The following is a 57,671-nucleotide window of genomic DNA, read 5'->3' as shown; positions in this document are numbered from 1 at the left end:
TGCTGCGCCTAGCATTTGAGCGCTTTTCACCAACCGGCAACCTATCTTCGTGTTTGTTTATAAGTGGAGTGGATTTGGGTATTTCTAAATCGTTACGAATGTTTTATTTTGTCGGGTTTTAAAATTAAATAGCTGTTATTTGATAAAATATGAGCTTTATCTTGCATAGTCATTGCGAGGTGAAGCTCATATTTTTTATTTATGATTTAATTAAAATTAAATTGACAATTTAAAAATACGATGATAATATTTAATTAAATTTTAAAACATGTTTTAAATTAAAATTAAATTTTGGAGAGATGGATATGGGAAAGATTAAATTGGGTTTTGCGCCTACCAGACGATCGATATTTAGTGCTCCGGATGCAATTCGTTATCGGAATTTGACGGCAAAAAGACTCGAGGAATTGGGCATTGAGTTTGTTGATATTTCCGATATAAACGAAGAGGGATTATTGTACGATGATGCCGACCGAATTAAAATAAGCGAAAAATTCAGAAAACAAGAAATAGATGGACTATTTTTGCCGCATTGTAACTTTGGTACAGAGTATGAATGTGCGAGATTAGCAAAGGAGCTTAATGTTCCTGTTTTATTGTGGGGGCCTTTGGATGAAAGACCTGATGAGAATGGCGTGAGGCTTAGAGACAGCCAATGTGGTCTTTTTGCGACAGGTAAGGTATTGCGCAGGTTTAGAGTAATGTTTACCTATTTAACGAATTGTCGTTTGGAAGATCCGGTGTTTGAGAGAGGCATCAGAGATTTCTTGGCGGTGTGCAATGTAGTAAAAACTTTTAGGAATACGCGTATTTTACAGATTTCTACAAGACCTTTTGATTTTTGGTCGACGATGTGTAATGAGGGAGAATTGTTGGAGAAATTCAATATCCAGCTTTCACCGATTCCTTTAGTTGAGTTGACGGCGGCGATGGAAGACGTCAGAAAAAATGATCAGAAAAAAGTTGCTGAAACTGTAGCGTATATGAAAACGCATATGGAAATTTGTATCAAAGCAGATGAAGTAGAGAAAGTTGCCGAGCTGAAGGTTGCAATGCGGAATCTAATTGATCAATATGGCTGTAATGCGGCAGCAATTCAATGCTGGAATGCATTGCAACAAGAAATTGGCATTATGCCTTGTGCTGCCAATGCATTAATCAATGAGGAAGGCATTCCTGTTGTTTGTGAAACAGACATTCATGGTGCGATTACAGCGTTACTCGTGGAGGCTGCCGGCATGCATGAGACGAGATCCTTTTTTGCCGATTGGACGATTCGTCATCCGGATATTGAAAATGGTGAATTGTTGCAGCATTGCGGACCGTGGCCAATTTCTCTGGCAAAAGAGAAAGCGAAACTTACATATCCTTTAGCCTTTGAGCATCCGGGCAGCATTACAGCTGAGGCTAGACATGGGGAACTTACGTTATGTAGATTTGACGGAGATAATGGGGAATATTCGATGCTTTTGGGCAATGCAAAAGGTGTCGACGGACCAAAATGTATGGGAACGTATTTGTGGATTGAAGTTGAGAATATCAAACGGTTGGAAGAAAAAAATGTCACTGGGCCGTATATCCATCATTGCGTTGGTATCCATAAAAATGTGGTGCCGATCTTATATGAAGCATGTAAATATATAGGGATTCAACCGGACTTATATGATCCAATAGAGGAAGATGTGAAAGCATATTTGAGAGGTGAATGATATGAATTTGAAAGTAAAAGCATGTGATATCAGAAAAGATATTGTAACCTTGATCCATAGGGCGAAAACAGGTCATATTGGCGGAGACATGAGTGTAACGGATATCTTAGTAAATTTGTATTATAAACAATTGAATTTAAGCCCTGATCGAGTGCAAGACCCTGATCGTGATCGTTTTGTGCTGAGTAAAGGGCATTCGGTAGAATCGTTGTACTGTATTCTTGCAGATCGTGGCTATTTTCCGAAAGAAGATTTGTTGACCTATTCGCAGTTTGGTTCCACTTATATTGGGCATCCAAATAATAAAATCAACGGTATAGAAATGAATACAGGTTCTTTGGGACATGGGCTTTCGGTAGCGGTTGGTATGGCGCTGGCCGGACGAATGGATAAGAGAGCCTATCGTGTTTATGCTGTTATGGGCGATGGGGAAATGGCTGAAGGCTCTGTTTGGGAAGCGATTATGGCAGGCGGTCATTATAAATTAGATCATTTGACGGCTTTTGTGGATCGTAATCGTTTGCAGATTTCGGGGACGACAGAAGAAGTGATGACGCAGGATCGCCAGGAAGAAAGATGGGCAGCTTTTGGCTGGAATGTGCTTTCGATTGCCGGTAATGATATGGATGCGATTGATCATGCGGTGGAATTAGCAAAATCTACAAAAGGAAAACCGACTGTAATTATTGCCAATACGACGAAAGGCTGCGGCGTTTCGTTTATGGAAAATCAGGCAGGTTGGCATCATCGGGTTCCAACAGATGAAGAATATGCACAAGCAATAAAAGAACTGGATCAAAGGAGAGCGGACTATGAATAAAATTGCCAATAAACAAGTCATATGCAATGTGCTGTTAAAAGCATCTGAAACGGATAAAGATATTGTTGTTTTATGTAGTGATTCTAAGGGATCCGGCTCTTTGGCGCCTTTTTCAAAGGAAAGACCGGAGCAGTTTATTGAGGTCGGTATCGCAGAACAAAATCTTGTTTCGATTAGCGCAGGATTGGCTTCCTGCGGGAAAAAAGTTTTTGCTGCTTCTCCAGCTAGCTTTTTGAGCACACGGAGTATGGAACAGGCAAAAGTAGATGTTGCTTATTCTAACACGAATGTAAAATTAATCGGTATCAGCGGTGGAATAAGTTATGGTGCTTTAGGAATGACACACCATTCGGCAAATGATATTGCAACGATGGCTTCTATACCGAATATGCGTGTGTACTTACCAAGTGATCGTTTACAAACGGAAAAGTTGACCGAGGCTTTATTGCGGGATACGGCGCCTGCTTATATCAGAGTAGGTCGTAATGCAGTAGAAGATGTGTATGCCGAGGAACATGTGCCTTTTGTCTTGAATCAGGCGACTACGGTTACTGAAGGGAATGATGTGACGATCATCGCTTGCGGTGAAATGGTGAAAGCGGCGAAAGATGCGGCTGAAATCCTGCAAAGACAAAATATCGGTGTACGTGTTTTAGATATGTATTGTGTCAAACCGCTGGATACGAAAGCCATCATAAAGGCAGCACAGGAAACGAAGGCCATTGTAACGATTGAAGAACATACGCTGTTTGGTGGTCTGGGTTCTATGGTCAGCCAGGTTGTTGCAGAACATGCGCCCGTTAAAGTGGTGAACATGACATTGCCGGATACGCCAGTTATTACAGGTAAGTCGCAAGAAGTGTTTGATCATTACCATTTAAATGCGGCGGGTATTGTAAACACCGTAAAAACCTTGTTGTAAATGATAGGTAAGCTGCAACTTTCTTGTAGGAGTGAATTTAAATGCCAGATAAAAAATATATATTGAGTATTGATCAGAGTACGCAAGGTACCAAAGCTCTTATTTATCATAAAACCGGAAAAATTTTGGCGCGCTGTGATTGCCTGCATAAGCAAATGATTGATGATATGGGCTGGGTGGAGCATGATCCAGATGAAATCTTAAAGAATGTGTATAGCGCAGTTCGACTTGTAGTAGAAAAAGCGCAGATACATCAAGATGAAATTATCGGCGTAGGTATCAGCAATCAAAGAGAAACAGTGATGGCTTGGGATAAAGAGACAGGCAGGCCGGTTTATCCGGCCATTGTCTGGCAATGTGCCCGGGGTAAAAAAATCTGTGAAAGAATCAAAGAGCAGGGGTGGGCGGTGAAAATAAGGAAGGCGACGGGACTTCACCTATCACCATATTTTTCTGCGGCGAAATTGGCTTGGATTATGGAAAATGTGGCAGGCGTAAAAGAAAAATCTGAAAAAGGTGAACTTTGTTGCGGGACGATGGATAGCTGGCTGGTCTATGCATTGACCAGAGGCAAGTCTTTTAAAACCGATTTTTCAAATGCATCCAGAACACAGTTGTTTAATATTACAGATTTATGTTGGGATGAAGAGATCTGTCATATCTTTGGGATTGAAACCTACAACTTGCCAGAAGTATGTGATTCAAATGCTTACTATGGTTCTACGGATTTTGATGGTTACTTATCAACTGCAATTCCGATTCATGCAGTGATGGGGGATTCACATGCGGCGTTGTTTGGACAACATTGCCTTAACGCTGGCGGAATTAAGTCTACGTATGGGACAGGTTCCTCGGTCATGTTAAATACAGGTGGAAAGCAAATTCGCAGTAAGAACGGATTGGTTACATCGATTGCATGGCGCATGAATGGAGAAATCAAATATGTATTGGAAGGCAACATTAATTATACGGGCGCAGTGCTGAGTTGGTTGAAAGATGATTTGGGTCTCATTGCTTCACCAGAGGAAAGTGAAAATTTAGCGAAGGAAGCAAATCCGATTGATAAGACATATTTTGTGCCGGCATTTACCGGACTTGGTGCTCCTTATTGGGATAGCGAAGCGAGGGGAATCATCACGGGAATGAGCAGAGTCACTGGCAGAAAAGAAATTGTCAGAGCTGCACTGGACAGTATTGTTTATCAGATCGCCGATATCGTGAAACTTATGCAAGAGGAAGCAGGCGTAGTGATTCAGTCATTAAGAGTGGACGGCGGACCTACAAAAAATAAATATTTAATGAGTTTTCAGAGCGATATTTTAAATCTGCCGGTAGAAGTGCCGGAAATAGAAGAGCTTTCGGCATCAGGTGTGGCCTACGCTGCAGGTATTGCCTTAGGATTCTATCATATTGATGATATTTTTCAGACAATTCAGAGAAAAACGTATATTCCTAAAATGCAGGAAGAAAAAAGGACAAGCTTATATTTAGGATGGCGCGGTGCTGTAAGACAAACCGTACATTATCATGAAAATTAAAGGGGGAAACTTAGCGTGAGTACAGAGAAAATCAGTATGAGAGAAAAAATCTGTTATGGTTTAGGTGATTCTTCGGCAAATATTTTTTTTGGTATGACTATGATGTTTTTACCGTATTTTTATACGGATGTTGTTGGTATTTCGGCAAGTGCGATGGGATTGTTATTTTTGGTAGCACGGTTATTTGATGCTTTTTCTGATCCGGTGATTGGTCATATGGCTGATAATACAAATACGAAGTATGGGCATTATCGTCCGTATTTGCTCTATATGGCGATTCCCTATGGATTATCTTGCTTTTTGGTTTTCTTAGCACCGGATTTTTCAGCAACAGGAAAACTGGTGTATGCATATGTAACGTATCTTTTCCTCATCTTAATGTATGCTTTTACGGTGGTGCCTTATGTGGGACTCCTTACCGTAATGACGGATGATCCGGCAGAGCGATTGTCGATCAATTCGTATCGATTCCCATTGGCGAAATCTGCATTTTTACTGTGTTCAGTCGTTGTACCGATGTTTGTTGCAACGTATGATAAAGCGTATGAAGCTGAAGCGTATAGAAATGCAATGGTCATCATTGCGCTTTTGGCGACAGTTTGTACCTTGACCTGCTTTTTTGGGACAAGAGAACGTAGTAAACCATGCGTTCCGAAGACTGAATCAAACGTAAATAATTCGTTGATTTCACAAATTAAATTGATTTTTAAAACAAAGACTTTGCGTTCATTCTATATTTTCTTTGCACTTACACAGATGGCATTTACGTTCAAAGGAAGTTCAGCAATTTATTATGCGAAATATTATTTACAACAAAATGAAGGTTTTCTTACTGGCTTGTTATCGGCATTTTCGATTGCCGGAATTGTTGCACCGATCGTGGCAATGTTTTTAATCAAAAAAGGTTATTTTGATAAATTATCTATGCTTAAAGTGGCTACAATTGGTGCAGGTATCACAGCGCTGCCGATTATATTCCTTTCGGCGGAGCATTATCTGTTATCTGCAAGTTGTTTGGTGATTTCAACGTTCTTTGGAGAATTAGGAATTATCGTTTATTGGGCGTTGCCTTCTGATTGTGCAGAATTTTGCGAATTGAAATACAATAAAAAAATGATTGGCGTATTGGGGGCATTGGCCTTATTTTCACAGAAATTTGCCATGGGGATTGTAGGAATATTGATTGGTGGTATCCTTTCTTACGTGAATTATCATGCGGGTGTACAAATTAACGCTGAAATCGGAATGGGAATCATAACAATCGTAGCCGTTTTACCTGCGCTTTGTCATTTTGTAAGCTATTGGTTTCTCACAAAGTACGATCTTAATGAAGAAAAAGTGTCTGAAGTACGTGTTGAATTAGAAAGACTACATGCGGTGAATTAGTTTCTATTTGATGTTACAAAATTTTTATGTAGTTTACAGTTTTTTTGCTTGAAGAAAATATGAAATAAATTGCGTGTGATACATAGCGGTTTCGGTATGTATTGCCTTAGTGATGGGGGTGTTGCATAAGATGGCGGCATCCTCATTTTGATTTTCAGGACGGCCTTTTCCGGGGAAATACGTTTCTGACTGCTTATTGAAAAAATATGTATTGTAGACATTTTATATAGATAATACAAAAATTTGACAATCTTGTTTTCGAATAATATAATAACATGGCTAGAAATGACAAAATAATATAAAGACAAAATAAATTTTATCCTTAATAACTAAAGAAACGAGGTGTTTTTATCTTTGATAACTAAAAATAAGTGGGGTAAGACATTGTTTTATATTTTTGCTTTGCTCATCATCTGGCATTCCTGTACATGATGCAAAAAAGTCATGTATTTGGAACAAGTGTAATACGAAAGAGGGCCTAAATGGAAAATATCAATTAATTTTAGCAATGATTTAAACAAAAAACGAAAAGTAGCTGTTACATGGATACAGACATTCCGGTTGGAATGTACAGCTTGTTTATGTTGCAGCGCATATTTTTGGAAGGTGATGAAATGAAATTAAGTAAAAAATTGATTATTTTAGGGGTTATTCCAACGATTTTGTTTACCTTGGTTAGTCTGTTCTATATTATACCTGAAACAAAAAGAAGTATTTATGATGAAAGAGACGTTCAGCTCAAGACCAATGTAGAAAATGCATATTCCATAGTTTCTTATTATTATGATCTCGCACAAAATGGTGCTTTAACAGAAAAGCAGGCACAGGTGCAGGCGATGGATGCTTTAAGTAAAATGCGTTATAGCACGGATGGGTATTATTGGATCGATGATGTGAATTGTGTCAGTGTAATGCATGGAGCTAAGCCTGAAAATGTAGGGAAGAATAGAGCGGCGGCTAAAGATGAAAAAGGCTTGCTGTTTGTAAAAGAGTATGTAGAAGGAGCAAAAATTAGTAAGTCAGAAGGATTTTATAGTAATTTTTGGTTTTCGAAGCCAGGCGAAAGTTCTGCTACATCAAAACGTGGTTATGTGAAATTATTTGAACCGTGGGGATGGGTTGTTGGAACGGGAATTTATATAGATGATGTGGAAAAAGTTGTTCAGAAACAAATCTTTGCAATTATGGCTGTAAATCTAGTTCTTTTACTTGTAACGTTTGCATTTACGTATTGGTTTTCGCGAGAAAAGGTTGTAAAGCCTTTAGAATCTGTGATAGCAAAGCTAGATGAAATGGCAAATAACGGTGGGGATTTAACGCAAAAAATTCAAGTGGAGAGTAACGATGAAATCGGCAAATTAGCTGATGTTGTGAATGCTATGCTTGATAGTATAAGGGCGCTTATTAAACAAATTGCGCAGACTTCAGAACAGGTTGCTGCTTCTTCAGAAGAGTTGACTGCGAGTGCAGAGCAGTCGGCCCATGCGTCTACGCAGGCCGCTGAATCTGTTACAGAGGTAGCGCAGGGAGCGGAAAAACAATTAAAAGCCGTTGGTGATACTACGGATGTTGTAGAAGAAATGTCTGGTAAAATTCAATTGGTTGTAGCAAATGCAGAAATGGTAGCAGAGACTTCGACGCAGACTGCCGATGCGGCTAGCGAAGGTAATAAAGCAGTGAACTTGGCAATTGAGCAGATGAAGACAATTGAACAAACCGTTTCAAGTTCGGCTAAAGTTGTATCTAAGTTGGGTGAGCGGTCAAAGGAAATAGGACAGATTGTCGATACGATATCGGGCATTGCCAGTCAAACCAATTTACTGGCGTTGAATGCGGCAATTGAAGCGGCGAGAGCAGGTGAGCAAGGCCGTGGTTTTGCTGTTGTTGCAGAAGAAGTACGTGTGTTAGCGGAGCAATCTCAAGAGGCAGCAAAACGAATTGCTGATATGATCAATGAAATTCAAGAAGAGACGGATAAAGCGGTAACGGCGATGCATCAAGGAACTGAAGAAGTGAATAGAGGTACCCAAGTTGTAAATACAGCTGGAAAATCTTTTGAAGAGATAGAGGCGCTGGTAGATCTTTTATCAAAACAAGGTTTGGAAATTCATAGTTCTACGCGACAAATGAATGCCGGACGTGAGAAAATTGTGGTTGCAGTGCAACAGATTCATGAAATCGCAAAAGTTTCTTCTGGTGAAACGCAGAGTATTTCAGCTGCTGCCGAGGAACAATCTGCTTCTATGGAAGAAATTGCATCCTCTAGTCAAGCTTTAGCGCGTATGGCGGAAGAATTGCAAAAAATTGTGCAAAAATTTAAAGTGTAATATATTCATTGTGCAAGTCTGACTAGGGTATATGAGGCTTAAAAGTGTTTTTCTGAAAGAGAAGATACAGATGAACGGATTAAAGTAAACGATTTAAACTTAGTGATATGACGTTGAACAATATTGATGTTGAGAAATTGAATAAAAAAAGATGCATAGTGCTTAACTGTGCATCTTTTTTTATTGAAATATACACGGGTTCTTGTTTTGGACAGGGTGATGGCAAAAGAACAATACTGTGCTGACTGTTGTATGCGTACTTTATAACGATGACTTCACATTTATAACTTTGAATTAAATAATATGAAAGTAACTATAAATATGAAAAATAGATTATTGATTGTACGAAAGAATACGAAATACAATATAAAAACTTGTAATATGTTATTTCGTTCTATATAATGTTGATATATTATAACTTGGTACTATATTTGCTTGATTTTTCAAGATTTGTTGCGCATATCGTTTTTTTTATGTCGTTAAAAAATTTTGCAGAAAGACGATGTTTTTTATAAGTAAACCTTGTTTAAAAAAAGAAACTAAAACTGATAAACCGTATAGATTCTTCATATTTTATTATAAAATCATTTCGTTTTAAGGAGGTTTTTATGAAACTTATTACTGTATCCGGAGCACCGTCATCGGGAAAAACTTCAGTTATTCTTAAATTAATTGATTGCCTAAGAGAAAAGCAACAAGAAGCTGGTGTAATAAAATTTGATTGTTTAACCTCTTTTGATCAAGTTCGTTATCAGGAAAATGGCGTAAAAGTCCAAGTGGGATTTTCGGGTAAGTTCTGTCCGGATCATTTTTTTATCAGTAATATTGATGATGCTGTCGAATGGGGAAAGCGTGCCGGACTAGATATATTAATCAGTGAAAGTGCGGGTCTGTGCAATCGTTGCTCTCCGCATATTCAAGGCGTTCTTGCCCTATGTGTGATTGACAATTTATCAGGTGTGAATACACCACGTAAAATAGGCCCAATGTTAAAATTAGCGGATATTGTTTTGATTACCAAGGGGGATATTGTTTCGCAAGCTGAACGTGAAGTTTTTATGTTTAATGTTCGTCAAGTCAATCCCAATGCTAAAATTTTGTTTGTCAATGGGATTACCGGTCAAGGGGCATTCATGTTGAGTAAGTATGTGATGAACGCCATGGAGATCTCTTCTCTGCAAAATCGCCGCTTGCGTTTTCCTATGCCTGCGGCTGTATGCGCTTACTGTACCGGGGAAACTAGAATTGGTGAATCTTATCAGATGGGTATGCTGAAAAAAATAGAATTTAGGTGATCTGATGACAAAAAATATGAAGTATAGTGAATTTATTCGGACACAAACGGTTGAGAAAATTGTTGATACGTATCCGATCGTGCAAGATTTCTTTGTGAACTATAATTTGCATAAATTGCCCAAAAACCTTACGGTTGTGGATGCTTTAGATCAAATAAACCCCGAACAGTTGATGGAATTTGGTCTTGATAAATTTAGCTTTATTATAGAATTAGAAAAATTTTTGGGGGCTTTAATCGATCAGCAAGAAGAGCAACAATGCGTAAGGACAATCACGATTATCGGTGGTAGGAACAAACTAGGGCAACAGGAAGCGATCAAATTTACGATGGCTGCCGGCGAGGTGATTAGTATTGTTGGACCGACGGGGTCTGGAAAAAGTCGTTTGCTGGCTGATATTGAATGCTTGGCACAGGGAGATACACCGACGAAACGCCAAGTCTTGCTAAATGGTCATTCGCTTAGCGATGAAGAGCGGTTCGCAGTTGGGAATAAAATGGTTGCACAATTGTCACAAAATATGAATTTTGTCATGGATTTAACGGTTGAAGAGTTTTTGGCGATGCACGCAAAAAGCCGTCTTTGTGAAGATCCTGAACAAGTGGTGAAACGCTGCTTTGCATGTGCAAACGAACTGGCTGGTGAAAAATTTTCTATTGATACGAAAGTTACACAGCTTTCAGGAGGGCAGTCTAGGGCGTTGATGATTGCTGATACAGCGCATATGAGTGCATCACCCATTGTTTTGATCGACGAAATTGAAAATGCGGGTATTGATAGAAAAGAAGCGATTCGTCTATTGACTAAAAATGAGAAGATTGTTTTAATTTCTACCCATGATCCTTTACTTGCGCTGGGCGCTCATAAACGTATTGTGATTAAAAATGGCGGTATTCATAAAATTATGGAGACATCGGCAGAAGAAATAGAAAGTTTGAGCAATATTGAAAAGTTGGATGCACTTATGTTAGAAATTCGGCAGCAATTGCGGCGTGGTGAAAGAGTTCATCCATTAAAGTTCACTTTATCGTAATCGTTAAAATTTTGTAGTAAGGAAGAGAGGAATACGATGTGGAAATTATATGATACTTTAATAGAAGGAATTCCCGAAGACTGTATGGTCGAAGATTTTATTTGCGGCACGTATTCGGTTCTTGTGAAAAGTGGAAATGGCTATGGATTTAGCTATATCGTTGCCGGCGACAGCATCCCAGAAACGATGAAAAGATCTTTGGGAATGCCGTTAAGAAAATTAGCTGCATGTATTAAGTCCTGGAATTTTGTTGAGGCGTCGATTGGAATGGCGGCAATCAATGCTTGGTATAATTCTCCGCAAGAAGCAGCACACAATGGAATCGCTTTAACTGGCAGTCAATATAGTGAAGATCGTTTGAATGATCCGCTCATTGCTTATCAAAATGAAGTTAAAAATAAAAAGGTTGCTTTTTGGGGGCATTTTCCGTATATTGAGCAATTGTTTCAGCCGGTAAGTGAGGTTAAGATCATTGAAATCGATCCGCAGGAAGGGGATTATCCTGCTTTTTCCTATGAATATATTTTGCCGGAAAGTGACTTCGTATTTATCAATTGCAGTAGTTTAATTTATAAAACTTTGCCGCGGATGTTAGAACTTGCACAAAATGCTTATGTGATCCTTGTTGGTCCTTTTACACCGATGGCACCACAATTATTTTCCTTTGGCGTGCATGATTTATCTGGATTTATTGTCCAAGATGGTACTGGCGCTGCACGTATTGTAAATGGAATGGAAAGAAAAAAGATATACGCATTTGGGAGAAAAGTAGCAATGAAATCGTCTAGGTAATGCAGGTTGTTGCAGAGGAATTTATTTGAATTTTGGAGGCGTATATGAAAAAACTATGCGTATATGGGGCGACCCTGGCAGTTCTTTTCTTTGTATTTTTAAGTGGATGTGCACGGCAAAATGCGTGGCAGAATGTTTCTAAAGAAGAGGGCGGACACAGCCGGATCATTGTGGATATGGCAGGGCGGAAAGTGGCGGTTCCTACAGAGATCAAAAAAGTGTATCCTGTTTCACCTGTGGAAGCAGTATTGCTTTATACGATTGATCCAGCGTTGTTAGTTGGTTGGGGATATCATATGGCATCTGATCAGGCGGATTACATTTTGCCACAGTATCGGGATTTGCCAGTGATCGGCTGGCTGAATCGTGGTTCGACAGGCAATTTGGAAGAGGTAATGAAACTAAAGCCTGATGTTATTTTAATGTCAGATGAAGTCAATGCAGCAAATATAGAATTTGCGAATGAGTTGGAAAAATCAACGAAGATACCGGTCGTTTTTCTTGCAAAAGGGATAGACAATATGCAGCGAAGTTACATTGTTGCCGGTGAATTGTTAAATCGTGAGACGCGAACCGCTGAACTTGCAGCTTATTGCCGGGAAACGACATCGTTAGTGGCGCAAAAGAAGCCACTGCTAGAGAAACGGCAGCCGGCAACGGCTTATTATGCTGAGGGACGCTTAGGTTTAGAGACGGAGCCACGGGGTTCATGGCATGCGGAAGTGATTGAGTATGTGGGGGGAAGAAATGTTGCTGAACCGGGGCTTCCAAGCAGCAGCTCTATCGGCCGTAGTCCAGTGTCGATTGAACAGGTCATGAATTGGAATCCGGAGGTTATCTTGATTGGTTATTTCCGTGATGGGGAAAGCAGCAGTTATCCATCTATTATGCAGGATGAAGCTTGGCAGCACGTGAAAGCTGTACAAAATCGTCAGGTGTATGAAATTCCGACGGGCCCGTTTAATTGGTTTGATCGGCCGCCGTCTGTAGCGCGATTGCTTGGTATTCGCTGGGTGGCAAATCTGCTTTATCCGGATATGTATGCTTTTGATTTTCGTGCCGAAGTGAAACGATTTTATGCTTTATTTTATCAGTATGAACTATCAGAAGCTGAACTGGATGCATTGGCAGCGAGCGCAGAGCGAAAATGAAGGATGTTATGTATTGATGTTGTTTTATGGAAGGCCGGTGGTGGATAGATATGAAAGCTAACTGTAATGCACAGCCTGTAGACAAGACGCACGAATGCTTTTCTAGTAAAGAGAACGTTGGACGGAATCGGTGCAAAGAACCAATGAAATTACTGGCTTTATTAGCGGTTTTGATTTTCGCGTTTTTTCTATCTTTTTTGATTGGTCGTTATCCAATTTCACCCGATATGGTGATGACGATTCTTTATTCTAAACTGTTTTTCTTATCACAAAGTTGGAGTGATATTTTGGAAACTGTGATGTTTAAAATTCGTTTACCGCGCATTTTGGCGGCAGTGTTAGTGGGGAGCGCGCTGGCAGTTTCAGGAGCTGCTTATCAAAACTTATTCAGAAATCCCTTGGTTTCCCCTTCGTTGTTAGGCGTATCGGTGGGAGCCGCATTTGGTGCGGTGCTGGGAATGATTTTGCATTTGTCTTGGATATGGGTAGAGGCATTGGCGTTTGCATTTGGGTTAGGTGCCGTTTTAAGTACAGTGCTTGTGAGCACATGGTTTGGTAATAAGTCCATGATTTCCTTAGTGCTTGCCGGTATGGCAGTTTCAGCATTTTTTCAAGCTTTAGTTTCAGTTTTAAAATATTTGGCTGATCCAATGAACACCTTGCCGGAAATTAGTTTTTGGCTTATGGGTGGCTTATCTAAAGTGAAGGAACAGGATGTCCTATGGTCATTTATACCCATACTTGTTCCGATGCTTGTTTTGTATTTTCTGCGTTGGCAGATTCATATCCTCAGCCTTGGTGAGGAAGAGGCACATACACTAGGCGTGAACGTGCGGCGTACACGGTTCGTAGTGCTGGTATGTGCTACGCTGATCACGGCAGCGGCAACCAGTATCGGAGGGATGATTCAGTGGGTAGGTCTTTTGATCCCACATATAGTGAGAATGTTGTTTGGGGCAAATTTTGCAATTGTGCTGCCGGCTTCTGCAATTATGGGCGCAACGTATTTATTGCTTATGGATAATTTAAGCCGAAGTATCGCATCGCTGGAAATACAGGTAGGTATATTTACAGCTTTGATTGGCGCGCCTTTTTTTGTATTTTTATTGGCAAAAGCAAAGCGTGGCTGGAATGAATCGTAGGTAATGGAAGGAGCTATACATATGGAATTTCTAGAAAAAGGCGGCGTTGTTTTCGTCCTTATTTTGAGCTGTTCTTTGGTGGCGATGACAATTGCTGTGCAACGCTGGCAGTTTTATCGCAGTGTCCAAAAAGAGGAAACTATGTATATAACGCAATGGAAGCAGTCTTTTGCATCGGGAAACTGTAGACCCTTTGGTGATGGTGATGGTCCGTTGGTAAAACTTTGGACAACTATATATAAGGGGGGCCTGGAAGAATCGGATCAAGATCGTTCTTGCATTGAAGTTGCTTTGGAAAAAGAAGAATTGCGATTGGAAAAATATTTATATATATTAGCAACCATTGCAACGATCGCTCCGCTTTTAGGTTTATTGGGAACCGTACTGGGAATGATCAAAACGTTTCAAGCCGCCGCATTGAGTGGAGCGGGCAATCCGCAACTTTTAGCAGAAGGTATTGCAGAAGCTTTATATAATACAGCGGCCGGTTTATTCGTTACTGTTTTTTGTATTATTTGTCATGCCTATTTTCGGAACTGGGTAGAACGGCGTGTGCGTCTATTAGAAGCACATGCAAAAGAATTTTTTTCTTTCTTGATGAAAGGAGCGAAGCAACGTGTTCAGTAGGTCAAAATGTAAACGGAAAATTGGTATCCATGTCGATATGACGCCAATGGTAGATATTATGATGTTGCTGGTGATTTTTTTCATGATGACGACTGCTTTTGTTACAGTCTATCCTGGGTTTTCTGTAAACTTACCGCAGGCGTCTGCAGAAAAACAGTTGGAGAAACAAGTTTACGTGATGATTGATCGTACAGGACACGTTGCGGTAAATGGACAATCTGTCGATAAGGAAGACTTGGCAGCGATGATCCTCTCTATGGGGAAAACGACCGTATCGATTCAAGCGGATAGAGAAGTACGTCATGGTCAGGTGGTCGAGATTATGGATAAACTTCGTCAAGCGGGAATTGCCAAAATGACAATTGCTGTTGAAGAGAAGGGCAGATCATAAAAATGAAGGATGATAATGCTTGGGGAAGAGCCTTCATTGTTGCGATGCTTATACATGTTGCTGGCGGTGTCTTCTTTGCACAAAAAATATGGGCTGATTTAAAATTGCAGCCTGTATCTCAAGCTATGGAAATTGAAGTTGAATTGTCATCAACAACGCCTGCTCATCAACAGCCGCGAGGGCTGGCAATCTCGGAGGCTCTGATGCAGCAACAACGAGAAAATTTATATAACGATAACGATTCTCGACATGCGCCGATGCTGAGAACAGATCATAGTTCTGAGAAAAACACACAAGAGGAAGATTCAACTAGGGCTGCGGTGCATTCCGGAAATGAACAAGGCGGGCCTAGTGATGGCGGCAGTGGTGAACTGGCTGCGGGCGCGATGGATGCAACTACTGAAATAGGAGACGGTGGATCAGGGAATGGACCATCAGCATTCGTGCAAGAAGACCAGCCGCCTTCGATTGCTTATAAAGTTGCACCTGCTTATCCTGCGGAGGCTAGACGAAATCGGTGGCAAGGGACAACTCTCCTCAGTGTGTTGATTGAAGCATCCGGTGCTGTTAGCGATATTCGCGTGGTTAAAAGTTCGGGGCATAATACTTTAGATCAGGCGGCAATTGAGGTTGTTTCTCAAGAATGGCGGTTCAATCCAGCCTATCGTAATGGTAAAGCAATAATACGTCGAGTGAAAGTACCCGTTGCATTCAATTTAGATGATTGATGTAGGAAAAATAGTAGATTTGGTTTGCAGATTTATTAAATAAGGTGGGATGCGGTTTGTTTGCAGCGGAGCATATTAGTTTTGGTTATGTAGAGGAAAGTCGTGTTTTTGATGATCTTTCTTTTTCAATTCAAAAAGGAGAAATCGCTTGCTTATTAGGCCCGAACGGTGCCGGAAAAACAACACTTCTTAAATGTTTGCTGGGCATATATAAGGTGCGTACAGGCTATATAAAAATAAAGAATCGTAAACTTGACTTAGTGTCAGCAAGAGATTTAGCTTGCGCTATGGCTTATGTACCACAAGCAACGACAAGCGTTTTTCCGCATAAAGTGATCGATATCGCTGTTATGGGGCGTACGCCGCATGTGGGATTTAATGCTGTTCCAACGCAGAAGGATTATTGTATGGCGGAAGCAGCGTTAGAAGAGTTGGGCATATTGCATTTGGCGAATCGGCAATTCAGCCAAATTAGTGGTGGAGAACGACAGTTAACGCTGATCGCACGTGCATTGACGCAACAGGCGGAGCTGCTTATTATGGATGAACCTACATCAAGCCTTGATTATGGAAATCAGGTGCGGATCCTTCGTGTGATCGCGAAACTGGCAAAACAGGGCTATTCTATTTTAATGACTTCGCATTTTCCGAATCATGCATTTTTGTTATGTAATAAAGTGGTGATGATGAAAAATGGCAAAATTACGGCAATGGGTACGCCGCAAGAGGTTGTTACGGAGCAGAATTTAAGTGATTTATATAGAACGAAAGTTAAGATCGTCGAAGTAGATAACGGAAATGAGGGGAAACTTCAGATCTGTGTACCGCTATTAGACTGATCTATGAAATAGATGTTATATCAGATGAATAAGAATCGTAGGGTTTGTGTAATTGATGTGATTATGTCAGGTGAAGTATTTTATTGTAAAAATAAAATCACACCCATTCATAGTTAAAAAAATTTATGGAGGAAGTAGTGTATGTGTGAAAAGTTAAAAAAAATCGTAATCCCATCCGTACTTTGCGCTTGTTTGGCGAGTTCTTGGAGCAGTGCGTCGGCAGAGCAGGCAGAGGAGATTGTGCTTGAAGGTATAGAAGTTCATTCGACATCTTTGGAAGACTATCAAGTGACAACAGAAGTGATTACTGCTGAAAAAATTAAAGAAATGGGTGCAAACGATCTGGCAGAGATACTTGAGTCTGTGCCTGGCTTGTATATGGCACGCGCAGATAAAGCATCTCGTTTGGTCCGTATTCGTGGTGCAGCAACAGATCAGGCAAAAGTTTATATTGATGGAATGCCGGTGTTTCCTTTATCGGGAATTGCTTCTAATTCGGCTTCTGATTTGTCGACAATATCCGTACAAAATATTGAAAAGATTGAGATTATTAAAGGCCCGGGGCCAGTCCAATATGGTACCGATTACAAAGGCGGTGTTATTTTAATCACGACGAAAGATGGAACAGGTGCATCGCAGCTTAATCTTAGCGTAGCGGCTGGTTCAGATCATGCGATTAACCATGCTGTTTCTTATAGTGGACGTGATGAGAATGCAAGCTATTACATAGCGGCTGGTAAAAAACAGGGAGATGGCTATTTAAATAACGCTGAATTTGATACGGAGTATTTCAACGGTAAAGTAAAATGGGATCTTGAACATGATGCACATTTAACAGTAAGTGGATATTATATGAATACAGATCGGGAAATTCCCAATGGTATTGATCAAAAAACAGGACAAGAACTTTCGAAGAATATTAAATGGTCCGGTGATCAGGCTATAAATGGAGAAAGAGATACAAAAGATTGGAAATACAAAAATTTTAAACAAACGGATATTGGGATTGCTTACGACCAAAAAGTAAATGATCGATTCAAATATGATATTAAATTTTATCATGTTACAGATGGAAATGATTTATGGGTTTATAATGGGAATAATGCTAAGACTGGGACTAATACTGCCAAAAATCCGATCTGGTATAGCAGCACATGGACATCAAAAGGAAACGGGATAGAATTTACGGGTGATTTTCAAGCTGATAGCAATCAAACGTTTACTTTCGGAACAAAGCTCAATAAAATAGATTGGGAATCTAGTGATGTACTTGGTGATTCTGATGGCGGCAGCGATAAAAGAATTGGTTATTTTATTCAAGATGCAATCAATTTAGATGAAAAAACAGATTTGACGATGGGAATGCGTTATGATCAGGTAAAGCAAACCTTTAGAGCTTATAAAGACACGAAAGAGCATACGATAGATCCGGTATTGAATTTAATCCATCGATTTGATGAAAAAGATACGATGCGTTTTTCAGCAGGGAAGACACATAACTTTGCAACGGCTAAACAGCTTACAGGCAACCTGAAAAGTGGTGCGGCTCTTCCGGATACTGAAAAAGCGACCAATTTTGAAATCGGTTGGAAGCATGCATTCGATGAAAAATCATCAGTGGATGTTGCGGTATTTAAAAATAATATCGACAATCGAATTGATAAAATTACAGACAATGCCAACCCGATGAAAGGCTCCTATTATAATATCTTCAAAACCGATATCAAAGGGATGGAACTTGCCTACAATCGAATCTTTAATCCACGACTGAAAGGTTTTGTCAATTACACGTATTTGAGTGCAAAAGATACGGATGAAATGGGACAAAGAAGCGATGCATCAGGATTGCCTGACCATATGTTCAACTATGGTTTGACCTATACAGTGGACAAATTCCAGACAACTTTAGTCGGTCATTTCTTAGGTGACGTTCCTACGAGTGATAAAACTTATCAAAAACTCGATAGTTACCACACCGTAGATCTTAATTTCAACTATCGTCAAAATGAAACGATGGATTATTTCCTGCAAATTAACAATATTTTTGATACAGAGTATTGGGAAACTTATGAGTATCCTGGAGATGGTATTCATTTTATGGCCGGAGTTAACATGAAATTTTAATAGCGATGCGCAAATAAATAAAATGCAAGCGTTTGTACTGTAAAATCGTACACGCTTGCATTTTTTTTTAGGAATGAATAAAAATTTATTCTCTTTCCAGATAGTATTGAATCCACATAACAACTTCTGATAAAGAAGGGTGGGGTGTCATCGTTTCAGTGATGCTGATGATTGAGTTTGGATTTAGTGTGCGGGTTAATTTAGTCGCACGCAGCCTTTTTACTGTAGCAGACGCGATGTCTTCATTGGTTGGCGTAAGAATCGTTTTGCCGGCATTCATTAGATTAATAAATGGCTGGAGTAAGATGGAGGCATGAGGACCAATGATATGCATGCCTAAGATGGTATTTGTGTTTTTGTTTACGATAACTTTCACAAATCCATCATCTTCATCGCCGGGATCAAAGCCCATGGCGAAGCCTTTAGCCGTGGATGAATAGTGATGTTTTGCTGTATGAATGGAATAACCTTGTTTGATTGCTTGCGACTCTGTCAAGCCGATATGGGCAACTTGCGGATAGGTGAACGTAACTGCAGGGATAACGTCATAACGCGCCCAACGCCAATCCTCTGGTTTTTGATGATCGAACAAATTATGTGCGAGTATTTCCGCCTCATAGTTTGCTTTATGGCGAAATGGTGCTTTACCGTTTACATCACCAAAAGCCCAGACGTTTTCTACGCTGGTTTCAAGAAATTCATTTGTACGGATAAAACCGCGTTCGTCTGTTTCGATTGCCGTATTTTCAAGATGTAGGAGATTTGTGGCAGGTTGAATTCCAGCAGCCAGCATAATTTCTTCAGCCCGAATTTCCGTGGGTGCTTTCGTTGTTTTATCGACAAAAGTTAGAATCTTTTCTCCGTTTTCAACTCGTGCAGAGGCGAGTGTGTGGTTGAGTATTATGTCAACACCTAGTTTACGCATATGTTTTTCAATTTGCGCAGAAATTTCATCATCTTCTTTTACAAGCAGACGGATATTACGTTGTACGATGGTTACCTTAGTTCCTGCCGCGGAAAATATATGGGCAAATTCAGTACCGATTGGTCCTCCGCCCAAGATTACTAAGCTTTTATATGGTGTTTTAGGGTATTTTTCACCGAATAAAGATTCTGAAGTAATGTAACCCGCCGATTCTAAGCCGTCAATTTGTGGTATGTTTGTATGTGCACCGACCGCAATAAAGATTTTGTCTGCAGTGATTTCTTCTGATACGGTTCCGTCATTGCATGCGATTTGCAAAACTTTTTCTTTTATAAAATAGCCGGTTCCTTGATATACATCTAGATCTTCTGCTGCTTGATAATAATCGAGGATATCATTGCTTTCGTTTATTTTTTTCCATACCCGCCGTGACACTGTTTCCCAATTGATACTTGCGGATGCGGTCGTTACACCTATTTTTTCAAATTTGTCCATTTCTCTTAAATAATCAGCGGCAGTCACCATAACTTTGGTAGGTATACAGCCTCGTGTTAAACAGGTACCTCCGAATCGTCCTTTTTCTATTTGTGCGCATTTTAATCCTTGTTTAAGAGCGGCATCTAAGATAATATTGCCAGAGCCGGAGCCGATGACAATTACATCATATTTTTTCACAGGAATTGCTCCTTTCATTAGGCTTTATTTTTTATAAAGCTTGCTAGTAGCCATAATTTCATCTTCTTATCTTATTATATAATGATAATAAATTGATGTTAACAAATAAAATTATATAACAGATTTCCTCCATGGGGTATAAGCTTATTTAGCAGAAGGGATTTAACATTGACAAACCCTAGAATTTCTGTTACCGTATTTAATGAAAATGATAATCAATATCATAAAATAAAGCATCTTCAGAGAGGATATTGAAGAAATATTTTATTTTACTTCAAATGTTTTATCGTACGTATTGTACCCATTTATTATGAACTAAAATAGATTTTTCTTTTACATGAGGAAATCTTTCATATTAAAAAAGTGAGATGGCTTTAAAAGATGGACATTGAATAAGAAGGAGAATCTGATGGAAGTAAGTGTTGAACAAGTGAAAACGTATCCAGAAGATCCGCGAGAGAAAAAACGTAAAATTGCGTTTTGGCTGGGAATTTTATTTCTTCTAATTGCTTTGGGAATAGGAATTGTAAAAGGTGCTGTGAATGTCAGCCTAGCAGAGGTTGGTGCTGTTTTAGCAGGTGCAGAGTATACGGAACATTATCGGATTCTTTATCACATACGAATTCCGCGGGTTTTAGTGGGAGCTTTGACAGGGATCAATCTTGCTTTGGCCGGCTGTATTCTGCAGGGGATTCTGGGAAACCCGCTTGCCGATCCGGGAATTATTGGTGTCTCGGCAGGAGCCGGTCTTATGGCGATGTTTGTTATGATTTTAGTTCCGGAACAGACAATGCTGGTACCTATGGCTGCATTTGGTGGGGCATTGTTGGCTACGGCAATTGTTTTCATTCTTGCATGGGAGCGTGGTATTCAACCTCTTCGCATGATTCTTGCCGGTGTAGCTGTGGCGGCTTTTTTCGGCAGTGGAATGACAGCACTTATGGTTTTTCACGCGGACAAAGTGCAAGGGACGATTAACTGGATGGCTGGTGGTTTTCAAGGCAGATCTTGGACGCATGTTATGATGATTTTGCCGTATAGTTTTATTGGAATTATTGGCGCTTTGGTTGGCTGCCGATGGCTCAATGCTTTACAACTTGGTGATGATACAGCACGAAGTATAGGGACAAGTGTTGAACGCGTTCGTTTCTTTCTTTTGCTTCTCGCGGCACTTTTGGCGGCTTCGGCAGTAAGTGTTGCAGGGATGTTGGGGTTTGTAGGTCTAATTGTACCGCATATGGTACGCATGCTGGTCGGATCTGACTTTGAAGTTTTATTACCATGTTCAGCAATTTATGGAGCCGCGCTGGTTGTGGCTGCGGATACAGCAGCACGTGTTGTCTTTTCTCCATTGGAGATTCCCGTAGGTGTGTTTATGGCCTTTTTAGGAGCTCCCTTCTTTTTGTATTTATTGAAGAAAGGAATGAAAAGAGTATGATTTTATCTGCCGAGAAACTTTGTTTGCGATATGGTACGCGTGCGATTGCAAATGAGATAAGTTTGGCGATTGATCGCGCAGAAATTGTATCGATTATCGGGCCGAATGGTTCAGGGAAATCAACCTTGTTAAAAGCGCTTGGACGGCTCTTAAAGCCAACGAAGGGAATTGTACTTTTAGAAGGCAAAGACATCCACTTGCTTCCAGCGAAAGAAATTGCGAAGAAATTGTCACTGTTGCCGCAGCATGCACAAGCCCCCGGGGATATGACAGTGCGTGATCTGGTTTTATTTGGCAGACTTCCCCACAGGAAGTTTTTCGCTGATATAGGTCACGAGGATTTGATTGCAGTGGAACGGGCTATGGAAGCGACAGAAACTTTAAAATTTCAGCATTGCAGATTAGATACATTATCCGGTGGGGAACGGCAGAGAGCCTGGCTGGCGATGGCGCTTGCGCAAGAACCGGAAATTCTTTTGTTAGATGAACCTACAACGTATTTAGATATTCGTCATCAATTAGAATTGATGCTGCTCATTGAACGATTACATAAGGAGCTAGGGCTCACGGTTGTCATGGTTTTGCATGATTTGAATCATGCGGCGCGTTTTAGCAGCCGCCTTGTAGCAATAAAAGAAGGTGAGATTGTAGCAGATGGAACCGTTGAAAAGGTTTTTACGAGTACTACTTTACGAGATTTGTACGGAGTGGAAACATCAGTGCTGAAACTCAGACAAGGTGAAAAAGAACATTTAGTTTGCCTTCCTCACAGTGTTTGTGCAAAGCGTGGTACTTAAATAAAGAGGAAATTTAAAAATTCGTAGTTGATCAAATGGTGCATGTATTGCCCATGGATAATTTAAATTAGAATAATTTGAGGAAAGGCAGGTATGATATGCAAAAAACAGCAATCGGGCTCGTCGTCCTTTTATTTGCAGTCGTAGGAAGCTTACTTTTTCGATCTGGCGAATCTTCAGAAAGTGATGCCGCGGTTCTCACGCAGACTTTGAAAGATAGTGCTGGACGCAGTGTGGAGATGCCAAAGCATCCAAAACGTGTGGTAGTGTTGAATGCGTCCAATCTTGATCTGTTTTGTGCGGCAGGGGGAGCAGAATTTGTTGTTGGGAAGCCTAGTTCCAAGGCGCTGTCCGATGAAGTGGTAAAGGCGACATCAGATGCTGATGAAGTGGGAATTATCCACAGTCCGAACATTGAAAAGATTTTGGCATTAAAGCCTGATCTGGTGATTGGTACAAATGTGCCATATCATCAAGCGCTGATTCCTACACTAGAACAAGCGGGAATTCCACTGTATATTCAGGCACTTGATACATATGAACAAATTTTTAATACATTAAAGTTATATGGAAGTTTGGCAAAATCAGAACAGATGGCAGAAGCACGTATTGAAAAAATGAAAGAAGAATATAAAATTGCAGAATCCTACAGTAAAGGCAAAAATCCACCCAAGAGTTTAATTATTTTTGGCTCGCCGGAAAGTTTCAATATGGCAACAAAATATAGTTTTACGGGAGATCTAATTGAACGTTTAGGTGGCGGCAATATCGCGGATCAGATCTCAGACAATAAAGAAGGCTATGTTCCGCTCGGTATGGAATTCGTAGCAAAGCAGAATCCCCAAGTCATTTTTCTTATTATGCATGGACCACCGCAAATGGAAGATACGATTCGACGTAATTTTGAAGAAAATTCTGCTTGGACAGATGTTGATGCAGTAAAAACAAAACGTATTTTTGTATTACCATATGAATTGTTTGCTGTAAATCCAGGCGTGCGTGCTGCGGAGGCGATGCAGCAGTTGGCCGATGCGATGTATGAGTAACCGTTTACCTAAAATAAAATAGAAAAAGAAAGAGTTCCAATGATAAGATTGGAACTCTTTCTTTTTCTATTTTAAATGTTGGGGTGAGAAATGAAACCTGTTCTTACTTATTAATTTAATCTAAAACGCATTGGATAGTTGATAGTGCAGGCAACAGCCTGATTCGTGCTTAAATCTCTGGCTGGTGTGAATATCCATTGCCGCATGGCTTCTACCGCAGCATCGTCAAGTACAGAATAGCCGCTGGAACTGGATACGGATATTCTGCCAGTCCGTCCATTGGTTAGAATTTGAACTTTGAGTTCTACAGTACCTTGCCAATTGTTTTGTCGGGCTACTGTAGGGTAGTCAGGTTCTGATTTTTCGAGAATACTAGGTTTTGCAGTTCCACTAGGAGCAGGTGCGCCATCGTCATTTCCCTGCCCGCCGCCAACGGGGATTCCGGAGGAAGTTCCGCCTGCGCTTTCGGAAGATGCTTTTGCCGCTGAAGTACCAGTTCTTGATGAAGGTGCTGGTGAAACTTCTGCATCCAGCATGGTGAGTGAATTTGTTGTGATTACCTTAGGTGCCAGAGCCGGAGCCGGATCTTCAGTAGGCGATACAGGCGTGTCAGGAGTCATTGGTTCTGTAAGAGGGGTAGACATTGACTGTGGTGCCTGTGTACTTGAAGCAGCTGCAGCGTTTGCCGTGCTAGTTTCAAGTGTCATTTCAATGAAGTTTTCTTCATCTTCCGGGGGGACAACCGTTAAAGTTGCAGTGAAATAACCGAGTATAGGCAATACGATCAAGTGACAAAGAAGTGAGGCAAGCATAGCTTTTCTCCATTTAAGTGTATAGCTCATTTTATGCTACCTCTTTTCTACAGCGACGGATACTTTGTGTGCACCAGCTTGTTTCAGAGCATCCAGAACAGTGATGATCTGTCCGTATGCGACTTCTTTATCTCCTCGTAATACAAAAGCCGGGTCTGAATTCCTAGACAGTTCAAGTGAAACACGCCGTGCCAGAAGATTGGCAGGGATTTCTTCTTCATCAAATAAGATATTACCGTTGGCCTGAACGGTAAGTGATATACGTTTTGTGGTATCCTGCTGTGCTGCCGCCGCTTGCGGCAAATTCACTGGTAAAGTATTTTGTTGTACCATCGATAAAGTACTGACCATAAAGAACACGAGCAAAAAGAAGATAATATCGATTAGGGGAATGATCATTAATTGTGGCTGGTTTTCTACACGGAGACTACGCAATTTCATGAGCATCTCTCCGTCCTATTTTTTGTGTTGATACATGATTTATGATAAGCGCAGCGGTTTGTTCAATTTCAGTAATGAGTCGGTTGACTTTGCGAGAGAAGATATTGTGTAGTAAGAGTGCTAAGGTTGCAATGCTGAGACCTGTTGCAGTCGCGATGAGAGCTTCACCAACACCACCTGTAATCGCCATAGGTTGACCGCTTTGTACTTGTAAAATGCTGAAAGATTGAATCATACCGATAACAGTTCCTAAAAGTCCTAATAATGGTGAAAGTGTAACAAGCATACTCAAATCATCCAAGCGCTCGCGCAAATTTGCTGCAGCTAAAGAGGAGGCACTTTCTAAAGCGTTTTCGAGTTTGCTGCCTTGCTGAAATGCCTGCAGGCCAGCCAAGGCGATTCCTGCTAAGATATTTGGGGCATTTTTTTCGCAGAGTTGCGTGGCATCTGAAAAACGGCCTTTTTCTACTAATGGTTTAATTTGTTGCTTAAATTCTGGTAAGTTCTGTGTAACACTCTTAAAATATAAGACTCTTTCGACCGCGATAGCCACGGCGAAGAAGGAGCAAACAACCATGACATACATGATTGGCCCACCTTGGTGAAATAAATGAATGGTTTGGTTTATGAATTCCATAATAATCTCCTTATTGTTAAAAGTTAAGTAATTTTAAGTTCAGCACATAACGTGGAACTTTCTAAAATTTTCATGAGAGAATGTCGTTTTGGTACAGTCATATGTTTACTGAGCCTGTGCTAATTTTGAGCTTCGCAGAATACTCGGCGGAAAACCGGTTCGTTTTTTAAATAACCTGCTAAAGTAGTATGGGTCGGTGTAGCCGACACAAGCTGATACTTCGGCAATGGAACGCGTGGTATGGATGAGAAGTTCATGCGCACGGTGAATTCTCTGATTGATTAAATATTCATTAGGACTTACCCCCGTATATTTGTGAAATAAATAAGCGAATTGTTTGGGTTTTAAATTGTATTGTTCTGCTAATTTAGGCATGGTTATAGGTGTCATATAGTGCATTGTTATAAAATGTGCAGCTTGTTCGATGATTCTATGTCCCTTTTCTTGTTTTGAAGTTTTTTCAAGGATGGACATTTCAGTCAAAATATTTCGAAACAGTTCTCTCGCTTTCGAATTTACAAACTGCTGGGGAACCGCACAATACAAATACAGCTGAAGTATCAGTTCATGCACAAGGGGTGTGAATCTGATGTCCGTTTCATAATGATAAGGGGAATAGAGCGGTGAACTTGTTTTTTTAAATTCGTATTGCAAAACAATGTAATCCCAATAATCTTCGCCAATAACTTCTTTATCCAATGACATATTTGGAGCGAAATGAAAAATTTTTCCTTGCCCCATTTCGTAAGGCGTATGATTAAAAAACATACGCGCTTTTCCGTTAAGCGGAAGTATAAAGCCAGAGGACGGAGGTGTAGTTGTACCAAAATATTTACTTCCGGGAGCGATTACTGCACGGCGAACATTTATAATGTGAAAACTTGATTTTGAAAATTGTTTGGTAAGTTCTTGAATATTCACTTTCATGCGGTAACAAACTCCTTTCAATTAAATATATGAAAACGATAATCGTTATCAAAATATCAAAAAAGAAGAGATTTGTCAAGCCATATAGAGAAAGTATTTTTATAATTGCTTGGTTAAAAGTTAATTTGGGAAAAAGTGCAGGTTTTTTACAAAAAAAGTCTATTTACTTTCTTTGAAGGCATTGATACACTACGATGTGTAATAATACTGATAATCATTATCATATAATTAAGGAGGAATTGTGATGTTGTATAAAATGTCGCGTACCAGAAAAAAGCTTTTATATGCTTTGATTGGTACTTCATTGGCGCTGCATTCACCATTTTCAGTGTATGCCGCCGAGCAGGATGCTTCGGCAACTGGTGCAGAAGAGCAAAAAACAGATACATCTGCAGAACAAGCGGAAAAAAGTGAGTTTACATTTGAAGGTTCGACGATTTTTGGGGACCGGGAGCACCAAAAAAGTGGGCGCAAGGTTGAATCCTATGCCGGCGGTCAGGTGGCTAAAAAAGCCAATCTAGGGATTTTAGGCGATATGGATATTTTTGATACGCCGTTTAATATCACCAGTTATACGGAAAAGGTGATTGAAGATCAACAGGCAAGAACGCTAGCGGATGTACTCATGAATGATGCCTCGGTACGGTTTACCACATCGAATGGTCATATGAGTGAAAATTTTTCAGTTCGCGGACTGGATGTAAACGAGTCTGAAATTGCTTTAAATGGGATGTATGGTCTTGCACCCGCCAATCATGTGCCGACAGAATTTCTTGAGCGTGTAGAGGTCCTTAAAGGGCCAAGTGCACTTTTATATGGAATGTCCCCAGGCGGAGCGGGGGGTGGAACGGTGAATATCGTGACAAAAACAGCCGATGAAGAACCATTGACAAGATTGACGACGGAATATACGTCTAGCTTGAATAAAGGCGTTCATTTGGATCTTGGACGCCGTTTCGGTGAAAATAGGGAATGGGGCATGCGGCTTAATATCGCTAGAAACGATGGTGCAACAGGTGTGCATGATCAGGAAAAAGAACGTACTTTTGGGTCAATTAATTTAGATTATCAAGGTGAAAAATTTAGAGCTTATTTGGATGCATTCAATCACGAAGAAAACTTTACGGGCGGTTCATCCGCAATGTTTGGTTTTTTGAGTTCAGTGACGCAGCTTCCTAAAGCACCAGATGGAGATACCAATTTATTTGCTGGAGTGCATAGTCAAACACAAAATAAGGGTGCGATGCTTCGGAGTGAGTATGATTTTAATGAAAACCTGACTGCATATGCAAACATTGGATATTTAAAAAATAACTATAAAGGTTTTATTAATGGCACACGTTCAAATAGCACAGATACATTAGGAAATTATTCTGGTCAAACATTTTATCTCAGGGGTTATAAGGATGCTGTATCATCAGAGGTTGGGTTAAAGCAAAAATTTACGACTGGAGCCGTTGAGCATCAAATGGTTCTGAGTGCAACTAAAGTTGATATAGAAAGTGGCACGATAAATAAAGGATCGGATAAATATCCTTCAAATATTTATCATCCAGTAAAGCCAATTTTGGCGACGGATCCAGGTGCAGCCCCTAAGACAGGGGAAAATACACTTACGAGTGTTGCTTTGGCAGATACTTTATCCTTTAATAAAGATAAATACAAATTGATATTAGGTTTGCGTAATCAAAAGGTTAATTCAAAAAGTTACAAAGCTACCGGTGAAGTGACTAAAAGTTACAATGATCATGCTATTACTCCGGCAATTGCTTTTGTCATAAAACCATGGGCAACGAAATCTACATCATTTTATGCAAACTATATTGAAGGCTTAAGTGCAGGTCAGACTGTAAATGATGTCAATGCTGTAAATAATGGAGAAGTATTGGCACCTTATAAGACGAAACAGAAAGAGATCGGTGTAAAATGGGATACTGGCAATTATGCAAATACTGTAAGCTTGTTTCAAGTTGATAAGCCAGGCGATCCAAGTTTAAATAGTATAACAAAAATTTACGATTCAAATGGTAAACAACGAAATAAAGGCGTAGAGTGGACTACCTTTGGGCAAGTCAGTGATAGTGTGCATGTTTTAGGTGGAGTTACCTATATGCGTGCTACTTATGCAGATAAAGCGGATCAAACGCTAAATGGCAATAGCGCATATGGTGTACCAAAATGGCAGGCGAATCTTGGTTTTGAATTTGATTCTACCAGTGTGCCGGGCTTGAGTTTTAGTACGCGGGCAGTGTATACAGGCGAAGAGTATGCAAACGCTAAAAATACGGCAAAGCTTCCTAGTTGGGTTCGTTACGATGTTGGTATGCAATATAAGACTTCGATGCAAGGCAACCCGACTGTTTTCCGTTTCAATGTAGAAAACTTATTGGATAAAAATTATTGGTCTGGTACATTTAATGATGGTTATCTCACCATCGGAAATGGTCGTACATATAAATTATCCATGACAATGGATCTTTAAAAGTAAGGAGGCAAAAGTTTGCAGAAGTTTTCAGTGACTGCGGAGTGGGAGCTTGTTAGATCAGTATTTTTAAGCTCTCATCCAGTGATGCAGCTAATGTTAAGATCTCTAACAGCAGTTTTTGGCGGCTATGGCTTGTCCTATAGTTTGATTCGTGCAGTTTCGCTTTGGCTGCCTTTATCACACACAGAAGCAACCTTCTTTTGTGGTTTACTTTTACCCTTGATATATTTGACTGTGTTCGTTTGGGCATTTACTGCAGAAAGCGTGCAGTGTGTTTGGAAGGGGTTGCTCGGCGTAGGATTAATTTCTGGGGCGATGATAGTACTGGCAAGCTGTCTGCGCTGAAAGGAGGCTTTGTGTGAGGAAAAATACAATGTTGCAAGGAATGAAGATGTTTCATACTTGGGGTGGACTATGTCTTGGTTGGGTATTATTTATTGTGTTCTTTACTGGTACAATTGCGGTGTTTGAACCAGAAATCAGTGCATGGATGCGTCCGGAAGTGCGTGTGCAGCAGCGCGCAGCAACGGCTGTATCTGTTGCTGCTGCAGAAAAAGCACTGCGGCAGCTCGCCTCTGATGCTGATGTTTGGTTTATTACCCTTCCGCAGGGACGCATCTCAAATGTAGAAGTTTCCTGGAAAAAAGGTAAGCAGGATTTTCATCAATTTATTGATCCGTCTACGGGCGCGGTTATTAAGGCTAGAGATACAGAGGGCGGGGAGTTTTTTGCACTTTTTCATTATGAATTGAGTCGGGGGCATACAGGCACTTGGTTGGTCAGCATAGCCGGATTGGCGATGTTAGCAGCAGTAATTTCTGGTATTGTGATTCGCCGCAGTGTAATCAAAGATTTCTTTTTTTTGCGTTGGCGACGTAGCTGGCTCAGTGTACATACGATGACGGGAATTTTGACACTGCCCTTTGTAGTGATGATCACATATTCTGGGTTGGTGATGACCTTTATGGATATCATGCCTGTATCAATGCATACATTCTACCAAGGGCAAAATAAGTTTTGGGTCGATCTCTTACAGGTTGTGGAAAGACCTAAGAGTCGAGAAAAGGTCCAGACGTATCCACTTGCTGATTTAGTACCGGCGGCAGAACGGGAAATTGGTGACGGCAATATTTGGTGTATACAAGTTCCAAATCCCGATAGTCGTAATACCGTGATTAATTTTATGCGACGTGTCGATGATCGTCTTTTAGCGATTGCTGATCGGGTTACATTTGATGGCGTAAGTGGTGAATGGCTGGTAAGTCAGACGAAATGGGGGACACAAGCGACGCTTGTACGATCTCTGGTAGGCTTGCATATTGTCAAATTTGGCGGCTATCCTATGGCGTGGCTGTACTTTATCTTGGGAATGATCAGCTCAATCATGATTGGCACGGGACTCGTGTTTTTTACGATTAAGAGACGAGCGAGATATGCCAAGGAATGGGGAACTGACCGCGATCTTTTTCGGGTGGCAGAATCTATTAATATAGGTGTAATTGCTGGATTGATTACAGCTTCACTTGGTTTTTTATGGGTGAATCGCTTGCTGCCAGTTGCATTGAAAGGGCGAGCGGAAGCCGAGATTGGCGCATTTTTCTTCTTTTGGCTTTGTCTATTCATTCATGCTTTTTTGCAGCCAAAGGAAAAAGCATGGCCGCAGCAACTTTATCTGGCAGCGGGACTTGCGCTGGGATTGCCCTTGTTAAATGCGTTAATGACATCGGTTGGATTATCAAAAACGATTGTAAATGGTGATTGGGTCACTGCAGGTGTAGATATAACAGTTCTTATCTTTGGATTAATGCTGTGGGCTGCAGCCAGAAGTTTGAAAAAACGGTGGACAATATTGCAATTAGAAGATAGCCCTAAATACAAAACAGGCTTTCGTTAAATTTAACGAAAGCCTGTTTTGTATTTAGTCGATGAGATAGATCGATTTAGAGTCAAAATCGGTTATTTCCCAAAGAAAAAACTGCTGCAAAGGATCAGAAAAACAATTGCTGAAATTCCTGTATATAGCCAATCTTTTTCAAGGCTAAAGACCAAGATGGAAATTCCAACACGGAAAACTGGGGTTAAGATGAGTAATAGAAGACCGAACATAATGATGCCAAAAGATTTAAGCGCGAGTGCACCTAGAAGAATATCAGGTATTCTTGTGGGATAAGTATTTCCTGGATAGCCACTTTCTCCGGTTAGAAAGAATCTGATCAGGCCAAGTAGGATCACAGTTGCACTTAAGAATACGCCAACGCGCAGTGCATAGCTAACAAAAAGCTCTGCTTTAAGTAAATGATGTGAGGCTTGCGTTTGCTTGTTTTCCATTAGAATTTAACCCCCAATCCTTGCAATATCATCTGAAGCCCGACGTAGAGAAGAATAGGAATAAAGAGCTTGCGGATTGTTTTACTTTTTAATTTCTGCATCAGCCTTGCACCAATTGTTGAACCAATTAAGACACCTAATGCTACAGGGGCGGATATCACCGGATCTATATCGCCTCTATAGATATAAATTGCTGCACTGGCTGCACCGGTTACACCCATCATAAAATTGCTTGTTGCACTAGATACCTTAAGGGGCAATTTCATAAAGACATCCATTGCCATAACCTTAAAACTTCCACTGCCGATGCCTAAGAGCCCAGAGATAATACCAGCGCCATACATGACACCAAAACCACTGTAAACCCTGTCTGCGTTGTATGCAATCGTTTTATCTAAAGCTTTGTCGTAATATTCGCCTTGCAGTTTCAATGTCTTTGCCAACGGATGCAAAGGTACTTCACCGGGCAGTTCTTGTGCAACTTTTTTTAACATTAAGATTGCAGAATAGATGATGAATATGCCGAAAATCAAGTATAATAAGTCTGGGGCAATGAGTCCGCCGATAATTGCGCCTGTAATTGCGCCTATGGTCGTTGCAATTTCTAGAAACATACCAACACGAATATTGGTAATACCGTCACGAATATAAGCAATGGCAGCCCCGCTGGAAGTAGCAATGACTGAAATTAAACTCGCGCCGATGGCATATTGAATATCTATGCCAAAGATAAAAGTTAATGCTGGGGTCATGATAATCCCCCCGCCAAGTCCCAAGATCGACCCCATAATTCCGGCAGAAATTGAAATAAGTAAAATGTTGAAAGCCATAATCGTCATGTAATTCACTCCAATCTTTTATAGTATAGTAAAATGAAAGTTTTTTATGAGTACAGATTTCATTCACTATATATACAAAAATCATAATCATAAGTATAATATAATTTATACAATCGTTCAATAAAAATATAATTTATTTTACATTGTAAAATAAATTAGGATGAAGGATGAGAACAATGCAATTTAAAAATCTTGATGAAATTGATCGGCAGATTTTGAAATACTTATCAGAGAATGGGCGGCTAAGTCATGCGGAGCTTGGGCGGCTAGTTGGTTTGACGCGTGCGGCCGTTCGTGAAAGAGTCAGTCAGCTTGTAGAACATGGAATTATCAGCAATTTTACGATTGTTGTAAATCCTTTGAAAGCAGGAAAAAATCTTTCGATTTATTTTAATATTGATGTGGAATGGAGCAAAATGGATCAGATTGCTGAGACACTATTAAATTCGGATGAGATTACCAATGTATATCAAATGAGCGGAAAACCTCATTTACATGTACATGCATTGTTTGATAATCAGGAGCATGTAAGTCGTTATGCGCAGCAACTACGCGAGATTGACGGAATTCAAAGTGTCGAATCTGAATTTTTGATTACGCGGTACAAAGAGCGGGGTGCATTGCTTATTTAAATGCATTTTTATGGTGAAAGATTCTTATTGACAGTGTAAGTAAAAGAAGATATGATATAAAAAATAATAAGTTGCAATTGAAAAGAGCAAAGAGGGTACCGAAGTTTGCTCTGGACGTTTTATTTAAATAATTTCAGAAGACAAAGATGTCTTGTAAGGATGTAATTTTACATTCTTATAAGACATCTTTTTTTATTTACTGCAAATGGTATACCACATACTATACACCATTCGCGTGAGGAGGTTCGAAATGAAAAAAAGAATTAGTTTGATCCAGATGGATGTTGCATTTGCTAAACCTGAGGAAAATTATCAGCGTGCAGTGCAGTTAATGGAAAACGCGATGAAAGAAAAACCGGATATTATAGTGTTTCCTGAAACGATGAATGTAGGTTTTTTCCCTAAAGAAGGGTTGTCAACGTTAGCCGATGTTGATGGAGAAAAAACGAAAGAGGTATTTGGTGCATTTGCCAGTGCGCATCATGTAAATATTGTGGCAGGCTCTGTAGCTAATAAAAAAGAAGGGAACATTTACAATACATTATATGTGTTTAATCGTTTAGGTGAGGTTGTTGGCGCGTATGACAAAGTACATGGGTTTACTCCATCAGATGAACACCATTACTTTAAAGGTGGCAATAAAGTGATTCATTTCAGCTTGGATGGTATAAAGTGTTCTTGTGTGATTTGTTATGATATGAGATTTCCGGAGTTCATTCGTACAGCAACTTTGCAGGGCGTAGACTTGATGTTTATTCCTGCGCAGTGGCCGCTTGCCAGAAAGTTGCATTGGGTTACACTGGCTACAGCCAGAGCCATTGAAAATCAGATGTATGTCTGTGCGGTAAATGCCTGTGGTTATGCAGGAGAAACTAAATATGGTGGAAATTCTCTTTTAATCAATCCTTGGGGTGAACCCATCTGTCATATGGGGACCGAGGAGGAAATTCAAACCGGTGAAATTGATATGGAGATGATACAAGGGATTCGTGAGTCTATCAATATTTTTCGTGATAGAAAACCTGCATACTATAAAGTAGACTAAGAAAGAAACCGAGGAGGAAAAATGATGAAATATACTGTAGTGACAAAACAAGGGCGCAAAGAAGAATCTATGGAACTAGATAAATTGATTGTTGTCGGCTTCGCCGGAAAAGACATAGAAAAAACGATGGAACATATTCGAGAATTGGAAGCGGAAGGAATTCATTGTCCAAAATCTGTGCCTGTTGTGTATCAATGTGCAAAGGGGCTGCTGACGTCTGAGGATACAATTGAGGTGATTGCCGATAAAACAAGTGGTGAAGTTGAATATATTATCCTTGTACGTGATCATAAATATTATATCGGGATTGGCAGCGATCACACAGATCGAGAATTGGAAGCGGTGAGTATCCATAAATCGAAACAGGTTTGTTTAAAGCCCTATGCTAAAGAGTTCTGGGAGTATGACGAAATTAAAGATCATTTCGATGCAATCAAATTGGTTTCTTCGCAGGTAATTGATGACACGGAAGTGGAATATCAAGCTGGCCTGACAAGTGATTTATTGTCCTTGGAATGCATTATTTCTGAAATTGAAAAAGAGTTGGATGTTAATCATTGTCTGATTTATACAGGGACAGTTCCATTGAAAGATGGATTTAAATTCGGGGATAAATTCTCTTGTAAGATCGTAGATGAAAAGCTCAATCGTGAGATAGCTTTAACATACAAGATCAAAGTGATACAAGAACATTAATTTATGAAAAACGAAAGTGAGAAGGTGAAGTAAGATGATTACAGCGCAAATTATTATGGTAATAACACTTGGTGTTATGATCTTAGGGCTTGCACCGCTTTATTTAACTGCTGTTATTGGCACTACGTTGGCCGCTTTGGCGGCTGGATTTCCGCTCATGGGTTCAAGTCCGGACGCCATTCCGAAATTACTAGTTAGTGCGATGAATCCTGTAATCATTGATATGTTAGGCGTATTGCTGTTTATCGGCGTGATGCAGGCATCTGGCTATATGGATGTAATTATTTGCAAGATTATGGAGTTTGGCAGAAAAAAAGGCGGAGCCCCGGGAATTGCAACTGCAGCTAGTTTGGCAGCTGCGTTGCTTGGATCATTGACAGCTTTTACGCAACCCGTCATTATGGCTACCGTTGCTGGACCGGCGTCAACGCGCTTGGGATTATCGTCGAATAAAACTTCTGCGATTATTTCTTTGGCAAATATAGGCGCAAATAATGCCGGCTTCACGCATCCTACGATGCTGGCGATTTTAGGTTTGACCGGTGTAAAATTTGGTTTGATTAATTTCTGGACTTTTGCAGGATGCATAGGAATTTATATTTTTGTGTATTATCGTGCAAAAAGAGAAATGATACAAGACGGGATAGAGATTCGCAAGGATCTTGAGGATACGACTTTCACACTGCCCGAAAATGCACCGTCATTTGCAAAAGCGTTTTTCCCATTCTTGGTTTTGTGCATTACATTTTTCATGGGAATCCCGATATTTTTAGTTGGCGTTGGCTGTAGTGTATTAGTGATTCTTATGGCGGGCTTGAAATTAGCAGAAGGGGAAAAGTTCATGCTCAATGGTGTGACACAGATCGCAATTCCAATCGTAGCGATTATCAGTCTCATGTACATGTCGATCGTTATTTCTAAGATTGGTTTAGTGAGCTTGGTTGCTGATTATGTTAGCCCATACCTTGCTTTTGCACCAATCCAGATCTTGCTTATGATTTCAGCTTTAGCCGGGACAATTACGCAGTCTAATGCCGCTTCAGCGCCAATTGTTTTACCGTTTGTGCAAATTGTGTTGGGATTAGGCGCTGATCCTTTGGCGGTTAGCTTTGCCGCCATTTCTGGTTGCGCTATCATGCAGCTTTTTCTTAGCGGTGGTGCATTAACAGCGTTGCCGGTCGTAGCGGGTGTTATACCGGGTACAAACCAAAAACTTGCAAATAAATGGCAAAGACCATCGATGATTGTTGGATTAGGAATCTCTTTTCTTATCACTTTTATTATTTAGATGAAGATAAAAATTTGTAGCATGCTATATAAAGATGATATGATTTATATAGCATGCTATTTTTATTTAAAATGAAAAATTTATAATTGGGGTTTGCAACGATGAGAATGATAAAAAAAGCGGAATCTTTAAAACAACAGATTTATACGATGTTAAAAGAAGATATTCTTAGTCAGCGTTATAACGAAGAAGATATTTTAAATGAACGGAAAATTTCTGAGGAATTTAATGTAAGCCGCAGTCCCGTTCGAGAAGCACTCAAAGCCTTGGAATCGGAAAACCTTGTCGAGTATATTCCGTATAAAGGCATTATTGTGAAAAAGATGGGAGAAGAGGATTTAAAAAATATCTTTCAGATACGTACAGCCTTGGAAGTTTTGGCTGTGGAGCTGGCGATAGAAAATAGAACAGAGGCGTTTATTACACGTCTTGAGGAATGTCATCAAAATCAAAAGTATAGTTCAAGTAAATATGACAGTAAGGTTTTCATGGATATGGATGTTACTTTCCACGGACTTTTGCTAGAAATGGCTCAAAATGATTTGTTAACCGGTATGATGGGAGAATTGCGTGACAAAATTCGGCGATTTGGAATGAACGCGATTTTTAGTGGTGACTACCGTTATAGGGCATCACTGCAGGAACATTTAGAAATATTGCTTGCTGTAAAGGTCGGCAATGTCGAAATGGCAAGACAAAAAATGCAGAATCATATACAGCAGACCTATGAAAGCGCTTCTGCATATGTAACAGCAAAAAAAGGGTAAAACTCTTATTGTAAATGAACATTTTATTTGCAATAAAAAACGGATGCCGCAGTACTTGATTCTGCTGCATCCGTTTTTCGTTAACTTTTATTTTGTATGCGCTTCGAAGGTACCAAAAACGATAGGCTGTCCGTTTTCCACCATGTGTTTGCCTTTACACCAAACATTGGTCAAATGAAAGGCTGTGTCGATCACGATGAGGTCTGCAGCAGCGCCTTGGCAGATGCTGCCTTTGTCTGGATAGAGTTTTAAAGCTCTGGCTACATTGCTTGTAACAATTTGAATGGCATCGCTGAGTTTTATACCTTCATTCTGCACCATATCACGAACTTCTTCGAGCATGGAAGTTTGGCTAGCAACGCCTACACCGATTGTGTTACCCTTTTCATCAAAGAGTGGCACGCTTCCGTTGCCATCTGAACTCATGGTGATTTGTGTCAAAGGAACGCCGGCTTCCAGTGCTTGTTTTACAGCTTTACTAGGTTTAATTGATTTAGATGCGCCGCTTGCCGGACTGACACCGGAGGTGATATCCATGATACCGCCTTGTTTTGCCCAATCAATGCTTTCTTCTAATAATTGTGGATTGCGATTCACATGCGTCGGCAAAAATTGTGACTTTGGCAATTCTCCGTTTGCTGTAATCTCATATAAAAGTTTCATGCCGTCGGTCCCGTCACCCATATGCATGTCGACGATACCAGCTTTTCCGCTTAGCATGCCGCCGACTCTTGCTTCGGCGGCTAATTTTTGATATTCGCGTTTGGTTGGCTGCGCCGAACGATGGTCTGCCATAGCGATTTCGCCTGTGCCGATGATTTTATCAATGATGATAATATCTTTGCGGACACTGCCGGTAATCGTTGGTGTTGGAATTTCATAAGAGCCAGTATAAATATAAGTGGAAAGACCTTCTTCTTCAAGCCCGCGTGCTTTTGCAAGTAAACTTTCCATATGGCGGGTTGTGCCGTCGGTTCCAAGGCATCCGACTAATGTGGTTACGCCGGAAGTCGTAACTTTGGATAAAACGATCTCCGGTGTTCTAGTTGCATAACCGCCTTCACCGCCACCGCCAATCAAATGCACATGGCTGTCGATAAAGCCAGGCAGGATCGTTTGGCCTTCCAAATCAATTTCGTTGCAGTCATAATTTTGTGGAAGGTTTAAATCCTTGCCGATGGCAGCGATTTTATTACCTGCGATTAAAATATCTTGTATGCCAAGTTCATCTGGTGCAATAATATGGGCATTACGTAATAGTGTAAAAAATGGTTGTGTTGTGGACATCATCATGTCCTCCTTTTACTGTAGTAATTTAAATTTATGCATTAAAAAAACATGAGAATTAGACGCATTGCCCAAATTGATAGAAGGGCATTGATGACGCAAATTGCTAAAATTGCAGGATAATGTTTTGTATTAACGCCAGAGATTCCTAAACAACGTCCAATGTTTTGTACTGGATTTCCCATAAGGTAGATCGCAGGTACAAGCATCGTGACTTGCATGGCATCTAAGTGTGCGTTGGTATAAAGGCTTACAGCAACGCCAATGCCGCCGCCCATACTCATCAGCGAAGTAATGATGACAGTCGCTGCTTCACCTGGCAGCCCCCATAGTGCCATGATTGGTGCACAGACAATACCAATAATTTTTAATAATCCGGTAACTTCTAAAATTCGAATGATAACAAAAGCCATTACAACATTCGGTAAAAGACTCGTTGTCCCAATGGTAAAACCGCGGCGTGCGCCGTCAATAAATAAATCAAGAATGTTTTTATTTGGTGTTACTTCTGCTATTGGTTTAGTTGTCATGATTGTTGCCTCCTGTTGCCGGTTTATTTGAAACTGCTTTTAAATATAAACGCATTAAGTTCGCGCCAACGATTTTAAAGACGAGTATAACAAGAATCGGAACGATAATTGGCACGAGCATAAAGCTGAAAACCGCGGCACCGGAAGAGAAATAGTTGGTAATAAATGCACTGCCACTTGTCTGATAGGAGATGATAACGGAGCGTTCTTTATCTGTTAATTCACCTGTATCGACAAGTTCTTTTACCATGCCGGCAGCTGCATCTGTACTTTGCATATTGGCAATATTGGCGAGTGCAGCCACACCGGGAACACCTAATAATGGTTTTAAAATCGGTGACATGAGTTTTTGCGCTGCTTTCAATCCGCCCAGACCATCAATCACATTTACAAGACCTAAAGCTAAAATAACTGCGGGTATTAATTCAAAAGCAAATAAAAAGCCGTCTCTTGCACCGCTGCCGCCAGCACCACGGAAAGTGAAAGCTTTTTCAATACCTTCGATTTTACCAAAAGAACCATTAAGTACATTAAAGTCCAATGCTTTCATCCAGCCGTCGCTTGAAGAAAAAATACCGGAAAATAATAAAATGGCAAAGAAAAATGCGATATACCCGGATAAAGGAACTTGTACTGAAGAATTGTTTGTTTGTTTCATACGATGAATAGCCTCCTTGTTATTTTATATACACAGTGACTAAAATATTGCAATTTTCATGCCAATGTATTTTTTTGTAGAATTTTCAATATATGGGGCAAATGTAATCCTGTAAACCTTGTTTCAGAACGTTTTTTTGCGTGTAAGGAGGATTTCTAAATGAAAAAGGGAAATATAAAAGGGATTAAAAATATCAATCCCTTTTATATTTCCCTTTTAGAGAGAAGGTTTTTATGAGAAATTTAGTTGTGGTCGCAATGGGGCAGAATACATCCATAGCGTTTCGTGAGCAGTTATATCGATTATTGGGAAATCGTGTAAATGTGAATAATTACTATATAGAGAATGGGCTAATCCCAACCAATATTAAGGCAGATCTTGTTTTATTTTCAAGTCAGCACGCCTATCGAAGAGCTAAAATTTATGTAAATAAAACTTGTCCGATATTAATTGCAAGGCGTTCCATCAATTATCATGAAGTAAATAAGCTATTTGAAATTCCGGCAGGAACGGATGTTTTGCTGGTAAACGATTTAGCGTCCAGTGCAAATCAGACCATTGCACTTTTGCAAACGTTGGGGATTGATCATATCAATTATTATCCGTATTCACCGCAAAGCTTGCATTATCCTAAATTAAAAATCGCGATTACCCCTGGTGAAAAGGAACTTGTTCCCGATTTTGTGGAAGAGGTTATTGATATAAAGACGCGACTGATTGATATTACAACTTTGGTAGAGGTGCTGCTGCAATTAAATTTACTCAATGTATATGCAAACTTTTTATCTGCTAATTATGTGCGTGATATCATCCGTTTAATTAAAAACGACAGTCAGATGATTTATTTTAGTAATAAAATAAAGACGCAGTTTGAAACTGTGATTGATACGGTACATGATGGAATTATTGCAATTGACGGGAGTGGAAAAATTTCTGTATTAAATCCTGTGGCGGAGAAGCTATTTGATATAAAAGCGGAGCAGGCAATCGGTCATTCCGTTTATCAAATTACAAACACAAATTTAATCGAAGTTTTGGATGAAAAGAATCAAACCAAAGAATCTTTGGTTACGATCAATCGACATCATTTGATTGTCAATGTTGCCTATATGCAACCGGAAAATCCAGATTTCGGCAGAATATATACATTTAAAGATGTTTCGGAGATTCGGCGCCTAGAAGAGTCCGTGCGGCGAAAATTTGTACAAGAACAGAAAGTTGCCAGATATACTTTCTCTCAAGTCATTGGACAAAGTAAAGCGATTGAGCAGGTACTGGAGATTGCGCAAAAAATGGCAGTGTCAAATTCAACAATTTTAATTCAAGGAGAAAGTGGAACTGGAAAAGAACTGATTGCGCAGGGAATTCATAACGCCTCGCCGCGAAGCAATGGTCCGTTTATCGCGGTGAATTTTGCCGCTTTGACGGAGAATTTGCTGGAGTCAGAATTGTTTGGTTATATCGAGGGCGCCTTTACCGGTGCAAACCGCGGCGGTGCTGCCGGTTTATTTGAAGAAGCACATAAAGGAACGATTTTTCTTGATGAAATTGGTGATGCACCTTTAACTTTTCAAGTGAAATTGCTGCGTGTTCTACAAGAACAGCAAATTCGGCGCGTAGGAAGTTCTAAATTGATTCCGATTGACGTAAGAGTGATCGTTGCAACGAATCGTGATTTGAAAAAGCTGATTGCAGATGGTCAATTTCGTCAGGATTTGTATTATCGGTTGAATGTTTTGCCGATTAAGCTTCCACCACTTAGGGAGCGGGGGCAAGATATCTTATTACTGGCGAAGGCTTTCTATCAAAATAATAGCAGCCGCAAGAATGGCGTAGATGTCGCAGATTATTTTAAAAACATTACGACCTGCTTTTTATCTTATAGTTGGCCGGGGAATATTCGTGAATTGCAAAATGTGGTTGAATATTTAATGAATCTTTGCCCGGACATGGCGCCTATGTTGGAGCATTTGCCAGATGAGTTTCAACTATCACATCAAGCTAAAAATTTCGCTATGGAAGATGAAACGACGTTAATGCAGAAAATTTATGAGGAAATCTATCAATCTAACCAGCAAGATATTTCAATCGGGCGAAGATCATTGTCGGAACGTTTAGCTATTCCCGAGAATCAAGTACGGTATCTTTTAAAAAAAATGCAAGAAAATCACCAAATCGTTCTGCAAAGAGGGCGGAAGGGGATCAGGGTTAAATCCGTTTAAAACTTGCAGTTTGCTTTAAGCCAAAATGTTCTCCCAGGTTCATTGACTCTTGTCGTGGAAGGAATACCAAGCTCAGCGATCGCTGCACCTGTGCGGCTGACAAATTCAGCATAGTTTTTATCAAGCAGGTTGTCGACTCCAGCAGTCACAGTCCAATTTTCGTTTACGCGATAGGCTGTATTGAGTGATAAAATACCGAAACCGCCGCTTGGACCAATGTCTGTGCCGATTTCATTGCCATCACCTGCTGTATAGCGTTTTTGTGCGGCCACCATGCGCCACAAGATACCAGTTTCCCATTTGTCTTTGGCATATTTTAGACCGAGACTTCCTTCAAGCGGTGCTATCTGTGGCAGTGGTCTGTTATTGCTTTTATTTGTACCTCTTGTATAAGCCAACGTCGCAGTGCCTGTAAGGGTTTCTGAAAGTTTATGAGAATAGGTTGCTTCGCCGCCATATAGATAAGCATCGATATTTTTGACAGTATTTCCGCTATTGGTTAATAGGATAAAATCATCGACATTAGAATAGAAGAGTGATACACTCGCGGTTGTTTTATCAGAGTGATAAAGAAGACCAGTGTCCAACTGCGTGTTTTTTTCTGGAACGGCATTCATCCCTCCTGTTTTTTTTCTTTCCCACCAGTCCGCAGGTCTTTGTGCATGACCAATTCCAATATAAGACGTCATCGCATGATTTGCATAATCATGTTCATAGCGTAAGAAAGCACCATGTGTCTTATCCTTATCCTCTCTACCAGGGTATTTTGCATAAGTAACAGAGAGGTTGTCAAAACGAATACCACTGAGTAAACGATCTGATACATTTAAATCATGTGTATATTCAGTGAAAAAACCATAATTCTCAAAGGTCATATCTTTACTCAATGGAACTGACGCATAATCTTTACTGTTCATAACCATATTTCCGGAATGTACATTTTTTTGATAATCAAGGCCAATCGTTGCTCTACTGCTTGGAGATAAGTTAAAATCTGCCGCCAAGCGTCCATTGGTCGTTGTACGTTTTACTTCCATTGATTTTGGCATCGACATATTGGAGAGTGGACGCAAAGAGTAGTTGTCCATTACGTGATCAATAAAAGTTCTTGAAGCATTGAACTTGATGTTTTCAAGGGAAGATGATAAATGTTTTTTTTCAAATTTGACATTGTAACTTGTGCGGTCAAATTTAGAACCATCCATCATACGGTCTGCATACGCAGCCTGACCATTGCTGTCATCAACGGAAAATTCGAGAAGGGTGTTGGAATTTGGGGTAAAACCGATAATGCCAGTCAAGCTTTCTCGGGAATAAGCGGAGTGGATTTTTTGTCCGTTACCATCCTTGTAGTCATCAGAATCGCTTTTGGTTTTGATGACGCGTATATAACTATTCTTGTCGCCAGAAGTAACATCGAAAAATTGGTCGCGGCGGCCAGCGCTGCCAAAGAGCAGGCTGCTGCTCATACGAGTACCCGGTGCGCTGAATGGTTCGGTATCTCTTTCAAACAGAATTGTACCGGCAATATTACTGCCGTATAAAACGCTTTGCGGACCTTTGATCAAGGTAATTTTACTATAGGATTCTGGATAAGCATAGGTCGTTGTCGGATCCATGCGGCTGGGACATCCACCTAAAACAGAGGCACCATCCATGAGTACATTCAGACGTGTACCGCCCATGCCGCGAAACAGTGGGTCACCGCCAGTGCCTCCTTTGCGAGTGAGGGAAAAACCAGGAATGTTCTTTAGATATCCGCCCCCATCGGCTGCTGGTACAGGTTGTCGAGGTTTTTTAGGATCTGTTTCAAGAATTAGGGGACTGGTAATGGACGAGGCTGTGACGACCATTTCATCAAATACAAAAGTTCTTTCTGAATCGTCGGTGTTGGTAGCTTCTATATCCTCTGATGTATCGCCTGCTGCAAATGCAATTGGTGATGCAACTGAGGTGAAAGCGAAAGATAGAAATAAAAAATAATGACTTAAGTTACGTATTGAATACATAGGAATCCTCCATGTTCTAAATTTTAAGACAATAATACAATGATTATCATTATCAATTATAGTTCTATTAAGTCGACTATAAAACTATCTCAAAGTACTATATTCTGAACTTAAAGTACTAAAAATATTTTTTTTGACAAACGATGACAGATAGGCTACTGGCAGGCGATAAGTACTCATCTGCGGCGTACAGCAAGGTGCTGCTCGTCGACGTACGAAAGTACGACTCCTTCGCAACCCCTTGCTGTGCCTTGCATCTGAATACTTCTCACCAACCAGTAACCTATCTTCGTACCAGATTATATAAGTGGAACGAATTTAGTGTTTTTACTATTTATACTAAAAATATTTTTATTATAAATAGTTTGTACAAGGTAAAATACTTTGCTTTGGTCGACTGTAACAACGCAGATGAGTGCTTATCACCGACCCGCGCCCTATCTGTCCATATATGGCTGTCATTCTATTGACATATTTAGTATTTGCCAGTACAATCAGACTGAAAAGTGGGGGCTATAGGAGGAAGCGTTATATGAATATTACGAAAATGAAATGGATTACGGCGATTGTAGCAGCTGTTTGTATTGGCCTGGCTGAATTTGTTCGGCACCAATTTTTATATGTTATATCGATGGACTGGGGCAATGTTTTGGTGGCAATATTGACGGGTGTCATCTTTTTTTTATTTTCTCATGGTATTTTTTCGCTGATGGAAAATCTGTATGGCAAACTGCAGCAGGAGAAACAAGAAACGGCAGTTTTACAGGAACGATATCGGATTGCTCGGGATTTGCATGACAGTATTGCTCAATCGTTGTTTTTCATGAATGTAAAAATTATGGAGATTGAGACTGCTTGTAAAAAATCAAAGGAACCATGGACTTCGATTCATGATCTGCGGGAAGCAATTTGTTTTGCGGACACCGAGTTAAGACAGCATATTTTTGCATTGCAGACCGCAGCGGCGGAAGATAATATTGATCTCGTTTCTGCGATGCGAACACACTTAGCGCAGTATGAAACGCAGACGGGTACAAGGGTGAATCTGTCTGTCGATTGTGTCAGCAAAGTTCCGTTTAGTCCGTATGAATGCAAGCAGTTATATCATATTTTTCAAGAATTATTGTTCAATATTCGTAAGCATGCCGCTGCGACGCAGGTGAATGTCAGTTTGTGTGAAAGTGGTGGAAATTTTAAATTGACCATTGCTGATAACGGAAAAGGATTTGTAGCAAAAAAGAGTCTTTGTCAGAAAGATTCTTTTGGTTATAAACTCTTGGAGCAGGATATTCAGTCAATCAAAGCCGAGCTTAAGCTGGATAGCATCCCCGGCAGTGGGACAACGGTGACCGTTATGAAGTATAAGAAAAAGGAGCTGGCGTCGTGAATATAAAAGTATTGATTGTAGATGATCACTTTTTATCGCGAAGGGGCATTGTAAGTATTCTTTCTGCAAATCCGATTTTTGAGATTGTCGGTGAGGCAACCAACGGAATAGAGGCTGTTGAAAAGGCGACGCAGCTTATGCCAGAATTGATTTTAATGGATATTCGTATGCCGAATGGTGATGGTCTTGAGGCTACCGAAAAAATTAAATCAGCGATGCCGCATATAAAAATTATTATGCTGAGTGTATCGGATGATGTGCAGGATTTTTTTGAGGCTATTAAACGTGGAGCGCAAGGATATTTATTAAAAAATATGGAGCCGGAATACTGGCTGGATTATATCGTGAGTATCGCGCAAGGCGAAGTTCCGATATCACGAGTGCTTGCAACTAAAATTCTGCAGGAATTTTCCGGGCAGAAGCAGGTTGTTTTAGACAGTAGATTGTCGGAACGAGAAAAGGAAGTTTTGCAACTCATCAGCCAGGGGCTTAGCAATAGAGAAATCAGTGAAACTTTATATATCAGTGAAAGCACAGTCAAAAATCACCTGCGCAATATTTTGGATAAATTACATTTACAGAACAGGATGCAATTGATTGCGTTTGCATATAAAAATGGTATGGTAGAGCAATAAAGTCGATTTGGTGTTTGATTTCGCAGGTAAAATGCATGGAGAAAAGCAGAGCTGAATATTTGGCGGAAATAAGCAGTAAATAGATATTGACAAATAGAATATAGATCGTTTATGATATGAAAAATGATAGTTTGGTTGACTAGAAAACTAGAGACCAATTCCTTTTTAGGAATTGGTCTCTTTTTTTATTATCATTTTTGGCAATTTGCAATAAAACTGGAGGACATTTTCAAATGAAAAAAACAAAGGCATTTTTAGTATTTGTATTCTTATTATTCCCATTGATTTTTGCAGGCTGCGGAGATTCTGCGTCAAACACTGAAAAAAGTAAAGATGCAGCGGCGACTGCTGAAAAAGGCGGTGATCTTTCTGATGTTGTAATTCGGGTAGGCGCAGCATCAGGTGCAAACGGGCAGGCAATTATTGCGGCTGCCGGACTTGATAAAACCCCTTATAAAGTAGAATTTCACGTGATGCAAGGCGGAAATTTAGTCTTAGAGGCAATGGCGGCAAATCAGCTGGATTTGGGAACAGGCAGCCAGATTCCACCTATTTTTGCTTCGCAAGCAAAAAATGGTGGTAATCTAAAAATTATTGCAACGAAAAAATCATCAACTTTAGATCAGGAGTTAGTCGTAGCCGCTAATTCTCCGATAAAATCAGTTGCTGATTTGAAAGGAAAGAAAATCGCTTATGTAAAAAGTACAACAGCACATTATTTTTTAGCGAAGATGCTAGAAAATGCCGGTTTGGCATGGAGCGATGCAGAAACGATTCCGATGTCCACTTCTGATGGATTATCTGCGCTTCTCACAGGAGAAGTGGATGCTTTAGCGAGCTATGGAAATTCTATCCGTTCTGCACATGAAAAGGGTGCTGTAACTTTACAATCAGCGGCGCAAATTCTTTCCGGAGATTTTTATTGGTATGCAACACCAGCGGCGATACAAGATCCGAAAAAGCATGCGGCAATTTTAGATTATTTATCCCGGTTCAATGAGGCAAATGAGTGGGCAAGACAGCATCCGAAAGAATGGGCAGAAATTTATGGCCCGCAGATTAATCAAAAACCATCGGACTATTTAAAACAATATCAAGAAGAAGAAGCACAAACGAAAACGCATGTTGTACCAGTTGATGAGGCGACAATTGCTTCGGAGCAAGATATTGTGAATATGTTTGGCAAGATAGGCCTGCTGAAAAGCGGGATTGATATTACAGGTCTATTTGATCGTTCCTTTGATGCTGAGATCAGCAAATTTAAAAAGTATTAAAGTTTAGGTGAGAAAAATGAAAGATAATTTTCGATTTACTGATCTTATGCTTGCTTGGACAATTCCGGCGGTTGTATTCATTTTTTGGTTTATTACGACTTTGGATCAAAATAGTGCAAGTTTATTTCCGCCGCCCGGTGAGGTGTTCAGTGCGGTGCATAGATTAATGAAAGATGGAACATTGGCGGAAAACATTGAAATTAGTGCTATGCGAGCAATGGCGGGATTTCTCATTGGTGGTGCAATTGGCTTTTTGCTAGGGATCATCAATGGACAGTTTGTACTGGCAGAAAAGATTTTGAATACACCGATCCAAATGATTCGCAATGTGCCGCATCTTGCGTTGCTGCCATTGATTTTGATTTGGTTTGGTATTGGCGAAACAGCGAAGGTCGTGTTAATTTCTCTGGGAACTTTTTTCCCAATCTATTTAAATACATTTCATGGGATACGTTATATTGATAGCAGTCTGATTGAAATGGGAAAAACATATGGCTTAACGCGGTTTGAATTGTTTAAAGATATTATTTTCCCGGGTGCAATGTCCTCTATCATGATTGGCATTCGTCAATCTTTGGGACGTATGTGGTTAACCTTGATCGTTGCAGAAACGGTTGCTGCGAAATCTGGGATTGGCTTTATGGCGACAAATGCAAGAGAATTTATGCTTATGGACGTTATTGTGCTCAGTTTAATTATTTATGCACTGCTGGGGAGTCTCTCCGATTTTGCTGCAGGACTTATCGAAAAGAGAATCCTGCGATGGCATGATAATTATCGAAAAGTATAGTAGGTGAAGAAAATGAGTGAAAAAGCACAGGGTTTTAAAATAGAAATAAAAAATTTGCGTAAATTTTTCGGTGCGACAGAAGTATTGAAAGACATCAATCTTCAGGTAGAGCCAGGTGAATTTGTAGCCTTGGTTGGGCAAAGCGGCTGTGGGAAGAGTACATTGCTGCGACTGATTTCTCATCTTGAAACACCGACGAGCGGAAGCATTGTCTTAGGGGATCATGAAGTTAAAAAAATCAATCCTGCGGTGCGCTATTTATTCCAGGAAGCAAGATTATTGCCCTGGAAAACTGTCGGGGAGAATGTTGCTTTAGGATCAAAAGAACGCAGTAAAGAAAAGGCACAGGCGGCTTTGCAGGCAGTCAATTTATCTGATAAAGCAAGTGCGTGGCCAGCAGTTTTATCTGGTGGTCAGAAGCAGAGAGTCTCCTTGGCAAGAGCCTTAATTGGTGCGCCTAAATTACTATTGTTAGATGAACCTTTGGGCGCACTTGATGCGTTAACACGCATTCAGATGCAGATTTTAATTGAAAAACTATGGAAAGAACAGGGCTTTACGGTTGTTTTGGTAACACATGATGTAGGAGAGGCAGTGTATTTGGCTGATCGTGTAGTTCTGATTGAAGATGGAGAGATTTCACTCGATAAAAAAATTACATTAGCTAGACCACGGGTAAAAGACAATAATTTTGCTTATTTTGAAAGATTTATTTTAAATAAAGTTATGAAATACGAGGACGATTTGGCTGTTGAACCAACAGATCAAATTTATGCAAATTAAACACAAAAAGGAGAGGGTATAAATGAAAATTACACAAGTAGAAGTTTTTCATGTACATCAACGTAAAAATTCGGGACAGAGACCTGTTCTGGTAAAGGTTGATACAGACGAAGGTATCTATGGTGTCGGTGAAGCTGGGATGGCATATGGTGTAGGTGGAAGTGCCGCAGCGGGAATGATCAGAGATCTATCCCGTTTGATTATAGGGTTAGATCCTTTTAATACCGAATTTATCTGGGAAAAATTCTTGAAAAAGACTTTTTGGGGGCAAGGGGGCGGAACCGTAGTTTTTTCCGGTATGAGTGCGCTTGATTTGGCGTTGTGGGATATAAAAGGAAAAGCCTTGGGATTGCCTTTATATCAATTGCTGGGAGGAAAATCGCGCGAAGATTTAAGAGTATATGCATCACAAATTCAATTTGGCTGGGGTACGAAAAGAGAGCCTAAGGGAAAAAAAGAAGAATATGCTGAAGAAGCATTAAAGGCAGTTGCCGAAGGATATGATGCTGTTAAAGTAGACGTGTTAGCGCTGAATGAAAATGGCAGTACGCAGGGGGTACATCTTGAAGGTCCATTACCGAATGCAATATTAAAGCGTGGCGTGGAACGCGTTAGAGCGATCAGAGAAGCTGTTGGACCGGATATCGATATTATTGTTGAAAATCATGCCAACACGGATATGGTAAGTGCGATTCAGTTTGCGAAAGCGATTGAAGAATATAATATTTTCTTTTATGAGGAAATTAATACGCCGTTAAATCCTAAACTATTGCAAAAAGCAAAGGAGAAAATCAATATACCGATTGCTTCAGGGGAAAGAATTTATACACGATGGGGTTATCTGCCTTTCCTTGCAGATCGATCAATTGATGTGATTCAGCCGGATATCGGTTCCTGCGGCGGGATTTCAGAATTCAAGAAAATTGCTGATTTAGCACACGCCTATGAAGTAACGGTACAGGCGCATGTAGCTGGCACCGGTGTTGCAGAAGCAGCGGCAATTCACGCCGAAACCGCTATACCAAACTTCTGTATTCATGAACATCATCAAAAAACCCTGTTACCAGAGTATGCAGAGCTTTGTGTCCATAATTATCAACCGGTCAATGGACGTTATACGGTTCCGGAACTTCCTGGCATTGGACAGGATTTTACGGAAAAAGTGTATGAACATTCGGATCGAATATTGATCAAATAATGCGGAAGGTTTAAAACTATAAAATATTTAAAAAATACCGACTTGCTAAACTCTGTGAAATAAGCGTGCTTACACAGAGTTCTTAGCCTAAGTCGGTATCTTTTTCATCTACGGAATCCGTTTAAAATGTTGTATGGAAACGTAAGATAAGGATGCTGTATTTCTAATGTGACAGTCTTTTCGTAATTGTTTATGGAAAGCAATTTTATTTTTATTAAAAACTTGACTATAACATAGATGTCATACTTTATAATAGAGTCATAGAAAACAGAAAGGAATTTGACATGTTAATTCGAGAGGTATCACGTAAGACTGGCGTAAGTGTAAGATCCATAAGATACTATGAGGCAAAAGGGCTAATTGATGTGAATCGCTTGGCAAATGGTTATCGTGACTATGATGAACCTATAATTGATAGAATAAAAACGATTCAGTTTTATCTCGGCTTGGGTCTTACCACCGATCATATTGTGCAAATCATTCAGTGTCCAACCTCTGGTCATAAACTAATGTGTAAAGAAGCGTATAAGCTTTACCAGATTAAGCTAGAGGAAATTAATAGACAATTGGTATTGTTGAATGCAATTAAATCTAAATTACAGGAACGAATTACCCAGATGGAAAATTACATGCAATAAAAAAATCTGGAACAAGGGAGGGGTTAAAGATGGTAATTGACAATCATGCACATGTGATGTTTCCCCAGAAGCTTCAAATAGAATCAATGAAAAATGCTGGGATTGATCGGACAATTCTTTTTTCTTCCACGGTACATCCGGAGCAGGCTAAAAATCTTGAAACGTTTGAAGAGGAAATGCATAAGTTATATGATCTCTTAAATGGAATAAAAAATCCAATTGAGGAAAGGCGGCACGCGCTTGAAGAGTTAGCAACGGTTGTCAGGGGGAATCCAGAAACCTATATTGGGTTTGGTGCAATTCCGCTAGGCTTATCGTATGATGAAAACTTAGTGTGGATTCAAAAATATATCATTGCGAATGATTTCAAGGGGATAGGAGAATTGGTCCCAAGTTCGGGCAAGATAGCACAGCTAGAACCATTGTTTCGTGCTTCAGCGGAAAGTGGGAATTTACCATTATGGGTGCATACTTTTTTTCCTTTAAATTTTACCGATATCAAGGAACTGGTTGGTTTAGCAAGAAAATATTCTAATGTGCCAACGATTTTCGGACATATGGGCGGTAGTCATTGGCTTGATACGTTGAAGGCAGCTCGAGAAGTTCCTAGTATTTATTTGGATTTATCTGCGACATTTACGACAATAGCGCCAATATTTGCAATCAAGGAATTTCCTGAGAGAACATTTTTTGGTTCGGATGCGCCATATTGCTTGCCTTTAACGGCAAGAACGATTCTGGAGCAGAATGTATCAGATCAACAAGTTTTAAAACTTGTTCTAGGAGAAAATATCACGCGGCTTTTACAGTTATAATAAAAGTGCGGCTGATTCGGTAGGAGATCACGAAAAACAGCGTTATAATAAAATGAAGTATTGGTAAAGTAGGTTTTGTTGCCGAGGTGATAAGATGATTTTAAGTGTGAGCCGCAGAACGGATATACCGAGTTATTATTCGGAATGGTTTTATAACCGCGTAAAGGCAGGACATGTTTTTGTTCGCAATCCGATGAATCTGCATCAAATCAGTAAGGTAGAGATAAACAGGGAGGTCGTTGATTGCATGGTTTTTTGGACGAAGAATCCTTTGCCAATGCTAGCACGATTAAAAGAAATAGAGGGGTATCCTTATTATTTTCAGTTTACGTTGAATGCTTACGGCAAGAATATCGAAGAAAATCTTGCACTAGATTGTGATGCTCGGGTAGAAGTTTTTCAACGATTATCCGATATAATTGGACCCGACCGGGTGATTTGGCGCTATGATCCGATTTTACTTAATGCGCAATATACAATAGAATATCATCTGCAGAATTTTGAAAGATTAGCGGCAAGATTATGTGATTATACGAGAAAATGCACGATTAGTTTTATTGATTTTTATAAGAAGATTACGTATCGGATAAAATGTTTGCATATTCAGGTGTTAGAGGAAAATGAGAAACGAAATATTGCTGAAAAATTAGTCAAGATCGCACAGTCTTATGGTTTGGAACTGGAGACATGTGCAGAAAATCTGGCATTAGATGATTTGGGGATTGGACATACACGATGTATTGATGCTGCGTTGATAGAAAGAATCATCGGCAGTAAGCTTCAGTTGGGAAAAGATAAAAACCAAAGAACTGCATGTGGGTGTATAGAGAGTATAGATATAGGTATGTATAATACATGTTTACATGGTTGTAAATATTGTTATGCAAATCATAATTTGCAGGCTGTGACGGAAAATTATCATTTGCATAACATAAAAGGAGACCTGCTTTGTGGTAAGCTGACAATAGAAGATATTGTGAAAGTGAGAAAGACTGCATCTGCCAAACAACTGCAAACTGCGTTTGTTTTTGAAGAACTTTGAACAAACGGGTGAATCTTAGCTTTGTATAAGAAGTCGTATCGCGATTTATAATACAGATATTGATGGAGAAAAGAAGGCGAAGAATGAAAAAGATTTCAATTGTTGGCGCACCAATGTGGTTGGGACAAAATTATTTTGGATCGAATTTGGGTCCCGAAGCAATTCGGGCTGCCGGTTTATTAGATAAATTGCATGAAATCAGTGATGATATTGTAGATTTAGGAAATATTGCAGTTTCAATTCATGAAGAAAAAACAATGACGTGTATGGAAAATTATAAAATAAAAAATTTAGAAAGTGTACAAAACGCTTTAGAAATTTTGGCGGAATCGGTTTCAGACATTGTTTCTGCTCGTCGATTTCCGCTTGTGTTAGGTGGTGACCACAGCGTTGCAATAGGAACGCTCGCTGGTGTTGCTAAGCATTATCATAATTTAGGTGTGATTTGGTGTGACGCGCATGCCGACAGCAATACGGATAAATTATCGCCCAGTGGAAATATTCACGGGATGTCGATGGCAGCAAGTTTGGGGATGGGAAATGCAGCGTTAGTAAAGGTTGGGGGATATAAGCATAAAATTAAACCTGAACATGTTGTGTTTATTGGTTTACGAGATATGGATACGGCAGAAGAAAAGTTGGTCAAAGGGTTACCGGTCAAAATTTATCGTGTAGAAGATGTAGCGGAAAAAGGAATAGAGAGAGTCATGGATGAAACGGTGAAGTATTTGTCTGCAAAATGCGATGGAATACATCTGAGTTTTGATCTTGATGTGATGGATCCTAGAGAAATCTGCGGCGTTGGTACGCCGGTTGAGAATGGAATCGGTTTTCATACAATGCAAAAAGCAATGCAGAATTTGGCTGGATGCGCGAAGCTTACATCGGCTGAATTTGTGGAGCTCAATCCATTACTAGATCATGGTGGTGCGACCGTAATGGCTGCACTTACATTAATTCGAGCGTTGTTTAAATAAATCGCTGAGGGGCTGCGAGCATGGATGATCTTTTTGTGGCGTTTTTACTTTTTTATAATACGATTCACGAGACTTTTTACAGAGGCTGTACCGCCGCCGTCAGACAATGTGTAATGAATCTGCATCATACTTACTTGCGAGGCAATATAATTGCGGAAGTGGTTAAATTTAGAGGACTTTAAATCGGCGATTGTCATATTGTAATCGTTTTTAGCAACTTCCTGCAGTGCTTGTATGGATGCTTGTGCAGCAGGTACACTTAGTACCCAATCATGATCGGCAAGATGGACAATGTAGCCTTCTTGCTTATGAGGAACAGGCAGTGTCTTTCCGTCTGTACTCAATAATCCGAGTGCAATCGGATCTTTACCGGCGATGATTGCTGCGGCTTTTATCCAGCCGACCACGTCTGCCTCATCTTTTGCTGAACCGGGATGGTTGTGGGCACAGGCTTGTGCGACAATGACATCAGCGGGTAAAGAACGATAGATGGATTCGGCAATACTTAAAACATGATGTGATCCAGTGCCGGCGATTGGCAGCTCTGGCAAGCAGGTACCGTCTTCATTCCATTGAAAAACCCAAGGTTTATGCAAATCATGTAAAGCTTCAGCTGCAATCACGATATCGCGGTCGACCTGATAGCCATAGACTTCTTGGTAAATGGAGCAAACTGCATCGGCAATGGATAGATTTGCAGTGGTATGTGTTGTTAACCCACCCGGATAAGAATGATGACTATGATAGCCGCTGCCTGGTGCACTGATAAAAGGCTGCGGGGAAGTGTGTACGGAATTGTATTTCGGGAAAAGTGTATCCCAGTTTACTACTGCCGGATCGACTAATTTTTCGGATAAGAGTTTATGATATATTGTTTCAATCTGATGGTTTGCTGTGTATTGCTGCATAAGTGTAGGAGCTGGATTTTCAATAATTTGCAAAACTGTATTACGTAATTTTGACTGCGTGATGCTTTTGATGAGTGCAATCATTTTTTGATAAGAATTTTGGATCATTTCTGATCTTTGGGCTGTAATGCGTGGATTTGTCGGGCAATTCGCCAAGGTCGTTGGGGAGATTTTCGTAGAATTTGCGAATGATAATTTGGGGATGGAGAGTAATGCCAAACTTGCTAAAGTTCCAGCAGATGCCTGCAAAAAATTTCGTCGGCTGAAAGCGGGGGAAAGTACGATTGGATCATTCACTTTTTTAGACCTCCTCTTCTTATTCTACCTTTATTTAAGCAAAATAGAGGAGCGGAGTTGTTATGTATTTATTAAGATCACGTTAAGTTTAAAGTTTTTTGTTGGATCGATTTTTAGCAAAATAATCAATGATTTCCCGACGGCGAATGATACCGATAAATATGTCACTGTCATCTAGAACGGGCACGAAGTTCTGTACGATTGCCAAAGAAAGCAGATCTTCCATTTCAGCATTTATGCGTACTGGCGTATTGGTCATTCGGCGTGGAATATCTTTGAGCATGACTTTATCCGCAGATGAAAACGTCAGCTCCGGTGTATTTTTCATTTTCCATAATAAGTCGCCTTCAGTAATTGTACCGGCATACTTACCGTTTTTATCGACTAAAGGAACCGCCGTATAACGGTGAAATTCCATTTTTTCCATTGCTTGACGCATTGTAGATTGTAATGGTAAATACACGATATCTTTTTTGGCGATAAGAAAAAAAGCTATATTCATTTAAGTCACCTCTATTTAGTATAATCAACTCTAATGTCAGATTGACAGCGGGGCGGCGAACCGTTTATAAGTAGCACCGATTTAGCAATTTCCCCAATGGATTGACATCAATATTTTATTTTGTTGGCACGCTGGTACATATGTAATGATGTGCGTAACATCATTTTGACATTATTATACCACGTAAAATGGAGAAAACAGGTTGTAGAATTTTTAATGTATGATGAAAATAATGTCAGAAAATAGTTTTTCTATATAGAAAAAAGTGTTCATTCGCGTTATGATATAAAAATATAATAATCTAGATAAAGAAAACAAAGGTTCAGTGTGATTTAGAAATGAACCTCTTTTTATTGCTTTTTGAAGAAATGGGAAGTTGGATTCTCAAATAAATTTATTGAAGTAGGGTAAGGATTTTTATGGAGTTTTGGCGGAGAAATTTATGGGTTTGCAGTGTTGCAATTTTTATTGTTTCTATTGGAATGAGCCAGATGGCGCCGATTTTACCACTCTATGTTGAACATTTAGGAATTCATGATGTAGATGAAATTGAGCAATGGGCGGGATTGATTTTTGGCTGTAACTTTATCAGTTTGGCAATTTTTTCACCTATTTGGGGTAAATTGGCGGATCAGTATGGACGTAAACCGATGGTGCTGAGAGCGAGTTTATGGTTATCTGTAATTATGATAGGTATGGGCTTGGCGCAAAGTGTATACCATTTAGTAATTTTGCGGATTTTACAAGGGGCTTTGTCTGGTTTTCAAGGCGCAGTGGTGACTTTGATTGCGATGCAGACACCTAAGGAAAAATCCGGTTGGGCATTAGGGGTATTGTTTACTGGGCAAGTAGGTGGATCCTTGCTCGGACCTTTAGTTGGTGGTTATCTTTCAGAATTAATTGGATATCGGGAAACTTTTTTTGTGATTGGAAGTTTGTGCTTTTGCGGTTTTTTGGCGATTTATTTCTTAGTCAAGGAAGACTTTACACCTTCCGATGGAAAGGTTTTAAACTCACGTGAAGTTTGGGGCTTATTACCTAATCGCCAACTGACGATCTGCCTTTTTATAACGACCTTGGTTATGCAATTGGCGCTGATGTCGATTCAACCGATTATCACAGTCTATATTGCACAAATATCCTTAAGTACGGATCATCTTGCGCTTATTGCGGGGCTTGTATTTTCGGCATCTGGATTTGCCAGTATGCTTGCGGCTTCCAAACTTGGTACAATCTCTGATCAGATTGGCCCACAAAAAGTTTTATTTTACGCTCTAATGGCTGCAGGCATTATTTTTATTCCGCAAGCCTTTGTGGAAAATCCTTGGCAGCTTGGACTTCTACGGTTTTTATTGGGGATTGCTACGGCAGGTCTTTTACCTTCAATTAATAGCTTAATCAAGCAGAGTACACCGAAAGAAGTCATTGGCAGAATTTATGGATATAATCAATCTGCCCAATTTTTTGGTATGTTTTTGGGGGCTGTTTTGGGCGGACAAATCGCGGCTTGGATCGGCATGGCATCCGTGTTTTTCTTTACGGCAGTATTATTGCTGGGGAATGCTTTTTGGTTCTATCAGAGGGTATATAAGAAGGTAGACACAGACAGTCCGCTGGCTGTTGACAAATAACTTATCCTCATACTAGTTTATAAGTGGGATGTAGTAGATATAGTTTTATTTATCAGAAACTTGGCTATTATACGTTTTTTTGTTATATTTATAAATTTTTAGTAATTTTTATATTACTATTGTCCTGTTTTATGTTAAAATAAATAATAAATATTTAACATGAATTTAACATGAAAGGAGATTTAGTATCAAAATTTTTATCTGGGAGTTTATTGATTCTTATATTTAAGTCTTGTAAGTAAAAAGTAAAGATCGATTAAGTCCCGGAAACATTCGAATATAATGCAGTTATGATGTAGTTATTGTTAGGAATTTAAAATGTTATCAGGAGTGATTATAGATGCGTGCTAATTTGAATTTTAAAAATTTTCGCATAAAATTTCTTGCTATTTTATTACCCGTATTCATTTTAAGTTTTTCCATTTTATCAACAGCTAGTTATTATTTAGCGAATCAAGCTTTAAATAAAAGTGCGAATGAAACAGCAGCCGCCTTGGGGAGAGAATTCTCTTTACAGGTAAAATCAACCATGCAGGAACGCATGCTTCGTTTAGATGAATTAGGAACGGATGCAGTTCTTCAGGGAGCTGATGATAAGGCTAAAATGTCGTTTTTAGCGGATGCAAAAAAACGTCTTGGATTTTCAACCTTGTTCTACTCGAATTTAAAAGGTGAAGCAATAAGCTCAGAAGGTACATATTTTAATCGCGCAGATCGAGAATACGTTAAAAAAGTATTGCAGACGAAAAAACCTTATGTCCCAGAACCTATCGTCTCTGCGGTGAATGGTAAACTTGTGCTTGTTTTAACCACACCGGTCTTGCAAAATGGCCAGATGGTTGGCATGATGATGGGGACAGTGACTTTAGATAATGTATCTAAGATTCTACAAGAAGTAAAATTTAAGGATTCAGGTTATGGATTTATTGCTGATCGTACAGGTACGGTCATTGCACATCATAAATATCCCGAATTTGTTGTCAAACTTAATTTAAATGAGAAAAAAATTAATCCGGAGTTGAAAACCGCAGTACCGGAACTGGACGATGCCTTGATGCAGTCATTTAAATCGGTTGTCGAAACGGGAAAAGCAACAACCTGCTATTATAAATCAACAGATGATGTAGCATCGGTTGCAGTTCTGACACCGATTGAGCTGGATGATCAACGGTGGGTTATGGTGATTACGGCACCGGAGGCGGAAATGGCGGGAGATGCAGCAGCTTTAGGAAAAATGACGCTATTCGTTTCAATCTTTTTCCTTATCGTAGCAGTTCTTTTCATTTTCCTATTTGCAAAACGTTTGGCGAAACCAATCGAATTAATTCGCGACGAGTGCGGTGCACTTAATGATGGTGATTTCCGGGAAAAAAGTTTGAGCATACAGACTGAAGATGAAATAGGGCAATTGGCGAAAGGCTTTCAATCGATGCGGCACAGCCTGCGTACATTGATTATGAATGTCCAAAATCAGGCGGAAAAAGTA

53 protein-coding genes (1 of these 53 running past the window's edge) are annotated in these 57,671 nt (G+C 39.9%); 40 read left to right on the top strand and 13 right to left on the bottom strand.

The genetic code is table 11. The features are described 5' to 3' along the window. Positions 1–305 precede the first annotated feature (305 nt). From BN6559_RS06715 to BN6559_RS06640, 16 genes are all read left to right on the top strand, one after another. On the top strand, positions 306–1,709 hold the full coding sequence (locus BN6559_RS06715) for an L-fucose/L-arabinose isomerase family protein (RefSeq protein WP_110954000.1): 1,404 nt from the start codon (positions 306–308) through the stop codon (positions 1,707–1,709). A gap of 1 nt (position 1,710) precedes the next feature. Further along, positions 1,711–2,529, top strand: coding sequence for a transketolase (locus BN6559_RS06710; RefSeq protein WP_110953999.1), 819 nt, complete (start codon positions 1,711–1,713; stop codon positions 2,527–2,529). Continuing rightward, positions 2,522–3,451 carry a transketolase family protein gene (locus BN6559_RS06705; RefSeq protein WP_110953998.1) on the top strand — a complete coding sequence of 310 codons (930 nt, stop codon included), beginning with the start codon at positions 2,522–2,524 and terminating at the stop codon, positions 3,449–3,451. The genes BN6559_RS06710 and BN6559_RS06705 overlap by 8 nt, the downstream gene beginning before the upstream one ends. Before the next feature lie 41 nt (positions 3,452–3,492). After that, positions 3,493–4,989, top strand: coding sequence for a glycerol kinase GlpK (gene glpK, locus BN6559_RS06700; RefSeq protein WP_110953997.1), 1,497 nt, complete (start codon positions 3,493–3,495; stop codon positions 4,987–4,989). Positions 4,990–5,004: 15 nt separating this feature from the next. Beyond that, complete coding sequence (locus tag BN6559_RS06695) at positions 5,005–6,375, top strand: MFS transporter (RefSeq protein WP_110953996.1); 1,371 nt, start codon at positions 5,005–5,007, stop codon at positions 6,373–6,375. Between the two features lie 542 nt (positions 6,376–6,917). After that, positions 6,918–8,702 carry a methyl-accepting chemotaxis protein gene (locus BN6559_RS06690; protein ID WP_199883806.1) on the top strand — a complete coding sequence of 595 codons (1,785 nt, stop codon included), beginning with the start codon at positions 6,918–6,920 and terminating at the stop codon, positions 8,700–8,702. Between the two features lie 608 nt (positions 8,703–9,310). Then, positions 9,311–9,997, top strand: coding sequence for a GTP-binding protein (locus tag BN6559_RS06685; RefSeq protein WP_110953995.1), 687 nt, complete (start codon positions 9,311–9,313; stop codon positions 9,995–9,997). Positions 9,998–10,001: 4 nt separating this feature from the next. Next, positions 10,002–11,030 (top strand): ATP-binding cassette domain-containing protein, encoded by a 1,029-nt coding sequence (locus BN6559_RS06680; protein WP_199883805.1) that lies wholly within the window; start codon positions 10,002–10,004, stop codon positions 11,028–11,030. 36 nt (positions 11,031–11,066) lie between these two features. Continuing rightward, positions 11,067–11,822: a DUF364 domain-containing protein gene (locus tag BN6559_RS06675; protein ID WP_110953994.1), complete on the top strand. Its 756-nt coding sequence runs from the start codon at positions 11,067–11,069 to the stop codon at positions 11,820–11,822. Positions 11,823–11,866: 44 nt separating this feature from the next. After that, a complete protein-coding gene (locus tag BN6559_RS06670) occupies positions 11,867–12,973 on the top strand; it encodes an ABC transporter substrate-binding protein (RefSeq protein WP_110953993.1) in 1,107 nt (368 codons plus the stop codon). A gap of 50 nt (positions 12,974–13,023) precedes the next feature. Next, positions 13,024–14,115: a FecCD family ABC transporter permease gene (locus tag BN6559_RS06665; protein ID WP_199883804.1), complete on the top strand. Its 1,092-nt coding sequence runs from the start codon at positions 13,024–13,026 to the stop codon at positions 14,113–14,115. 21 nt (positions 14,116–14,136) lie between these two features. Continuing rightward, positions 14,137–14,742, top strand: coding sequence for a MotA/TolQ/ExbB proton channel family protein (locus tag BN6559_RS06660; RefSeq protein ID WP_199883803.1), 606 nt, complete (start codon positions 14,137–14,139; stop codon positions 14,740–14,742). Then, the gene (locus BN6559_RS06655) at positions 14,732–15,133 is read left to right on the top strand and encodes an ExbD/TolR family protein (protein ID WP_110953991.1); all 402 of its coding nucleotides are present in this window, start codon (positions 14,732–14,734) and stop codon (positions 15,131–15,133) included. The genes BN6559_RS06660 and BN6559_RS06655 overlap by 11 nt, the downstream gene beginning before the upstream one ends. Before the next feature lie 2 nt (positions 15,134–15,135). Further along, positions 15,136–15,861 carry an energy transducer TonB gene (locus BN6559_RS19520; RefSeq protein ID WP_110953990.1) on the top strand — a complete coding sequence of 242 codons (726 nt, stop codon included), beginning with the start codon at positions 15,136–15,138 and terminating at the stop codon, positions 15,859–15,861. Positions 15,862–15,917: 56 nt separating this feature from the next. Beyond that, positions 15,918–16,700, top strand: coding sequence for an ABC transporter ATP-binding protein (locus BN6559_RS06645; protein ID WP_110953989.1), 783 nt, complete (start codon positions 15,918–15,920; stop codon positions 16,698–16,700). A 141-nt stretch (positions 16,701–16,841) separates the two neighbouring features. Continuing rightward, positions 16,842–18,824 (top strand): TonB-dependent receptor, encoded by a 1,983-nt coding sequence (locus BN6559_RS06640; RefSeq protein WP_110953988.1) that lies wholly within the window; start codon positions 16,842–16,844, stop codon positions 18,822–18,824. A gap of 85 nt (positions 18,825–18,909) precedes the next feature. On the opposite strand, the gene BN6559_RS06635 is transcribed toward BN6559_RS06640, so the two are convergent. Continuing rightward, complete coding sequence (locus BN6559_RS06635) at positions 18,910–20,424, bottom strand: dihydrolipoyl dehydrogenase family protein (protein ID WP_110953987.1); 1,515 nt, start codon at positions 20,422–20,424, stop codon at positions 18,910–18,912. 409 nt (positions 20,425–20,833) lie between these two features. Here BN6559_RS06635 and BN6559_RS06630 point away from each other — a divergent pair, with 409 nt between their 5' ends. From BN6559_RS06630 to BN6559_RS06620, 3 genes are all read left to right on the top strand, one after another. Next, positions 20,834–21,862, top strand: coding sequence for a FecCD family ABC transporter permease (locus BN6559_RS06630; RefSeq protein WP_110953986.1), 1,029 nt, complete (start codon positions 20,834–20,836; stop codon positions 21,860–21,862). Then, positions 21,859–22,659 (top strand): ABC transporter ATP-binding protein, encoded by an 801-nt coding sequence (locus tag BN6559_RS06625; protein ID WP_110953985.1) that lies wholly within the window; start codon positions 21,859–21,861, stop codon positions 22,657–22,659. Before BN6559_RS06630 ends, BN6559_RS06625 begins: the two co-directional genes overlap by 4 nt. Positions 22,660–22,757: 98 nt before the next feature. Beyond that, positions 22,758–23,705, top strand: coding sequence for an ABC transporter substrate-binding protein (locus tag BN6559_RS06620; protein ID WP_110953984.1), 948 nt, complete (start codon positions 22,758–22,760; stop codon positions 23,703–23,705). A gap of 110 nt (positions 23,706–23,815) precedes the next feature. On the opposite strand, the gene BN6559_RS06615 is transcribed toward BN6559_RS06620, so the two are convergent. The 4 genes from BN6559_RS06615 to BN6559_RS06600 form a co-directional block, all read right to left on the bottom strand. After that, positions 23,816–24,547, bottom strand: coding sequence for an energy transducer TonB (locus BN6559_RS06615; RefSeq protein ID WP_110953983.1), 732 nt, complete (start codon positions 24,545–24,547; stop codon positions 23,816–23,818). Positions 24,548–24,553: 6 nt separating this feature from the next. Then, positions 24,554–24,958, bottom strand: a complete 405-nt coding sequence (locus BN6559_RS06610) for an ExbD/TolR family protein (RefSeq protein ID WP_110953982.1) — start codon at positions 24,956–24,958, stop codon at positions 24,554–24,556. Further along, on the bottom strand, positions 24,945–25,595 hold the full coding sequence (locus tag BN6559_RS06605; RefSeq protein WP_110953981.1) for a MotA/TolQ/ExbB proton channel family protein: 651 nt from the start codon (positions 25,593–25,595) through the stop codon (positions 24,945–24,947). The genes BN6559_RS06610 and BN6559_RS06605 overlap by 14 nt, the downstream gene beginning before the upstream one ends. Positions 25,596–25,700: 105 nt before the next feature. Next, positions 25,701–26,522 carry an AraC family transcriptional regulator gene (locus BN6559_RS06600; protein WP_110953980.1) on the bottom strand — a complete coding sequence of 274 codons (822 nt, stop codon included), beginning with the start codon at positions 26,520–26,522 and terminating at the stop codon, positions 25,701–25,703. Between the two features lie 244 nt (positions 26,523–26,766). Between BN6559_RS06600 and BN6559_RS06595 the strand changes: the two genes are divergently transcribed. The 3 genes from BN6559_RS06595 to BN6559_RS06585 are packed head-to-tail and all read left to right on the top strand — an operon-like array spanning position 26,767 to position 30,901. After that, positions 26,767–29,004: a TonB-dependent receptor gene (locus BN6559_RS06595; RefSeq protein ID WP_199883802.1), complete on the top strand. Its 2,238-nt coding sequence runs from the start codon at positions 26,767–26,769 to the stop codon at positions 29,002–29,004. An 18-nt stretch (positions 29,005–29,022) separates the two neighbouring features. Continuing rightward, entirely contained in the window at positions 29,023–29,352 is a 330-nt protein-coding gene (locus tag BN6559_RS06590; protein WP_110953979.1) for a hypothetical protein, read from the top strand. A gap of 13 nt (positions 29,353–29,365) precedes the next feature. Beyond that, entirely contained in the window at positions 29,366–30,901 is a 1,536-nt protein-coding gene (locus BN6559_RS06585; protein WP_110953978.1) for a PepSY-associated TM helix domain-containing protein, read from the top strand. 62 nt (positions 30,902–30,963) lie between these two features. Here BN6559_RS06585 and BN6559_RS06580 read toward each other — a convergent pair whose 3' ends face one another. Continuing rightward, entirely contained in the window at positions 30,964–31,335 is a 372-nt protein-coding gene (locus BN6559_RS06580; protein WP_110953977.1) for a DUF1634 domain-containing protein, read from the bottom strand. Beyond that, complete coding sequence (locus tag BN6559_RS06575; RefSeq protein ID WP_110953976.1) at positions 31,335–32,174, bottom strand: sulfite exporter TauE/SafE family protein; 840 nt, start codon at positions 32,172–32,174, stop codon at positions 31,335–31,337. Before BN6559_RS06575 ends, BN6559_RS06580 begins: the two co-directional genes overlap by 1 nt. Positions 32,175–32,350: 176 nt before the next feature. Between BN6559_RS06575 and BN6559_RS06570 the strand changes: the two genes are divergently transcribed. The 5 genes from BN6559_RS06570 to BN6559_RS06550 all read left to right on the top strand — a co-directional run bounded on the left by BN6559_RS06570 (position 32,351) and on the right by BN6559_RS06550 (position 36,602). After that, complete coding sequence (locus BN6559_RS06570; RefSeq protein WP_110953975.1) at positions 32,351–32,806, top strand: Lrp/AsnC family transcriptional regulator; 456 nt, start codon at positions 32,351–32,353, stop codon at positions 32,804–32,806. A 250-nt stretch (positions 32,807–33,056) separates the two neighbouring features. Next, on the top strand, positions 33,057–33,851 hold the full coding sequence (locus BN6559_RS06565; protein WP_110953974.1) for a carbon-nitrogen family hydrolase: 795 nt from the start codon (positions 33,057–33,059) through the stop codon (positions 33,849–33,851). Positions 33,852–33,872: 21 nt separating this feature from the next. After that, positions 33,873–34,547 (top strand): DUF2848 family protein, encoded by a 675-nt coding sequence (locus tag BN6559_RS06560; protein ID WP_110953973.1) that lies wholly within the window; start codon positions 33,873–33,875, stop codon positions 34,545–34,547. Between the two features lie 34 nt (positions 34,548–34,581). Continuing rightward, the gene (locus tag BN6559_RS06555) at positions 34,582–35,835 is read left to right on the top strand and encodes a citrate transporter (protein ID WP_110953972.1); all 1,254 of its coding nucleotides are present in this window, start codon (positions 34,582–34,584) and stop codon (positions 35,833–35,835) included. Positions 35,836–35,936: 101 nt separating this feature from the next. Beyond that, positions 35,937–36,602, top strand: a complete 666-nt coding sequence (locus tag BN6559_RS06550; protein WP_110953971.1) for a GntR family transcriptional regulator — start codon at positions 35,937–35,939, stop codon at positions 36,600–36,602. Positions 36,603–36,689: 87 nt separating this feature from the next. Here the strand turns inward: BN6559_RS06550 and iadA are convergent, their stop codons facing one another. From iadA to BN6559_RS06535, 3 genes are read right to left on the bottom strand one after another with little or no spacing between them, the layout of a single operon-like run. Further along, positions 36,690–37,889, bottom strand: a complete 1,200-nt coding sequence (gene iadA / locus BN6559_RS06545) for a beta-aspartyl-peptidase (RefSeq protein ID WP_110953970.1) — start codon at positions 37,887–37,889, stop codon at positions 36,690–36,692. A gap of 41 nt (positions 37,890–37,930) precedes the next feature. After that, entirely contained in the window at positions 37,931–38,419 is a 489-nt protein-coding gene (locus BN6559_RS06540) for a YjiG family protein (protein WP_110953969.1), read from the bottom strand. Next, entirely contained in the window at positions 38,409–39,077 is a 669-nt protein-coding gene (locus tag BN6559_RS06535) for a nucleoside recognition domain-containing protein (protein WP_110953968.1), read from the bottom strand. Before BN6559_RS06535 ends, BN6559_RS06540 begins: the two co-directional genes overlap by 11 nt. A gap of 233 nt (positions 39,078–39,310) precedes the next feature. On the opposite strand from BN6559_RS06535, the gene BN6559_RS19645 reads away from it, so the two are divergent. After that, complete coding sequence (locus BN6559_RS19645; RefSeq protein WP_110953967.1) at positions 39,311–41,299, top strand: sigma-54 interaction domain-containing protein; 1,989 nt, start codon at positions 39,311–39,313, stop codon at positions 41,297–41,299. On the opposite strand, the gene BN6559_RS06525 is transcribed toward BN6559_RS19645, so the two are convergent. Continuing rightward, positions 41,296–43,308 carry a TonB-dependent copper receptor gene (locus tag BN6559_RS06525; protein WP_110953966.1) on the bottom strand — a complete coding sequence of 671 codons (2,013 nt, stop codon included), beginning with the start codon at positions 43,306–43,308 and terminating at the stop codon, positions 41,296–41,298. The two genes, BN6559_RS19645 and BN6559_RS06525, sit on opposite strands and share 4 nt — an antisense overlap. 532 nt (positions 43,309–43,840) lie before the next feature. Between BN6559_RS06525 and BN6559_RS06520 the strand changes: the two genes are divergently transcribed. From BN6559_RS06520 to rocF, 10 genes are all read left to right on the top strand, one after another. Continuing rightward, positions 43,841–44,695: a sensor histidine kinase gene (locus tag BN6559_RS06520; RefSeq protein ID WP_110953965.1), complete on the top strand. Its 855-nt coding sequence runs from the start codon at positions 43,841–43,843 to the stop codon at positions 44,693–44,695. Further along, complete coding sequence (locus tag BN6559_RS06515) at positions 44,692–45,330, top strand: response regulator (protein WP_110953964.1); 639 nt, start codon at positions 44,692–44,694, stop codon at positions 45,328–45,330. The genes BN6559_RS06520 and BN6559_RS06515 overlap by 4 nt, the downstream gene beginning before the upstream one ends. A gap of 233 nt (positions 45,331–45,563) precedes the next feature. Continuing rightward, complete coding sequence (locus BN6559_RS06510; protein WP_110953963.1) at positions 45,564–46,604, top strand: ABC transporter substrate-binding protein; 1,041 nt, start codon at positions 45,564–45,566, stop codon at positions 46,602–46,604. A gap of 16 nt (positions 46,605–46,620) precedes the next feature. Then, positions 46,621–47,394, top strand: coding sequence for an ABC transporter permease subunit (locus tag BN6559_RS06505; RefSeq protein ID WP_110953962.1), 774 nt, complete (start codon positions 46,621–46,623; stop codon positions 47,392–47,394). A 12-nt stretch (positions 47,395–47,406) separates the two neighbouring features. Further along, positions 47,407–48,177 (top strand): ABC transporter ATP-binding protein, encoded by a 771-nt coding sequence (locus BN6559_RS06500; RefSeq protein ID WP_110953961.1) that lies wholly within the window; start codon positions 47,407–47,409, stop codon positions 48,175–48,177. Between the two features lie 22 nt (positions 48,178–48,199). Continuing rightward, positions 48,200–49,375 carry a mandelate racemase/muconate lactonizing enzyme family protein gene (locus BN6559_RS06495; protein WP_110953960.1) on the top strand — a complete coding sequence of 392 codons (1,176 nt, stop codon included), beginning with the start codon at positions 48,200–48,202 and terminating at the stop codon, positions 49,373–49,375. A gap of 284 nt (positions 49,376–49,659) precedes the next feature. Continuing rightward, complete coding sequence (locus BN6559_RS06490) at positions 49,660–50,013, top strand: MerR family transcriptional regulator (RefSeq protein WP_110953959.1); 354 nt, start codon at positions 49,660–49,662, stop codon at positions 50,011–50,013. A gap of 29 nt (positions 50,014–50,042) precedes the next feature. Beyond that, positions 50,043–50,828 (top strand): amidohydrolase family protein, encoded by a 786-nt coding sequence (locus tag BN6559_RS06485; RefSeq protein WP_110953958.1) that lies wholly within the window; start codon positions 50,043–50,045, stop codon positions 50,826–50,828. 94 nt (positions 50,829–50,922) lie between these two features. Next, positions 50,923–51,870: a DUF1848 domain-containing protein gene (locus BN6559_RS06480; protein WP_110953957.1), complete on the top strand. Its 948-nt coding sequence runs from the start codon at positions 50,923–50,925 to the stop codon at positions 51,868–51,870. 83 nt (positions 51,871–51,953) lie between these two features. Beyond that, positions 51,954–52,847 (top strand): arginase, encoded by an 894-nt coding sequence (gene rocF, locus BN6559_RS06475; protein WP_199883801.1) that lies wholly within the window; start codon positions 51,954–51,956, stop codon positions 52,845–52,847. Positions 52,848–52,891: 44 nt separating this feature from the next. On the opposite strand, the gene BN6559_RS06470 is transcribed toward rocF, so the two are convergent. Next, complete coding sequence (locus tag BN6559_RS06470; RefSeq protein ID WP_199883800.1) at positions 52,892–54,052, bottom strand: hypothetical protein; 1,161 nt, start codon at positions 54,050–54,052, stop codon at positions 52,892–52,894. Between the two features lie 88 nt (positions 54,053–54,140). After that, entirely contained in the window at positions 54,141–54,554 is a 414-nt protein-coding gene (locus BN6559_RS06465) for a CBS domain-containing protein (RefSeq protein WP_110953955.1), read from the bottom strand. A gap of 419 nt (positions 54,555–54,973) precedes the next feature. On the opposite strand from BN6559_RS06465, the gene BN6559_RS06460 reads away from it, so the two are divergent. Together BN6559_RS06460 and BN6559_RS06455 are read left to right on the top strand one after the other, a co-directional pair. Next, positions 54,974–56,185: a multidrug efflux MFS transporter gene (locus tag BN6559_RS06460; protein WP_110953954.1), complete on the top strand. Its 1,212-nt coding sequence runs from the start codon at positions 54,974–54,976 to the stop codon at positions 56,183–56,185. A 340-nt stretch (positions 56,186–56,525) separates the two neighbouring features. Beyond that, positions 56,526–57,671, top strand: partial view of a methyl-accepting chemotaxis protein gene (locus tag BN6559_RS06455; protein ID WP_199883799.1) — the 5' portion only. 891 nt of this gene lie beyond the right edge of the window; 1,146 of the gene's 2,037 nt are visible here — the first part of the coding sequence; it begins with the start codon at positions 56,526–56,528; the stop codon falls past the right edge of the window.

The sequence above is a fragment of the Massilibacillus massiliensis genome (genome assembly GCF_900086705.1).
Taxonomy (GTDB): domain Bacteria; phylum Bacillota; class Negativicutes; order FLKF01; family FLKF01; genus Massilibacillus; species Massilibacillus massiliensis.
The sequence above is the reverse complement of the archived record's forward strand: the minus strand, read 5'-3'. Positions and strand labels throughout refer to the sequence as shown.

Bases quoted from the DNA above. Each gene is read 5' to 3' on its own strand.
- BN6559_RS06560 (WP_110953973.1), top strand. From the start codon at position 33,873: ATGATGAAATATACTGTAGTGACAAAACAAGGGCGCAAAGAAGAATCT.
- rocF (WP_199883801.1), top strand. From the start codon at position 51,954: ATGAAAAAGATTTCAATTGTTGGCGCACCAATGTGGTTGGGACAAAAT.
- BN6559_RS06710 (WP_110953999.1), top strand. From the start codon at position 1,711: ATGAATTTGAAAGTAAAAGCATGTGATATCAGAAAAGATATTGTAACC.
- BN6559_RS06555 (WP_110953972.1), top strand. From the start codon at position 34,582: ATGATTACAGCGCAAATTATTATGGTAATAACACTTGGTGTTATGATC.
- BN6559_RS06615 (WP_110953983.1), bottom strand. From the start codon at position 24,547: ATGAGCTATACACTTAAATGGAGAAAAGCTATGCTTGCCTCACTTCTT.
- BN6559_RS06640 (WP_110953988.1), top strand. From the start codon at position 16,842: ATGTGTGAAAAGTTAAAAAAAATCGTAATCCCATCCGTACTTTGCGCT.
- BN6559_RS06690 (WP_199883806.1), top strand. From the start codon at position 6,918: ATGGATACAGACATTCCGGTTGGAATGTACAGCTTGTTTATGTTGCAG.
- BN6559_RS06535 (WP_110953968.1), bottom strand. From the start codon at position 39,077: ATGAAACAAACAAACAATTCTTCAGTACAAGTTCCTTTATCCGGGTAT.
- BN6559_RS06525 (WP_110953966.1), bottom strand. From the start codon at position 43,308: ATGTATTCAATACGTAACTTAAGTCATTATTTTTTATTTCTATCTTTC.
- BN6559_RS06565 (WP_110953974.1), top strand. From the start codon at position 33,057: ATGAAAAAAAGAATTAGTTTGATCCAGATGGATGTTGCATTTGCTAAA.
- BN6559_RS06660 (WP_199883803.1), top strand. From the start codon at position 14,137: ATGGAATTTCTAGAAAAAGGCGGCGTTGTTTTCGTCCTTATTTTGAGC.
- BN6559_RS06705 (WP_110953998.1), top strand. From the start codon at position 2,522: ATGAATAAAATTGCCAATAAACAAGTCATATGCAATGTGCTGTTAAAA.
- BN6559_RS06665 (WP_199883804.1), top strand. From the start codon at position 13,024: ATGAAAGCTAACTGTAATGCACAGCCTGTAGACAAGACGCACGAATGC.
- BN6559_RS06610 (WP_110953982.1), bottom strand. From the start codon at position 24,958: ATGAAATTGCGTAGTCTCCGTGTAGAAAACCAGCCACAATTAATGATC.
- BN6559_RS06630 (WP_110953986.1), top strand. From the start codon at position 20,834: ATGGAAGTAAGTGTTGAACAAGTGAAAACGTATCCAGAAGATCCGCGA.
- iadA (WP_110953970.1), bottom strand. From the start codon at position 37,889: ATGTCCACAACACAACCATTTTTTACACTATTACGTAATGCCCATATT.
- BN6559_RS06685 (WP_110953995.1), top strand. From the start codon at position 9,311: ATGAAACTTATTACTGTATCCGGAGCACCGTCATCGGGAAAAACTTCA.
- BN6559_RS06500 (WP_110953961.1), top strand. From the start codon at position 47,407: ATGAGTGAAAAAGCACAGGGTTTTAAAATAGAAATAAAAAATTTGCGT.
- BN6559_RS06575 (WP_110953976.1), bottom strand. From the start codon at position 32,174: ATGACGATTATGGCTTTCAACATTTTACTTATTTCAATTTCTGCCGGA.
- BN6559_RS06490 (WP_110953959.1), top strand. From the start codon at position 49,660: ATGTTAATTCGAGAGGTATCACGTAAGACTGGCGTAAGTGTAAGATCC.
- BN6559_RS06595 (WP_199883802.1), top strand. From the start codon at position 26,767: ATGTTGTATAAAATGTCGCGTACCAGAAAAAAGCTTTTATATGCTTTG.
- BN6559_RS06675 (WP_110953994.1), top strand. From the start codon at position 11,067: ATGTGGAAATTATATGATACTTTAATAGAAGGAATTCCCGAAGACTGT.
- BN6559_RS06520 (WP_110953965.1), top strand. From the start codon at position 43,841: ATGAATATTACGAAAATGAAATGGATTACGGCGATTGTAGCAGCTGTT.
- BN6559_RS06480 (WP_110953957.1), top strand. From the start codon at position 50,923: ATGATTTTAAGTGTGAGCCGCAGAACGGATATACCGAGTTATTATTCG.
- BN6559_RS06460 (WP_110953954.1), top strand. From the start codon at position 54,974: ATGGAGTTTTGGCGGAGAAATTTATGGGTTTGCAGTGTTGCAATTTTT.
- BN6559_RS19520 (WP_110953990.1), top strand. From the start codon at position 15,136: ATGAAGGATGATAATGCTTGGGGAAGAGCCTTCATTGTTGCGATGCTT.
- BN6559_RS06510 (WP_110953963.1), top strand. From the start codon at position 45,564: ATGAAAAAAACAAAGGCATTTTTAGTATTTGTATTCTTATTATTCCCA.
- BN6559_RS06580 (WP_110953977.1), bottom strand. From the start codon at position 31,335: ATGGAAAACAAGCAAACGCAAGCCTCACATCATTTACTTAAAGCAGAG.
- BN6559_RS06495 (WP_110953960.1), top strand. From the start codon at position 48,200: ATGAAAATTACACAAGTAGAAGTTTTTCATGTACATCAACGTAAAAAT.
- BN6559_RS06600 (WP_110953980.1), bottom strand. From the start codon at position 26,522: ATGAAAGTGAATATTCAAGAACTTACCAAACAATTTTCAAAATCAAGT.
- BN6559_RS06620 (WP_110953984.1), top strand. From the start codon at position 22,758: ATGCAAAAAACAGCAATCGGGCTCGTCGTCCTTTTATTTGCAGTCGTA.
- BN6559_RS06605 (WP_110953981.1), bottom strand. From the start codon at position 25,595: ATGGAATTCATAAACCAAACCATTCATTTATTTCACCAAGGTGGGCCA.
- glpK (WP_110953997.1), top strand. From the start codon at position 3,493: ATGCCAGATAAAAAATATATATTGAGTATTGATCAGAGTACGCAAGGT.
- BN6559_RS06715 (WP_110954000.1), top strand. From the start codon at position 306: ATGGGAAAGATTAAATTGGGTTTTGCGCCTACCAGACGATCGATATTT.
- BN6559_RS06485 (WP_110953958.1), top strand. From the start codon at position 50,043: ATGGTAATTGACAATCATGCACATGTGATGTTTCCCCAGAAGCTTCAA.
- BN6559_RS06680 (WP_199883805.1), top strand. From the start codon at position 10,002: ATGACAAAAAATATGAAGTATAGTGAATTTATTCGGACACAAACGGTT.
- BN6559_RS06540 (WP_110953969.1), bottom strand. From the start codon at position 38,419: ATGACAACTAAACCAATAGCAGAAGTAACACCAAATAAAAACATTCTT.
- BN6559_RS06570 (WP_110953975.1), top strand. From the start codon at position 32,351: ATGCAATTTAAAAATCTTGATGAAATTGATCGGCAGATTTTGAAATAC.
- BN6559_RS19645 (WP_110953967.1), top strand. From the start codon at position 39,311: ATGAGAAATTTAGTTGTGGTCGCAATGGGGCAGAATACATCCATAGCG.
- BN6559_RS06625 (WP_110953985.1), top strand. From the start codon at position 21,859: ATGATTTTATCTGCCGAGAAACTTTGTTTGCGATATGGTACGCGTGCG.
- BN6559_RS06505 (WP_110953962.1), top strand. From the start codon at position 46,621: ATGAAAGATAATTTTCGATTTACTGATCTTATGCTTGCTTGGACAATT.
- BN6559_RS06670 (WP_110953993.1), top strand. From the start codon at position 11,867: ATGAAAAAACTATGCGTATATGGGGCGACCCTGGCAGTTCTTTTCTTT.
- BN6559_RS06465 (WP_110953955.1), bottom strand. From the start codon at position 54,554: ATGAATATAGCTTTTTTTCTTATCGCCAAAAAAGATATCGTGTATTTA.
- BN6559_RS06550 (WP_110953971.1), top strand. From the start codon at position 35,937: ATGAGAATGATAAAAAAAGCGGAATCTTTAAAACAACAGATTTATACG.